At 62.6% G+C, this 57,671-nt stretch carries 39 protein-coding genes (1 of these 39 running past the window's edge); 29 read left to right on the top strand and 10 right to left on the bottom strand.

Annotation, left to right across the window (positions count from 1 at the left end; genetic code table 11):
• Nucleotides 1–6,368: the 3' portion of a non-ribosomal peptide synthetase gene (locus tag RE4_RS27625; protein ID WP_238076834.1), read on the top strand. It extends 5,080 nt beyond the left edge of the window; the window shows 6,368 of its 11,448 coding nt (coding positions 5,081–11,448); the start codon falls outside the window, past its left edge; it ends in the stop codon at nucleotides 6,366–6,368.
• Nucleotides 6,280–6,939 carry a thioesterase domain-containing protein gene (locus RE4_RS27620; protein WP_081098442.1) on the top strand — a complete coding sequence of 220 codons (660 nt, stop codon included), beginning with the start codon at nucleotides 6,280–6,282 and terminating at the stop codon, nucleotides 6,937–6,939. The genes RE4_RS27625 and RE4_RS27620 overlap by 89 nt, the downstream gene beginning before the upstream one ends.
• 349 nt (nucleotides 6,940–7,288) lie before the next feature.
• On the opposite strand, the gene RE4_RS27615 is transcribed toward RE4_RS27620, so the two are convergent.
• Both RE4_RS27615 and RE4_RS27610 read right to left on the bottom strand, forming a co-directional pair.
• Complete coding sequence (locus RE4_RS27615; protein WP_020908015.1) at nucleotides 7,289–7,858, bottom strand: DUF5655 domain-containing protein; 570 nt, start codon at nucleotides 7,856–7,858, stop codon at nucleotides 7,289–7,291.
• A 43-nt stretch (nucleotides 7,859–7,901) separates the two neighbouring features.
• Nucleotides 7,902–8,555, bottom strand: coding sequence for a GNAT family N-acetyltransferase (locus tag RE4_RS27610; protein WP_020908014.1), 654 nt, complete (start codon nucleotides 8,553–8,555; stop codon nucleotides 7,902–7,904).
• Nucleotides 8,556–8,678: 123 nt separating this feature from the next.
• Between RE4_RS27610 and RE4_RS27605 the strand changes: the two genes are divergently transcribed.
• The 5 genes from RE4_RS27605 to RE4_RS27585 all read left to right on the top strand — a co-directional run bounded on the left by RE4_RS27605 (nucleotide 8,679) and on the right by RE4_RS27585 (nucleotide 15,204).
• Nucleotides 8,679–10,076 carry an MFS transporter gene (locus RE4_RS27605; RefSeq protein WP_020969800.1) on the top strand — a complete coding sequence of 466 codons (1,398 nt, stop codon included), beginning with the start codon at nucleotides 8,679–8,681 and terminating at the stop codon, nucleotides 10,074–10,076.
• Nucleotides 10,073–11,647 carry a pyridoxal phosphate-dependent decarboxylase family protein gene (locus tag RE4_RS27600; RefSeq protein ID WP_020908012.1) on the top strand — a complete coding sequence of 525 codons (1,575 nt, stop codon included), beginning with the start codon at nucleotides 10,073–10,075 and terminating at the stop codon, nucleotides 11,645–11,647. Before RE4_RS27605 ends, RE4_RS27600 begins: the two co-directional genes overlap by 4 nt.
• Nucleotides 11,648–11,792: 145 nt before the next feature.
• Nucleotides 11,793–13,124, top strand: a complete 1,332-nt coding sequence (locus tag RE4_RS27595; protein ID WP_060939726.1) for a class I SAM-dependent methyltransferase — start codon at nucleotides 11,793–11,795, stop codon at nucleotides 13,122–13,124.
• A 20-nt stretch (nucleotides 13,125–13,144) separates the two neighbouring features.
• The gene (locus RE4_RS27590) at nucleotides 13,145–14,464 is read left to right on the top strand and encodes a lipase family protein (protein WP_060939725.1); all 1,320 of its coding nucleotides are present in this window, start codon (nucleotides 13,145–13,147) and stop codon (nucleotides 14,462–14,464) included.
• A gap of 68 nt (nucleotides 14,465–14,532) precedes the next feature.
• Nucleotides 14,533–15,204, top strand: a complete 672-nt coding sequence (locus RE4_RS27585; protein WP_020908009.1) for a DUF1345 domain-containing protein — start codon at nucleotides 14,533–14,535, stop codon at nucleotides 15,202–15,204.
• A gap of 21 nt (nucleotides 15,205–15,225) precedes the next feature.
• Here RE4_RS27585 and RE4_RS27580 read toward each other — a convergent pair whose 3' ends face one another.
• Nucleotides 15,226–15,855 (bottom strand): LysE family transporter, encoded by a 630-nt coding sequence (locus tag RE4_RS27580; RefSeq protein ID WP_060939724.1) that lies wholly within the window; start codon nucleotides 15,853–15,855, stop codon nucleotides 15,226–15,228.
• A 110-nt stretch (nucleotides 15,856–15,965) separates the two neighbouring features.
• Here RE4_RS27580 and RE4_RS27575 point away from each other — a divergent pair, with 110 nt between their 5' ends.
• Nucleotides 15,966–16,622 carry a nitroreductase family protein gene (locus RE4_RS27575; protein ID WP_003942413.1) on the top strand — a complete coding sequence of 219 codons (657 nt, stop codon included), beginning with the start codon at nucleotides 15,966–15,968 and terminating at the stop codon, nucleotides 16,620–16,622.
• The gene (locus tag RE4_RS27570; protein WP_021333666.1) at nucleotides 16,616–17,239 is read left to right on the top strand and encodes a dihydrofolate reductase family protein; all 624 of its coding nucleotides are present in this window, start codon (nucleotides 16,616–16,618) and stop codon (nucleotides 17,237–17,239) included. Before RE4_RS27575 ends, RE4_RS27570 begins: the two co-directional genes overlap by 7 nt.
• Here the strand turns inward: RE4_RS27570 and RE4_RS27565 are convergent.
• Nucleotides 17,236–18,039 carry a sulfite exporter TauE/SafE family protein gene (locus tag RE4_RS27565; RefSeq protein ID WP_019748782.1) on the bottom strand — a complete coding sequence of 268 codons (804 nt, stop codon included), beginning with the start codon at nucleotides 18,037–18,039 and terminating at the stop codon, nucleotides 17,236–17,238. The two genes, RE4_RS27570 and RE4_RS27565, sit on opposite strands and share 4 nt — an antisense overlap.
• A gap of 92 nt (nucleotides 18,040–18,131) precedes the next feature.
• Between RE4_RS27565 and RE4_RS27560 the strand changes: the two genes are divergently transcribed.
• Nucleotides 18,132–18,935: an AraC family transcriptional regulator gene (locus RE4_RS27560; protein WP_021333664.1), complete on the top strand. Its 804-nt coding sequence runs from the start codon at nucleotides 18,132–18,134 to the stop codon at nucleotides 18,933–18,935.
• On the opposite strand, the gene RE4_RS27555 is transcribed toward RE4_RS27560, so the two are convergent.
• The 3 genes from RE4_RS27555 to RE4_RS27545 form a co-directional block, all read right to left on the bottom strand.
• A complete protein-coding gene (locus tag RE4_RS27555; protein WP_021333663.1) occupies nucleotides 18,913–19,362 on the bottom strand; it encodes a DUF8021 domain-containing protein in 450 nt (149 codons plus the stop codon). The genes RE4_RS27560 and RE4_RS27555 overlap by 23 nt on opposite strands.
• Nucleotides 19,363–19,407: 45 nt before the next feature.
• Nucleotides 19,408–20,661 carry a glycoside hydrolase family 1 protein gene (locus RE4_RS27550; RefSeq protein ID WP_021333662.1) on the bottom strand — a complete coding sequence of 418 codons (1,254 nt, stop codon included), beginning with the start codon at nucleotides 20,659–20,661 and terminating at the stop codon, nucleotides 19,408–19,410.
• A 140-nt stretch (nucleotides 20,662–20,801) separates the two neighbouring features.
• Nucleotides 20,802–24,071, bottom strand: coding sequence for an arabinosyltransferase domain-containing protein (locus RE4_RS27545; RefSeq protein ID WP_370671304.1), 3,270 nt, complete (start codon nucleotides 24,069–24,071; stop codon nucleotides 20,802–20,804).
• 55 nt (nucleotides 24,072–24,126) lie between these two features.
• Between RE4_RS27545 and RE4_RS27540 the strand changes: the two genes are divergently transcribed.
• From RE4_RS27540 to hisF, 11 genes are all read left to right on the top strand, one after another.
• Complete coding sequence (locus RE4_RS27540; RefSeq protein ID WP_060939722.1) at nucleotides 24,127–24,672, top strand: hypothetical protein; 546 nt, start codon at nucleotides 24,127–24,129, stop codon at nucleotides 24,670–24,672.
• A 152-nt stretch (nucleotides 24,673–24,824) separates the two neighbouring features.
• Nucleotides 24,825–26,147 (top strand): histidinol dehydrogenase, encoded by a 1,323-nt coding sequence (gene hisD / locus RE4_RS27535; protein WP_060939721.1) that lies wholly within the window; start codon nucleotides 24,825–24,827, stop codon nucleotides 26,145–26,147.
• Nucleotides 26,144–27,286, top strand: coding sequence for a histidinol-phosphate transaminase (locus tag RE4_RS27530; RefSeq protein ID WP_019748776.1), 1,143 nt, complete (start codon nucleotides 26,144–26,146; stop codon nucleotides 27,284–27,286). The genes hisD and RE4_RS27530 overlap by 4 nt, the downstream gene beginning before the upstream one ends.
• Nucleotides 27,283–27,897, top strand: a complete 615-nt coding sequence (gene hisB / locus RE4_RS27525) for an imidazoleglycerol-phosphate dehydratase HisB (RefSeq protein WP_003942383.1) — start codon at nucleotides 27,283–27,285, stop codon at nucleotides 27,895–27,897. The genes RE4_RS27530 and hisB overlap by 4 nt, the downstream gene beginning before the upstream one ends.
• Nucleotides 27,894–28,043: a CG2302 family histidine operon protein gene (locus RE4_RS31365; RefSeq protein WP_007732248.1), complete on the top strand. Its 150-nt coding sequence runs from the start codon at nucleotides 27,894–27,896 to the stop codon at nucleotides 28,041–28,043. Before hisB ends, RE4_RS31365 begins: the two co-directional genes overlap by 4 nt.
• A gap of 68 nt (nucleotides 28,044–28,111) precedes the next feature.
• Nucleotides 28,112–29,233: an MFS transporter gene (locus RE4_RS27520; protein WP_024487482.1), complete on the top strand. Its 1,122-nt coding sequence runs from the start codon at nucleotides 28,112–28,114 to the stop codon at nucleotides 29,231–29,233.
• A 9-nt stretch (nucleotides 29,234–29,242) separates the two neighbouring features.
• Nucleotides 29,243–29,878 carry an imidazole glycerol phosphate synthase subunit HisH gene (hisH, locus tag RE4_RS27515; protein WP_003942389.1) on the top strand — a complete coding sequence of 212 codons (636 nt, stop codon included), beginning with the start codon at nucleotides 29,243–29,245 and terminating at the stop codon, nucleotides 29,876–29,878.
• Nucleotides 29,875–30,126 (top strand): hypothetical protein, encoded by a 252-nt coding sequence (locus RE4_RS27510; RefSeq protein ID WP_019748773.1) that lies wholly within the window; start codon nucleotides 29,875–29,877, stop codon nucleotides 30,124–30,126. Before hisH ends, RE4_RS27510 begins: the two co-directional genes overlap by 4 nt.
• A gap of 19 nt (nucleotides 30,127–30,145) precedes the next feature.
• Nucleotides 30,146–30,880 carry a bifunctional 1-(5-phosphoribosyl)-5-((5-phosphoribosylamino)methylideneamino)imidazole-4-carboxamide isomerase/phosphoribosylanthranilate isomerase PriA gene (priA, locus tag RE4_RS27505; RefSeq protein WP_060939720.1) on the top strand — a complete coding sequence of 245 codons (735 nt, stop codon included), beginning with the start codon at nucleotides 30,146–30,148 and terminating at the stop codon, nucleotides 30,878–30,880.
• A 9-nt stretch (nucleotides 30,881–30,889) separates the two neighbouring features.
• On the top strand, nucleotides 30,890–31,723 hold the full coding sequence (locus tag RE4_RS27500; protein ID WP_060939719.1) for an inositol monophosphatase family protein: 834 nt from the start codon (nucleotides 30,890–30,892) through the stop codon (nucleotides 31,721–31,723).
• The gene (gene hisF / locus RE4_RS27495; protein ID WP_003942380.1) at nucleotides 31,720–32,493 is read left to right on the top strand and encodes an imidazole glycerol phosphate synthase subunit HisF; all 774 of its coding nucleotides are present in this window, start codon (nucleotides 31,720–31,722) and stop codon (nucleotides 32,491–32,493) included. Before RE4_RS27500 ends, hisF begins: the two co-directional genes overlap by 4 nt.
• Here hisF and RE4_RS27490 read toward each other — a convergent pair.
• On the bottom strand, nucleotides 32,490–33,107 hold the full coding sequence (locus RE4_RS27490; protein ID WP_029255504.1) for a TetR/AcrR family transcriptional regulator: 618 nt from the start codon (nucleotides 33,105–33,107) through the stop codon (nucleotides 32,490–32,492). The genes hisF and RE4_RS27490 overlap by 4 nt on opposite strands.
• A gap of 118 nt (nucleotides 33,108–33,225) precedes the next feature.
• Between RE4_RS27490 and RE4_RS27485 the strand changes: the two genes are divergently transcribed.
• Complete coding sequence (locus tag RE4_RS27485) at nucleotides 33,226–34,707, top strand: flavin-containing monooxygenase (RefSeq protein ID WP_060939718.1); 1,482 nt, start codon at nucleotides 33,226–33,228, stop codon at nucleotides 34,705–34,707.
• A gap of 21 nt (nucleotides 34,708–34,728) precedes the next feature.
• On the opposite strand, the gene RE4_RS27480 is transcribed toward RE4_RS27485, so the two are convergent.
• Nucleotides 34,729–35,250 (bottom strand): universal stress protein, encoded by a 522-nt coding sequence (locus tag RE4_RS27480; protein WP_020969784.1) that lies wholly within the window; start codon nucleotides 35,248–35,250, stop codon nucleotides 34,729–34,731.
• Between the two features lie 101 nt (nucleotides 35,251–35,351).
• Here RE4_RS27480 and hisI point away from each other — a divergent pair, with 101 nt between their 5' ends.
• The 4 genes from hisI (at nucleotide 35,352) to RE4_RS27460 (ending at nucleotide 37,110) form a co-directional block, all read left to right on the top strand.
• Nucleotides 35,352–35,699 (top strand): phosphoribosyl-AMP cyclohydrolase, encoded by a 348-nt coding sequence (hisI, locus tag RE4_RS27475; protein ID WP_003942390.1) that lies wholly within the window; start codon nucleotides 35,352–35,354, stop codon nucleotides 35,697–35,699.
• A 6-nt stretch (nucleotides 35,700–35,705) separates the two neighbouring features.
• Nucleotides 35,706–35,999, top strand: coding sequence for a DUF1905 domain-containing protein (locus RE4_RS27470; protein ID WP_029255502.1), 294 nt, complete (start codon nucleotides 35,706–35,708; stop codon nucleotides 35,997–35,999).
• Nucleotides 36,000–36,023: 24 nt separating this feature from the next.
• Entirely contained in the window at nucleotides 36,024–36,650 is a 627-nt protein-coding gene (locus RE4_RS27465) for an SRPBCC family protein (protein WP_019748767.1), read from the top strand.
• A 73-nt stretch (nucleotides 36,651–36,723) separates the two neighbouring features.
• Nucleotides 36,724–37,110: a DUF2784 domain-containing protein gene (locus RE4_RS27460; protein WP_060939717.1), complete on the top strand. Its 387-nt coding sequence runs from the start codon at nucleotides 36,724–36,726 to the stop codon at nucleotides 37,108–37,110.
• Nucleotides 37,111–37,170: 60 nt separating this feature from the next.
• On the opposite strand, the gene RE4_RS27455 is transcribed toward RE4_RS27460, so the two are convergent.
• Complete coding sequence (locus RE4_RS27455; RefSeq protein ID WP_029255500.1) at nucleotides 37,171–37,596, bottom strand: nitroreductase/quinone reductase family protein; 426 nt, start codon at nucleotides 37,594–37,596, stop codon at nucleotides 37,171–37,173.
• A 109-nt stretch (nucleotides 37,597–37,705) separates the two neighbouring features.
• On the opposite strand from RE4_RS27455, the gene RE4_RS27450 reads away from it, so the two are divergent.
• The 3 genes from RE4_RS27450 to RE4_RS27440 form a co-directional block, all read left to right on the top strand.
• Nucleotides 37,706–38,128 (top strand): ArsR/SmtB family transcription factor, encoded by a 423-nt coding sequence (locus tag RE4_RS27450; RefSeq protein ID WP_020907992.1) that lies wholly within the window; start codon nucleotides 37,706–37,708, stop codon nucleotides 38,126–38,128.
• Complete coding sequence (locus tag RE4_RS27445; protein ID WP_029255498.1) at nucleotides 38,125–39,162, top strand: cation diffusion facilitator family transporter; 1,038 nt, start codon at nucleotides 38,125–38,127, stop codon at nucleotides 39,160–39,162. The genes RE4_RS27450 and RE4_RS27445 overlap by 4 nt, the downstream gene beginning before the upstream one ends.
• Before the next feature lie 209 nt (nucleotides 39,163–39,371).
• Nucleotides 39,372–57,671 (top strand): non-ribosomal peptide synthase/polyketide synthase (locus RE4_RS27440; protein WP_060939716.1); only part of this gene is annotated, 18,300 nt, incomplete at its 3' end.

Here is a 57,671-nt window from a genome sequence, read left to right as displayed (position 1 = left end):
CGGTCTGGGAGATGTGGGGTGCGTTGACCACTGGCGGATCCCTGGTGATGGTGGACGGTGACGTCGCGCGCTCTCCCGAAAGATTCGCGGATCTGATTGTGCGGGAGAAAGTCACCGTTCTGAATCAGACCCCGGCCGCCTTCTATGCGTTGGCGGAAGTTACGCCGGAAATGCTGCTTCCGCTCCGGACGATTGTTTTCGGCGGCGATCGCCTCGACGTCGGGCGCGTGCAGGGTTGGTTCGATCGGCACCCGGACGTGCGGGGTGTCAATATGTTCGGAATCACCGAAACCACGGTCCATGTAACCAATTTCGATCTCGTCTCCGGTAACGAGACTGTCTCGCCGATCGGGTCCCCACTACCAGGGTTTCGCAGCTACGTGCTCGACGCGTCGTTGAAGCCCGTCCCGCCGGGATCTGTCGGCGAACTGTACGTTGCCGGTCCGCAGGTGGCCGAAGGCTACTTGGGTCAACCAGGGATGACGTCTTCCCGATTTGTGTCTGAACCCGGATTCGAAGGATCGCGGATGTACCGCAGCGGCGATCTGGTCCGTTGGCGAGCCGGTCGACTCGAATATGTTCGCCGCGCCGACGGCCAGATGGCCCTGCGCGGTTACCGCGTCGAACCGGGCGAGGTCGAATCCGCGCTGTTGGCTCACACGTCGGTGGAGCAGGCCACGGTGGTGGTGAGAGAACTCGACAGTGGGCCGACTTTGGTCGGTTACATCACCCCTGAGAACGGACACGACCTCGACGGTGTGTTGCGGACTGCTCGTTCGTTGTTGCCCGCACATATGGTCCCGTCGGCTTTGATGCCGCTTGCGTCATTGCCGGTCACGATCAACGGCAAGATCGACCGAGCATCACTGCCGGACCCGACGTCGCAAGTGCAGCCGTCTCGGCAGTCGCGAGACTTCTTCGCTCAGACAGTTGCAGCCATTCTGAGCGATTTGATGGAAGTTCCGCATATAGATCCGGTCCGGAACCTCTTCGATCAAGGGGCCAATTCCTTGATCGCCACCCGTCTTTCGTCGCGCCTGAACTCCGCTTTGGGCTGCAACCTCGACGTCCGCGATGTGTTCGAGCACCCATTCGTCGATCAGCTCGCCGGCATCGCTGCCGCCCGAATCGGCACGGGGCAAGCGTCTCCGTTGTCTTTGGTACCTCGTCTGTCTTTGGTACCTCGCCCAGGCACTGCGGAGGTGCAACTGTCGGCTCCCCAACACCGAATGTGGATTCTGAATCAGTTGGATACAGAGTCCTCCGGCTACAACATCCCGATCGTGTTACGCCTGACGGGTGAATTGGACGTAGCTGCAGCCGAACTGGTAATTCGCGACCTGATCGATCGCCATCGCACTCTGCGGACCGTATACCCGGTTGTCGGCGAGCGTCCGGTTCAGACGGTGCTCGACGCCGAGGATGCGCTTCCGCTGTTTCAGCTCGAGGCACTCGACGGCGACGACGCCGAGAATCGTGTTGCAGAACTGGTGGGTTCGGGCTTCGATGTCACCGTGGATCCGCCCGTACGTGCGGCACTTCTCCAGCTTTCGCCTGACGAGTACATCCTGGCTGTTGTTATCCATCACATTGCCGCCGATGCTCGATCGCTCGAATTGTTGGTACGTGACTTCACGGCGGCGTACATCGCTCGCTCGGCGCAGCAAGCTCCGACGTGGTCGCCGCTCGCGCTCGAATACTCCGATTACAGCGCATGGCAAAGGGAATCGGGGATTCCCGAGACGGTATCCAGCTACTGGAAGCAGGCTCTCGAAGGCCTTCCCGAGCAGGTGACGCTACCCCTGGACCGTCCGCGTTCGACGTCCGCCCGCGCGTCGAGTTGCCGGGTAGAGATCTGGGGTTCGGTACGGACGGGCCTTCAAGCACTCGCACGATCGAACAACGGAACCATGTTCATGGTTGTCCACGCTGCACTCGCGGCGCTGCTGGCGAGGTACAACGGCAGCAATGACGTAGCTGTCGGCACTGTTGTGTCCGGACGCGTCACACCTGAACTCGACGAGCTGGTCGGCATGTTTGCCGGCACGATTGTTCTTCGGACCGAAGTCGATCCGTCGAAGTCGTTCGGCCGGTTGGTCGAGCAGGTTCGTCAGCGCGACGTAGCGGCGTTCGCGCACGCAGAGATGCCCTTCGAATCGCTGGTTGACCTGATCGACCCACCGCGATCGCGTTCGCGACATCCGTTGTTCCAGGTGGCGCTCTCGTTCCAGACAACTCATTCCGCCGCGTGGTCCATACCGGGGTTGTCCGTCACTCAGATCTCGCCCGATGTCAGGCAAGCAAATTTCGATCTGCAGCTCAACGTGACAGACGAGGGGATCGGGGGCGGTCTCGGTCTCGAATTCGTGTACAACGCTGATCTATTCGATGATCTGACGGTATCGAGCTTTGCGGGTCGGTTCGAGCACCTCCTGAATCAAGTGTCTGTCGACCCCAATGTCGAGGTAGGGCGAATCGACCTGTTGACGAGTGCGGAGCGAGCTCTTCTCGTCCCCGCACACGGCGCGGTCGACCGGCCCGATGCATCTCGGTGTTCCGGTACGACGCTTGCCTCGACGCTGCGATACGGCGTCGAATTCGCTCCGGATGCCGTGGCGGTCGAAGCTGAGGGCAACACACTCACTTACCGAGACCTCGATGCACAGTCGGACGTCGCAGCCGACGAGTTGCGTTCCGGGGGAGTCGGAGTGGACCACGTCGTTGCCTGGACTGCCGATCGGTCCATAGCGTCGATCGTACGATTGTGGGCGATCGCGAAGGTCGGTGCAGCTCCGGCATTGGTGGACCCGGAACAGCCGCAGGCGCGAGTACGCGATGTCCTCGAAGCACTGGGCGACGGCGCGGTCTGCGGCCTCGACGCCGGTGGTGAGCAGGACGCAGACTGGGCCCGACGTCATTCCGAGAACCTCGCGGCCTACGTAGTTTTCACGTCAGGAACGACTGGAACCCCGAAGGCCGTGGTGGTGACCAACGGCGGGCTCGGTGTGATCGCCCAGGACCTGCCCGGCCGATTCTCGGCTGGTCCAGGTTCGCGCGTATTCCATCGCGGAGCGCCAGGGTTCGATATGACGTTGCTCGAGGTGCTCATCGCGAGTGCGTCCGGGGCGACGCTCGTTCTGGCGAAGGACGACCAACTGTTCGGCTCGGGACTTGCATCAGCACTGAGGCGCGAGCGAATTACTCATCTGTGCGCCACACCTACTGTCGTCGCCTCGATCGGCGATCCGTCGCTGCCGGACCTTGCAACGGTGATGTTCGGGGGCGAGCGACTCGGCGGTGCGTTGGCGAAGCGCTGGCAAGCCGGACGCAGAGTGATCAACGGATACGGACCTGCCGAGTCCGCGATGTATTCGCTTGCTACCGAACCACTGTCGATCGAACACCTGTCAGCTGACACTCACGACGGATCCGTCGGGTATCCACTGGCCGGGGTCGACGCCGTCGTGCTCGATGATCGACTCGAACCGGTGCCGCCGGGAGTCGCCGGCGAACTGTATCTCTCCGGTCGAATGCTCGCGCGCGGTTACGCCGGCCAACCGGCCCGAACCGCGGAACGATTCGTGGCAACCAGTTCAGGAGCCCGGATGTACCGGACCGGCGATCTGGTGATATGGAAGCCGGAAAGCCCCAAATCTGAAGGCAATATGTACAGCCTGCATTATCTCGGGCGAACCGACGTGCAGGTGAAGGTCAACGGTGTCCGGATCGAACCGGGTGAGATCGAGGCAGTCATTCAGTCTGTCGCGAACGTCGATTTCTGCGTCGCCGGGGTTCGGTCGGCCCAGGGTGGAAGTCCTCTGTTGGTCGCCTACGTGCGAAGCTCGGATGCCGAAAGAGTTGACACGGGTCAACTTCGCGCCGCTGTCGCAGAAGTCCTTCCGACGTACATGGTTCCGCATGTCATCGTCGAAATCGAGGGTGAGCTTCCGATGCGGAACGGCAAGGTCGACTTCGCCCGTCTCCCCGCGCCGACACTGGATGTTTCCCGTGCACAGGGGCCGGCCACCGCCACAGAACGCCTTGTTGCCGAAGCTTTTACTTCGGTGCTCGGCGGGAATGAGGACGACTGCGACGCAGACTTCTTCTCCCTCGGCGGCAACTCGCTGTCGGCCGCGGAGGTTACCTCGCTCTTGAGTAGTTCCCTTGGGCTGGTTGTTCCGCTCCGGACCGTATTCGAGCATCCAACAGTTGCGGCGTTGGCGGCCCGGATCGATTCGCTCGAGCAGAGTGGCCCGGCGACCGATGTTGTCAGACTGGAACCGCGCCGCGACCCAACGCCCGCACCTCTGTCACGGAACCAGCGTGCGATGTGGGTACTGAACCAGCGGAACACGTCGAGCGGTGCGTACAACCTGCCGATCTGCATCGAGATCGACGGTGAACTCGACGTGCCCGCGCTGCGTCACGCAGCGACGGATCTTGTCGGCCGTCATGACGTCCTCAGAACCCGGTATCCGGGCACTCCACCGGTTCAGGTCGTGGATCCTCCGACCTCCCTGACAATGGAAACGCGACTGGTCGCCGACATCGAGGTCGAGGTGCTGCTGCGAGAGTTCGGCTCGCGCGGTTTCGATGTAGCGGCAGACCTACCGGTGCGCTGGATGCTGCTCCAGGTGTCACCGGTCAGGCACGTTCTGGCAGTGAGCTTTCATCACATCGCAGTCGACGGGGTGTCGATGCGAACGGTGGTCGGCGACCTGCTGACCGCTTACGGCAAGCGACGAGTTGGACTGGATCCGCAATGGTCTCCGCTGCCGATCCAGTACGGGGATTTTGCCGCGTGGGAGGCAGCACGTGACGTTTCCCCTGTCGTCGAGGAGTTCTGGCGCCGAACGCTCGACGGCGTGACATCTGTGTCGCCGCTGACGGTGGATCATTCTGATGGCGGGCCGGATTCCGTAGCGCAGCGAGTGAACTTCGTGATTCCAGCCGTCATCACCTCGGCACTGCAGGCGCGAGCCGATCGATCGAAGGTCTCGCTGTTTGCGGTGGTTCATGCGGCGTTGTCCGTGGTGCTTGCCAAGCTGAGTGGAAATTCCGATGTCGTGATCGCGACAGCTGTCGACGGACGGCGTACGCCTGAACTCGACGGCGTGGTCGGCATGTTCGTGGATACGGTGCCTCTTCGCCTTCGGATCGACGGGGACGTGCCGATCGACCTTCTGTTGGGTGCAGCTTTCGATGCTGATGTGGCAGCATTCGAAAACAGCTCTGTTCCTGCCGAATTGGTTGGTGAGCTGCTCGGCGGACGAACTCCCCAGATTGCGCTGGGTCTGCAGAACTTCGCGATCCCTGCCGTGGAGGTGGCCGGTCTCACGATTGAGGCTCGCGAAATCGACACCGCGACAACGAAGTTCCCCATGCACGTCTCGCTCGCACCCGCTGTCGACGGATCATTGACCGGAGCGCTCATCTATGCCGCGAGCGCGTTCGATCCTTCGAGCGCCGACGCGGTTACTAGACAACTGTCGAGAGTGCTCACCTCGATGGCCGAGGATGTGCCAGTACTCGTTTCGGATCTCGCGGTGGGCGCGGCGCCCAGTTGGACTGCTGTCGAGGTCGATTCGTCCCGGACGCTGACCCAGATCTTCGCCGCCACAGCGGCGCGATTCCCTGACAACATTGCTCTCGACGACGGGCAGCGCACGGTGACGTATGCCGAACTCGACTCTGCCTCGGATGCCCAAGCCTGGGAACTGGTGGCTCGGGGCGCAGGACCGGGTGCCGTGTACGAGATTCCGGCGGTACGGACGATCGCGTACCTGGTCCGAATGTTGGCGATCTCGAAAACGGGCGCGGCATTCGTGCCGATCGACCCCGACCTGCCGCCGGCACGGCTGAAGCAACTGCGCACAGTGCTCTCCGACCGCAGCCCCGTTCCCGGTCGGCAGTATCCGGATTCAGTCGCGTACGTCGTTCACACGTCCGGGTCGACTGGTGAACCGAAAGGCGTTGCAGTCACCCACCGAGGACTGGGCCTTCTTACCGACGACGCAATCCGGAAGTACGGCGTGACTTCGGACTCGGTTGTGCTGCACGGCTACAAACCGACGTTCGATGCGGCGATTCTCGAGATGATGTTGGCGATCGGCGCCGGGGCTACCTTGGCGGTCGCTCCTCGGGAGGCTTTCGGCGGAAGAGCACTCGAAGAATTCGTCGCAGAACGCGGTGTCACTCACATGTTGTCCACTCCGGCCGTACTCGACACCATGGCTCCGGAGCGGTTCGACTCGTTGGAGGTGGTGGCAGTCGGTGGCGATGTGCTCTCACCTTCCACCGCGCGTGCATGGAGCGGAGTTGGCATCGGGGTATGTCGATGCCGTACGGAATGTGCAGCCGTCGGGTGAATACCATCTACTGGGTTGGTCGGCCGGTGGAACGATCGCGCTCGAGATGGCGAGCCAACTCGAAGAGACGGGCGATCTGGTCGGTTCGGTTGTCATGCTCGACGCGCTGTTGCCGGAGATGATGCCATCGGTACAAGCGGCTCCGAAACCTTCCGAACTGTTTGCACAGATCGGACTAGCTGAGGTTGAAACTGAAACTGCAGCATTGACTTTCGTAGACGTTGCGGCAGAGATCCGAAGGCAGACCGGTATGGATTTCCTTTCCGATACGGTTCTCGAATCCGTGGTGGGGCGGGTTGAAAAACTGTCGCGAATCGTTCGGGACCACACGCCGCGGCGCTATTCCGGCTCAGTGGAATTGTTTGTGGCGCAGCATGATCTGCCTGAACATCGTCACCTGGTCGAAAAATGGTCCCAACTGGTGGGGCCGCTGCGGCCGTACTTGGTCGACTGCTCTCACGCGGAAATGTCGAGCATGGAGGCTTTGGCGAGTGTTGCGAAAGTCCTCGTCGACAATCCTCAAGGCGTCGAATCCGAGGCGGGGGAGAGCAATCATGCTGGGGTGCAGTAGATCTGCGGTGCCGGGACTTTGGTCCGGAGTTGTCACACCCGGGGTCCCCCATGCTTCCGTTCCACAAGTAGAACCCGTAGCATTTTCCTTGTGGCAGTAAGCCATTCAGAAACTATCTCCGGAGGATCGTATTGGGTTCCCTTTTTTCCATCAGCTCTGAAATCGGTGTCCCGTCCGTTGATGCGCTCTTCGAGGCTGCTCGGACCATCATCGGCGCGATCTTCGGCCTGAGCTGACACGTCGCAGCGACCTTCCCCCGCGGTGAAGAAAGTCCCTGTTCTCCGACAAGGAGAACAGGGACTTTCGTGCAGCGTGCCGGTGAGTGGTTGCGTGGCGGCGACTTAGTGTCCTACCGGCCGTTCTGTAGATACGCGATGGCTATCAGCGATCCGACTTCGTCGTTCACGTCCTCGGTGCTGGTGAGCCCGATCTTGTGAGTCGACTGCCCGGGAGCTTTGGCCGGCACCAGAAGTTCGGAACCGGGGGCCTCGACAAAACGTAGTCCGAGGTCGACTCGGGCTTTGGTGGCCGCTGCGATGGCAGCAAATTGGCGAGCGCGAACAAAGGGCGTGTATGTTCCGCGGCCTTCGACTCGAACATCGGTTCCGAGCTCTTCGATCAGACGTCGGGCTGCATCGAAGATGGGTCGCAGTGCTGCCTTCGGGCCGCGGTACTGCTGGTCGATGTATTGCTCGACGGTCGGCTCCACCCATCCGGACTGTTTGGCAGTCTCGAATGCAATTGCCCACTGCGAGTTCTGCGGTACACCGTGCTCTGCTTTCAGCCACTTGCGGACTTCGTTCTGATCGAGCGGGTCGACCCCCGACGTGCGTACAGCCTCAACCCATTCTTCGAGAGTGCGTCCGGTACGGTCGCGCGTGGACGAGGTGACTGCGGCCATCATGTCGGAGGGTTCCATGTGTCTGTTCTACCGGTTGCCGCTGTGTGCACGGGTAGCTCGCTCAGTCGATGCCCAGCATCGCCCTGAGCGCGTCTGCGCCGGTCACTTCGACGGGGTACGGCGGTGCGACAAAATCTTCGCGCCTGAGGGTGAAGAGTCGACGCACGGTCATTCGGCCGTCGGCAGCCAACTCCTCTACTGTGCCGTCGGCGCGGTACCCGACTTTGGTCGACACCGTGATCGAGGCGGGGTTGTCCGTGAACGCCGACGACACGACGCTGCGTGCGCCCAAAGAGTCGAATGCGAATGCGCAGATTGCCTGTCGGGCAAGAGTGCCGATGCCCCGGCCTTGGAACCCGCGCCCGATCCACGAGCCGGTTTCACCGGTACGACTTTTGGGAAAGTCCGTCGCGGCGAACGCCTGGCAGCCGACAATTTCTCCGTCGACGACAATGGCTGTTTCGAATTTCCAGTCGGCCGTGGTCATCGCTCCGCGGACCGACCAGTGGTATTGGATGAATCTTCGCGACACTTCGGTGGGAGTGCCCACCGTCCAGGGGACGAGAAACGGCATCTGTTCGGCAGGGTGAATGCCGGCTCGGACCAGCGCAGCGAGTTCGGGGAAATGGTCGTCGCGCACAGGGACCAAGGTGACGGGCCCACACGTGATCGTGACTCCGTACGGAGGCCAGATCTCTGTCAGTGGACCAACCATCGTCTTCAGGCTTTCGTTCGTGTACGAATCGGTTCACAGTCTGGCATGCCCGGCCCGTCCGAGTGAGCGACTTCTGGTCATCGAGATTCTTTTGCCCTCGCGGTACGGAGTCGTGACATTAGTGTGTGGACGGTGACTACAGACAAACCGGTACGTCTTCGTGAAGGTAGATCGCCTGACAGGCTTTCGCGTGGTGTGGTGGCCGGATACGCAGCGGGAAGTGTCGGCACGGGTGGATTCGGCGTGCTTCCAGGTCTGGTACTGGCGTACTACCTGACCGATACGCTCGGCGTGGCCGCGGCGCTCGCGTCGCTTGTAGTCATTGTCCCGAAAATCGCCGACGTCCTGATCGATCCGCTGATCGGGTCGATCAGCGATCGAAGCTCTCATCGAACTGGTACGCGAGTGCCACTCATGCTCGCAGGCGCTTTGGGACTGCCGTTGCTCTTCATTCTCACGTTCTCAGCCCCCGTGTCTGCGGGCCCCGGAGTCGGGGCGTTGTGGGTGCTCGTCTTCTTCCTGCTCGCGGCGAGTGCGTACAGCCTCTTTCAGGTTCCATATATCGCGTTGCCGACCGAGTTGACCGGCGATTACCACGAACGCACTCGTTTGGTATCGGTTCGAATTGCGGTGTTGGCCCTGACAATTCTGGTCATCGGCGCTGGTGGACCGGAACTTCGCGACGCTGCCGGGGGCGGAGCACGCGGTTATCTGGTCATGGCCATCGGGGTGTCGGCGCTGATGTGTGGGGCAATGATCTGGGCAGTTCGCGGAGCGGCGCGCCACACGGTGACTCACGCGGACGCGCCGGTCGGCTCGTTGCTCTCGCAGTACCGAGACGGGTTCGACGCGATACGACGTACCCGCGCGTTCCGATTGCTGGTCATCGTCTTCGTGCTCCAAGCACTTGCCACCGCTGTGATGTTGGCGGGTGCGCAATATCTGGCGACCTATGTGATGGGCAGCGAAGGCGCGCTCACCGGTCTGTTCGTTGCACTTGTCGGACCAGCTCTCGTCGTCATGCCGCTGTGGTACCGGTTCTCGCATCGGTACGGAAAGCTTCGCGGTTACGTCGTGTCCTCGGTTCTGTTTGTCGTCGCGACGGCGTTGTTGACGCTTGCGGCTGTCAACGCCGGTTCGTGGATCTACGGTGCCGTCGCCCTTGCCGGCGTCGGATATGCCGGCATGCAGGTGTTCCCGTTGGCGATGCTTCCTGACGTCATCGAGGATGACGCGCGAATCGGTGGACGCCAACGTGGTGGTTCGCTCAGTGGTATCTGGACAGCCTCGGAAACCGCAGGCCTTGCCCTGGGGCCCGCGGTGTTCTTGGGTGTACTCGCGGTGACCGGCTTCGTTTCGAAAACTGCGGGCGAGACTGTCGTGCAACCGGAATCAGCGCTGACCGGAATAGCCCTTGGCTTCTCGGTCGTCCCGGCGATCCTGGTTGCGATCAGCCTGGTCGTACTGCGGAATTACCGCACCGAACAAGAATCCACTCACGAGAACGTAGGTGAACGATGAGTTCCACTCAGGCCGAGGAACTTAAGGGCAAGATCGTCGAGAGCACGAACCTCGAGAAGAGGGCGGCCGACATCTTGACTCGGCTGCGTTCGCTTCGTGAGCAGGATGCCCCGACGCACGGAGGCCGGGTTCTGTCGTACGTGTACGACAGCGGCCTCGCCGCGCTCGACGAGTTGGCAGCGGACGCAGCTCGATTGGTTCAGCCGGTCAACGGTCTCGACCCGACGGTGTTCCCGTCCACGGCGGTGATGGAGCGTGAGTTGGTTGCGTTCGCTCGAGAGTTCCTCCATGGAGCTTCAGACCCAGCCGCAGATACAGATACAGGCACAGACACAGACGCCGGAGGCGTAGTCGTCGGAAATGTCACCAGCGGCGGAACGGAGAGTTGTGTGTTGGCCGTCAAGGCAGCTCGCGACTTCCGCGGGCTCCCGCCGGGTGAGGGTTCGCTGGTTCTTCCGACCACCGCGCACGCCGCTTTCCACAAGGCAGCGCACCTACTCGGACTGGAACTCATTCTGGTACCCGTAGATCCCACGTCGGGGCGCGTGGGCGCACACGATATTGCGACGGCAGTTCGGAAGGACACGGTTCTGATCGTCGTCTCGGCGCCCAATTACCCGTTCGCGGCGCTCGACCCGATCGCCGACGTCGCGGAAGTTGCTCGTGCACATTCGATTCCATTACATGTCGACGCCTGCATCGGTGGGCTTGCGTTGCCGTGGTGGGGTGATCTGCCGCCCTGGGATTTCCAGGTGCCCGGTGTCACCAGCATGTCGGTCGACTTCCACAAGTACGGATACTCACCCAAGGGCGTCTCGGTCTTGCTGCACCGCGGGCGTGACCTGCATCGCAAGCAGTATTTCGGACTCACGGACTGGCCGGGGTATCCGGTGGTCAATCCCACGCTTCTCGGTTCCAAATCCGTTGCTGCTCTGGCCGGAGCGTGGGCGATTTCGCAAGTTCTCGGGCAATCGGGGTACGCCGAACTGGTGTCCCGGGCGCAGCGGGCCACCCGTGCGCTGATCGAGACGGTCCAGAGCATCGACGGGCTTCGCGTCGTGGGCTCGCCGGTGGGGCCGCTGTTCGCGGTCGCCACCGATGGTTCGGTGCCCCTCGAACGTCGAGTCGATCCGCATCGCTGGGTAAGCGCTGTCGGTGCCCGCGGCTTCGTCCTTCAAGGGCAGCCGGCGTCGACGCAACCTGACGGAACTGTATTGCCTCGAACAACCCACCTCACCGTCACCCCGGTGACCGAGTCGGTGCTCGGCGAGTTGACCAATGCGCTCGTCCTCGGTGCCGACGACGTTCGCGGCTCGGCGGCAGCCGAGGCGCCGCCGGCACTGGCAGAGTTGGCCGGAGCATTCGAACGTGGCGATGTCACCGTCGCCGATGTTCTTGCGTTGCCAAGTGACGCTGTCGCGGCAGCTTTGAGGTCGGCGGGGCTGGATCCTCGGGGTTCTGCTGATTCTCCCTTGGACATGGCGGCCGTCCTCGCGGCAGTGGAATCGCTGCCACGTGAGGTGACTAAGAGACTGCTGGTGGAATTCCTCGCCGGGCTGGTGGAGCCCTGACACCGCTATGAATACCGAAACCTCGATGAATACCGAAACTGCGGTGAACACTGCCCAAAACTCGGACAAATGGCGCGAAAGATTCGCGAATCGGGCGTAAGTTTTCTGTCATCGGCTAACCATCTTTTGTCGGAGGGGTGGATCTGTGACTGGTGCCGCGACCAAGATTTTGACGGTTTTCGAGGAAGTGATCGGGGTTCCGCTTCCGGTTCGCGTGCGATGTTGGGACGGTTCGGAGGCAGGTCCGCCGGACGCCGCTGCGCGGGTACATTTCCGGAATCGGCGTGCCCTACGTCGAGTCCTTTACTCTCCCAACGAATTGGGGCTGGCGAGGGCATACGTGTCCGGCGATCTGGACGTAGACGGCGATATCTTTGCGCTCCTCGATGTCCCGGATCTGGTCACGCGGCTCGGTGAGAATCGTTTGTCGGCGTTGCCGTTGCGCTCGCTGGTCCGCGCCGCCGGTACTTTCGCCGGCTTGGGGGCGGTGGGTCCACCGCCATCGCCTCCGTCGATCGAGATGCGTCGTAAGCGAGGCAAGCGGCACAGTAAATCACGCGATTCGGCCACGGTCTCCCATCACTACGACGTCGGGAACCGCTTCTACGAAATGTTTCTCGGGCCGAGCATGGTCTATTCGTGCGGGTACTGGCCGGAAGGGGTCGAATCCCTCGAAGCTGCTCAGTACGCGAAGCTGGATCTGATTTGCCGCAAGCTCGATCTGAAGCCGGGAATGCGACTGCTCGACGTCGGTTGTGGCTGGGGATCGATGGCACTGCACGCTGCCCAGAACTACGGCGTCGACGTCGTCGGAGTGTCACTGAGCAACGAGCAGGTCGAGTACGCCAAGGGACGAGTTGCCGACGCGGGTTTGGCCGATCGTATCGAGATTCGGGTGCAGGACTATCGCGACGTCGACGACGGCCCGTACGACGCGATTTCGAGCATCGGCATGTCCGAGCATGTGGGCCTGGCCAATTTGCCGGTGTACACGGCAAAACTCTTCGACCTGCTCGTGCCACAGGGTCGTCTGCTCAATCACGCCATCGCGGCGGTGAAGTCTTTGTCGGACAACGTCGATGACGGACGCAGTTTCATCGACAGGTACATCTTCCCGGACGGTGAGATCCTTCCGCTGAGCAAAACCATTGATGCGCTCGAACTTTCAGGTTTCGAGACGCGTGACAGCGAGTCGTTGCGCGAGCATTACGCCTTGACACTGCGCGCGTGGGTACAGAATCTTCGCGAGAACTGGGACGCATCGGTCCTTCAGGTCGGTGCTCCCCGCGTGCGTACCTGGTTGCTGTATCTCGCTGCCAGTGCCCTGGGTTTCGAGGAGCCGCACAGGCTTACGATTCATCAGGTCTTGGCCGTGAAACCAGGGGATCGGGGGGCCAGTGGCATGGCCCGCTCGCGTAGCAGTTGGTATCGATCGATTGAAGTCCCGCAGATCGAAACCGGTCCGTGCGTCGACTGAGGCCTATACGTTGGATTTCCATGAGCACCCGGAAGGTTGTCCTCGCGGCACTGAAGGTTTCGGCCGTTGCGGTATCGGCGCTGTTGTCGACCTCGCTACTGTTCACACCGGTATCGAACGCCGAACCTGTGAACGATTTCTACGACGCGATTCCGGGCGACGTCGGTGATCCGGGTTCGGTGATTCGGACGGAACCGCTGCCGCTGGCCGGTGCCCTCGGCGGAGTGCCTGGTGTGGGGACCCGGATCCTGTATTCGAGTACCGACACCCACGGATCCAATGTTGCTGTGTCGGGCTCGTACCTGGAGCCGGCTGCCCCGTGGTCAGGCGCGGGCCCGCGCCCGACGGTGGTGATCGGTCCGGGCACGCAGGGCCAAGGTGATCAGTGCGCGCCGTCGAGGATGTTCCCCACTGCCGGTCAACTCCGCCTGGCGGAACCCGGGAATCCGTCGAACTACGGTGCCGGTGTGGACAGTGTCGGTGTCAACTACGAGTCCGCATTTGCTTTCGCATTCCTAGCCCAGGGCGTTCGCGTGTTTGTCACCGACTACATCGGACTCGGAACACCCGGCATCCATACCTACGTCAATCGCGCCGAGGAAGCCCATGCGATGTTGGACGGTGCACGCGCTGCCCGAGCCTTGGCGAAGGCAGGCGAGGACGATCCGATAGCGCTGTGGGGCCATTCGCAGGGCGGCGGCGCCACTGCCGCTGCAACCGAACTGGCACCCGAATACGCGCCTGAGTTGAATCTGGTCGGGAGTTACGCGAGCGCGCCCCCGGCAGACCTGGCAAGCGTTCTGCGTCATATCGACGGTACCGGCCTGATGGCCGCGATCGGCTACACGATCAACGGCGTCCTCGACCGATTTCCCGCCGCCCGAGAGCCGATCGAATCTCGACTCAACGACTACGGCCGGTCCGTGCTCGCCGACGTCGCCGGGCAATGCCTCATCGATTCCCGAACCAAGTACGGGAAGCAGTCGACGGCGTCGTGGACCACGGACGGCCGGCCACTTGCCGACGTGGTGGAATCGGTACCGGAGATCCAGCAGGTGATCGAGGAACAACGCATCGGGCGGCGAACCCCGGCCTCGCCGATTCTGGTCAACGGAGCGCTCAACGACGATTTCATCCCGTACGAGCAAACCCGGCGCCTGGTTCAGGACTGGTGCGCGCGCGGGGCCGAGGCGACGTTGTTCACCGACACCCTGCCTGCAGTGAATCCGGGGAGCGGTAACAATCACCTCGCGCCGGCCGTAGCGGACTTCGGTGTCGGATTGCGGTACGTGCTGGACAGATTCAACGGCAAGCCATTGGTCGGTGCGTGCAACGCCTGAGACACCTGCTTCTCGATTACCTTGCGGCGTAACCACCGTCTCATTGCGAACGGTGGTTGACTGAGCCCGTGAACGATCGATCGCACGACCTTCCGATCAACCCGGTTCCGCGGAGTGAGCTGGGTGCCGGGCCAGCGCTGAGAGTGTCGACAGGTCTGGTGCTCGGTGTCGCTGCAGGCGTCGTCACGGCGTTGGTCGGCTACCCCCGGTTCGCCTTCCTGATCGGCTGGGATGTCGCGGCGATGGTGTTCACGGTGTGGACGTGGATTCTGGTCTGGCCCTTCGACGCGACGCTCACCGCGAGCCACGCAACGCGGGAAGAACCGGCTCGCAACGTCGCACACCTGCTGATTCTCGGCGCTGCCGTCGCGAGCCTGGTCGGTATCGCGTTCCTGCTCTTGGCGGCACCCGACGGACATCACTACCAAGTCGTGGCGGCATCGGTTGCAGTCGGCAGCGTCGTGATCTCGTGGCTGGCGGTCCACACGCTCTTCGCCCTCGGCTATGCGCGGCTGTACTACTCGGGCCCCGACGGCGGAATCGATTTCAATCAGGAAGAACCGCCGCGGTACAGCGATTTCGCCTACGTGGCCTACACAGTCGGGATGAGCTTCGCGATTTCCGACACCAACTTGAAGTCGTCGGACATGCGCGCGATGGCGCTCGGCCACGCATTGCTGTCGTATCTGTTCGGTTCGGTGATCGTCGCGTCCGTCGTCAACTTGATTGCAGGCCTGTGACCGATCAAGCCGTGTGACCGATCAAGCTGCTGCACGCCCGATGCTCGAGAGGAAGCCGGCGGCTCCGAAGAACAGGCCGGCGAACACTCGATTGGTGGTTCGCTGCTGTTTGGGGGATCGCATCAAGGTGAGCACCCGTGCAGCCAGCCCGGTGTATCCGGTCATCACGATCACGTCGACTGCGCACATCGTGGCGGCGATGATCAGATACTGCGGAAGCAGCGGTGCCGACGGGTCCAGGAACTGTGGGAGCACAGCGAGCATGAAAACGACGGCCTTCGGGTTGCTCGCGTTCACGAGAAAACCGCGAAGCATCATCATCGGGCCCGAACTGCTCGCGGTTGCCTCGTCGGTCTCCACCTCGGTGGGAGCCGATCGCCACTGCCTGATTCCCAGGTAGACGAGGTATGCCACACCGAACCACTTGATCAAGGAAAAGGCCACGGTCGAACTGGCGAGAATTGCACCGACCCCGGCCGCGACAATTCCGAGCTGCAGCAGCAATCCCAACTGCAGCCCGAAGATGTTCCAGTATCCGCGCCGCAAGCCGTAGGCAAGCCCTGACGACATCGACGCAATGGCGCCGGCCCCCGGTGACAGGCTGATCACCCAACTTGCTCCGAAGAACGCCAACCAGACGTGCCAACTCATGTCGAAAGTCCTTTGATCGGGGAATACTCCCGACAACCAGCACGCACGGGATCAGAAAAGTGTAGACGGACTGTCCTGCTCACTGCTCGCGACAGTGCAATGATCGGGAGATGACGTCGTATCCCGTACTCGACCTGACACCCGACGAATTACTGACCACAACGCGGACGGTTCGAAAGCGTCTGGATCTGACCCGTCCCGTGCCGTTGGACCTGGTGAAGGAATGCCTCCAGATCGCCCTGCAGGCGCCCTCCGGTTCGAATCGCCAGGGGTGGCAGTGGATGGTGGTGACCGATCCGGCACTGCGTGCAGCAGTCGGGCAGATCTACAAGGAAGTCACCGACGAGTACCTTGCTTCTCACGGTTCGGCGGCAAAACTCTTCGCCGATGATCCCGATCGCGCGCCGATCCAACAGCGAGTAGGCACCAGCGTCGCGTGGCTCGGTGAGCACATGGGCGAGGTGCCGGTTCTTCTCATTCCGTGCATCAAGGCGGGTAAGACGTTGCCGGAGGGGAACCAGGCCGGTCTGTGGGGTTCTCTACTCCCGGCCGCGTGGAGTTACGCTCTGGCCGCACGGGCACGTGGACTCGGTACGGCGTGGACGACATTGCACCTGCAGCGTGAAGCGGAAGTTGCCGAGCTGCTGGGTATTCCGGCCGGATTCCATCAGGCGGCGCTTATCCCGACGGCGTACTTCACCGGCGAGACGTTCAAACCCGCCGCCCGTGAACCGGTCGACAACGTGCTGCACGTGGACCGATGGTGAGCCTGATCTACTCGGCGATCTGCTCGATCGACGGGTATGTGGCTGATGAGCAGGGGAACTTCGACTGGGCGGTTCCCGACGCGCAGGTCCATTCGTTCGTCAACGAGCTCGAGAGGGGAGTCGGCACGTACCTGCTCGGGCGCCGGATGTACGAGACGATGATTCCCTGGGAGACAATGATTCCCTGGGAGACAATGGCACACGAGGACCTTCAAGGTACTTCCGTGTCGGTAGGTTCTTCGGTGCCGGACGAGTTTGCCGGAATCGAGTCGGCGACAGTCGAGTTCGCTCAGATCTGGGGTGGCATCGATAAAATCGTGTACTCCACGACGCTGAACGAGGTGTCGACGGCGCGCACAACGATTGCCCGGGACTTCGACGCCGACGCCGTTCGTGCGCTCGAGAGCGAAGCGGTACAAGATATCTCGATCGGCGGGCCGACGATCGCTGCAAGTGCATTCGCGGCGGGGCTGGTCGACGAATGCCGACTGTTCGTCTGCCCGGTCAGCGTAGGAGGCGGATTGCCTGCCCTTCCGCGCGGGCGACTGGACCTGCGGCTGCTCGAAGAGAAAACCTTCGACGGCGGCGTCATCTATCTGCGGTACGCCGTCCGCTAAGCCGCGATCATCACCGCCGTGACTACTGCGAGTAGAGCGATGTAGGCGGCGGCATGGATCCGGTCCGGGATGGCGCCGACAATTCGCCGGCTCAGTGCAATCGCAGGTAGAGAGCCGGCCAGTAACGCGCAAACGGCGAGAAGGTCGATTGCGCCGACCCTGCCCGCTGACAGATCCGAGGCGGTGCTGTGCCCTGAGGAGGCCGCGTACACCGCAGTCGCGACGACGGCGACAGGCAAGCTCAACGGGTTGGCGCTCGCGGCGGCGTCGGCCATCGGAACTCCGCCGCGACGCATCATCGGAACCGTCATGACGCTCCCGCCGACTCCGAGGAAACTTGCGACGGCGCCGATGCCTATCCCGACAGCGCGGACGCCGTGACGGTCAAGATGTTCTCGAGGTTCAGGTGGTGTCAGAAACCCCTGTCGCAGAAGGCTGTCGAGGATTGTGACCACGAGGTAGAGGACGAACAGAATTCGAACGGCGCCGTCGTCGACGTGACCTGCCGCAACCGCTCCGAGGCCTGCTCCGGCTGCGACGGGGCCGATCAGTGGTCTGATGTACTCCGCCCGAAGCCGTCCTGACTTCCTGAATGCGATTGTGGCACTGAGTGAATTGACCACCATCACTGCCGCCGAGGATGCGACGGCGACATGCATCGGATCGATGACGTCCGCCCGAAGTGTGGATGCAGCGTAAACGACTGGGACGGTGACAAACCCGCCACCGAATCCGAACAGAACGGTGGTGACTCCGGTCAAGGCGCCGAAAGCGAGAAGGATGAGGGCGTAGTGAAGCACTTGATGAACGGTAGCGATTTCTACGCTGGCGCACATTCGAAGGTTCGCCACGTTCCATTGTCAATCAGACACGGACTCGGTAGGTTCCTCCGGTGCGCAACATCTCGATCAACGACGTCGATCACTCACCTCGCGGTGTTCTCGCAATCGGAACCGACTACCCACCCGGTCACGTGCTGGCCGCCCACGAACATCGACGAGCCCAGTTTCTCTTCGCTGTGAACGGTGCGATGAACGTCGAAACCGATGACGGTGAGTGGACGGTTCTGCCGTCCAATGCGGTCATGATTCCCGCCGGTGTCGCTCATGCGGTGACGATGGACGGTGTCAGCACGCGAAGCCTCTACATCGAACCGTCCGCAGCGCCGTGGTTCCCGGTCAGGTGCCGAGTCGTCGCGGTGTCGTCGCTCCTGCGTGAGCTGCTCGTCGCTGCAGTCGACATGGATGTCGAGTTGAACGTGGAGGACGACTTCCCGGCACACGGACGCGGCGCCGCGGTATTTCAGCTGATCCTGCACGAACTTCGCGATCTTGCGCCCCTGCCTGTGGAACTTCCGCTGCCTCGGCACCCGGGATTGCGGGCGTTGTGCACGCGGTATCTCGCCGGCCCGTCGATCCACGACTCGCCCACGCGGTGGGCCGAGCAACTCCACATCAGTGAACGAACACTGCACCGCTTGCTGATCTCGGAAACGGGGATGAGCGCGTCGTCGTGGATGCAGCGTGCCTGCATTCTTCACTCGCTCCCGAAACTCTCTGCCGGTGCCAGTGTGACAGCCGTTGCGGCTGAACTCGGATACTCGACGCCGGCTGCCTTCGCAGCGATGTGCACCCGAGTCTCGGGTGCACCGCCCAGTAGCTATCGGGCGCGCGTCACGACACAGACACCGGGATGATGTCGGCGACGACGTCGTGGATGAGACCGTCACGGACTTCGAAGGTTTCACGAATCTCCACGGTCATGAGGCGAGTGCCACCGATTCCCGCGTCGAGCAGATAGGTGGTCGAGACGATGTCCCCGGCTTCCGACATCTCTAGGTCTCGTACGCCTTGGATAACGCGGTATTGGATACCGTTTTCGAGGTCGGCGGACATCTGTGGTCCGGAGAACCCCGTCTTGAGTCCGGCTTCGACGCGCGTCGCATCCGGGGCGAAATGAACATCGGAAACGTCATGGGAGACCAGGGCGTCGATGTAGGCGCGTGCTTGCGCCTCGCGGAGTGAATCGGCCGGGTTGGGGGCTGCTGTCGCAGCGCCTCCGGCAACCAGGATCAGGGCAGCCGTGGCAGCGGCAGTTCCGGCGATATTTCGCAGTGTTCGCATGGGACATCCTAACGACGAGGTGTGGAGGAATTCGGAAAACGGCCGTCATCGAGTAGCCGTACAACTGCGGGGAGGATCGACGAGCGAGCAGAAAGCCGGGGCCATGACGGGCACGTAGTCGGCTCCGACGCCGTTCTCGTGAATGATCCGGCGGTAGGTGTCGACGCCGTCGGTCGGGATTCGCGCTGCAGTGGGATCGCCGAGAACATCGACCGTGTAGAGGCCGAATCGAGGTCGGTACGAACCCCATTCGTAGTTGTCGGTGATGGACCAGTAGTTGTAGCCGATCACGTCGGCACCGTCTTCTCGGGCGCGTTCCATCCAATAGATGTGATCGCGTAGGTGATTCGAGCGTGTGTAACCGTCGGCGCGCGGCGCTCCGTTGTCGGTGGGCATGCCGTTCTCGACGATGTAGAGGGGGAGTTCTGGATACTTGCCCGAGTACCGCATCAATGCGTCGTAGAGGCCTTCGGGTTGTGGTGTGACGTTGTAGAACTCGTCGAGTGCGGCGTACGCGGCAGTCGGATTGTTCAGGGCCACACCGTAGTAGTAGTCGATCCCGAGAAAGTCGAGCTTGTCGCGCACCCGATCCGTGAATACCGAATCGATCGCCTCGGACACGCCGGGAATGAAGGAGAAATTACTGCTCACGCGGGCACCGGGATCGAGAACATGGATGCGGTCGTAGATCGCCCGGTGGACTCGGACCAATGAATCGAACATCGACGGTGCCTGGGTGAGTGCGATTCCGCCGTAGGTCAATTCACGCTGAACATACACAGTCGGCTCGTTGATCGTGATCCACAGCGCCCCGATTCCGGAGTACCGCTCGACTACCTTCTCTGCGTTGACCAGCCAATCGGCTTCCGTCTTCGGATTTGTCCAGCCGCCTTGATCGACAACCCATCCCGGATACACCCAGTGGTCGAGCGTGATCATCGGAGTCATGCCCCGCGCGCGGATGTGAGCCACCACGTCGTCGTAGTACGCGAATTCGGTCTCGTTCCAGCTCCCGGCGGCGGGCTGAACTCGCGCCCACTCGACGCCGAATCGGAAAACCTTCGATCCCAGATCGGCCGCCCGGTCGATGTCCTCGGCGTAGCGATGCCGGAAGTCGACCGAATCACCGATTTTGTCGTGCGTTCGTCCAGAATCGGAGTATCGAGACCAGTTGCTGTCCGGCGACGAACCTTCCGATTGGAATCCGGAGGTGGCAACGCCCCAGAGGAAGTCATCCGGTACCTCCGCTGAGGCGCGAGCGGGAAAGGCGAGCGCCCCGAGCAGGCACGTCAGTGCCATGAGTGCAGGCGTAACAGACCGTGACAGGGCTCCCATGCCTGGGAGACTAAGTCATACAAGTGTCCAGTCGCAGGCGTTTCGTCCGATCCGCCCGCGACTGGACCGTGTCACTCAGTGACCCAGCCTCTCAGAAATTCCGCTCAGAAAACCATGGTCATCGATCCCGGATTCCACGTCCCGGAGCGCTGAACGGTCGCTTCGTCGACCTGGGCAGGCACTGCACTCGGATCGATCGGTGTGTACTTCTCGATCGAACCCCAGTCGCGAGCCCAGTCGTTGTCGAGATACGACGGAATGGTCTGAGCGGTCAGGAGCAGATCGATCCACCCCAACGGTCCACCGCCGTAGTGGTCCTGCCAGGCACTGGTCACGAGCGCGCCGGAATGGTCGGGAAGGATCCGATACTCGGGGACCTCGGCGATACCGACCCGATGATCGAAGGGGCGTTGGCACGGGAATGCCAGTCCGACAGCCCAATCCAGCATGACGGGCGCCTGCGAACCGACGACGTCGTTGAGCTTCTGGGTATTCGGAACCCGCGGCGGGGTAACGGCCACCCATTGGTCGGGCTTGCTGTCGTAGTCGCTGACGACAAGTCGAATGCTGTTGGCTTCGACGGGAATCTGGTCCAGCGGCACACGCAGGTTCCGCCATGACGGTGCCGGACCGATGTCGAGGGGCGCGATCTTTCCGAGTGTTTCCACAGCGTCTGTTTCGGCATCGTCGACGCCACGCGCTGTTCCGTATTCGACCTCGACGTTCTGGCCGTAGGTGACGATTCCGTCCTTGTCGACCGACCGAACACGACCAGCGGTTGCAATCGAGATGATGTCTCCGCGTGTGGCGTTCTCGCCCACGTCGGGGAGTTGGTACCAGTCGCTGGTCAGCGTGCCGGGGGAGGGCTGACCGTAACTACCCATGACGGGTGTTGTCGCCGGGTCGAGACCGAACGGCAACGCGACCGAACTGCCGTTGACCCCGGTCTGTCCGGCGCCTCCGCCGGTTCCGGCCGAGTTACCGGCGGTGTCCTCGGAGGTGTCGACGGTGTTCGCGCCGCCGGTAGCCGTGGCTTCCTTGTCTGCTCGAAGGTCGGAGGCGACGCCATTCGGATCGAATCCTGTAGCCCCACCGGCGGAGAGTGCTGTGGCGACGCTGCCCGAGAGGGGCGTCAGCATCGAGGCGTTCGGATCGGTCTCGAGCAGAACGTCGTTGGCGAGTCCGCAGTGTTGGCCGAGAACGGCGTCGACGTTTGCACGGCCCACCGAATAGGCCGGGTATTGGGTGATCGCGCCCTTGGCCATGGACAGCACCTCGAAGAGGACCATGGCACCTGCGGCAATCGTCAGTGGCGAGATGGCAAGCAGTCGAGCGTGCTTCGCGGACGGTTCCTTCCCGGCGGTGTACGGCTCACGGAAGAAGTACCACGCGGCGACGCCGAGCATCAGCACCGTCACCCCAAGGAGGACGGTGCTCGCGCCGAGTCCGCTGATGGACACCGGCTTGTCCCACCACGGAACGCTGTAGCTGGACACGTAGTAATAGCTGTTGCTGCCGGTGAATGCGACGGCCAGGAGAAACAGTACGGCTGCCGCGAAGAGGGCCCGATTGCGCGGCGAGCGCAGGAGTTTTGTACCCACGGCGACCGCCGTCATCATCGCCAGAACGGCGGTGAGTCCGGCAAAGATTCCGAAGTGGTGCGTCCACTTGGTCGGCGAGAACATCAGCAGTGGCAGTGCGCCGATCGTCAGCCCCACGACGCGGCGTGACGGACCGGCGGCCAAACCGGGAATCCGGCCGCCCTTGCGTAGCATCATCGCGGTGCAGACGCCAAGGCACAGAACCATGACGAACACACCGAATCTGCGAGTCAGAGAACCGTCGACGGAGATGTTGAAGAGGTATTGGTAGCGGAGGTACTCGTCGAACCAGGGCTGGTTCGGTGAGATCGAGTGGACGCGTTGCATCTCGATGACGGCGGCGAGGCTCTGATCGCCGAACGCGGGGATGAGGATCGACAGTCCGGCAGCTAGCAGTGGCCCGACGGCCGCGATGTAACCGGTGGTGCGGGCACGTTCGATGATGATGCGCATGATCGGGCGGATTCCGGCGATCAGTGCGGCGAAGCAGATGAGGCCGGAAGGCCCGGCGGTCAAGGTGAATCCGGCGATCAGAATCGCGACTGCGACCGGCAGAAGTCGTCTCGTCGCGACTGCGCGTTCGATCGAGCACCACGTCAGCAGGACGCCGAGAGCAACGATCGGTTCGGGGCGCAGTCCGTTGTTGAACGGAAGCCAGAACGCGAGGAAGACAAGCGCGCCGGTCCACAGGGCGAGCCGGTTTCCGCGAATTGCGGCTCCCAGTCGAGGCGCGACCTCGCGGCTGATGACGAGCCAGGTGATGATGCCTGCTAACAGAGCAGGCAGACGAACCCAGGGGCTTGCAGTGCTGACGTGCGCCAGGAGTCCGAGGATGTTGTAGTACGGCGTTCCGAACGGGGTCTCGGGGACCGCGAACCACCGGAAATAGTTGGACATGTAGCCCGATTGCTCGGAGGCCCTGGCCATCGTGAACTGGTAGCCGTCATCGGTGGTGGTAGCGCCGATGAAGTGCCAGAGCACCAGAGTTCCGACGACGACGCCGTCGAGGACGGTGAACTTCCACCATCGGGCGGGCAGAAATTTGCGTGTGCCCCGGCCGTCGCGGTTGTCGAGGCGGTGCAGCGCGAAGAGGGACACGACAGCCGTGAGTGCCCCGAGAATCATGGCGAGAGTCTTGATCACCGACGGGCTCGACGTGAAGCGAGAGTCCGCCTCGATCGAGACGTTCAAACCGGCTGATGCCGAATCGAGGTCGCTGAAGACGCCGACTACCTGTGGTCGGCTGTCGCCCTCGATGACGCGCGGTTCGGAACCGGTGGCGCTGAAGGTGGTTCGGGTCGGCTCGGCGGCGAGCGTGAGTGCGCATCCAGTTTGTAGATCAGCAACGGGTGTCGAGAGCAGCACTTGATCGCGCAGGACAACGTCGACCCGAGCGGGAGCGTCGGCGGATTCGGGGGAGACAGTGGCAACAAAGCCGTAGCGGCGCGCATCGGCGGCACCCGGGGGAGCCGTCGAGACGAGTGTTCCGCCGGTGGCGGCCAACTCGCTGATCGACGCGCACGGGATCGATGCCTCCATGCGCAGCGGTGTGTACGAGACCAATGGCGCCTCGACGCTTTTCGTCGACCCGGCCTGCGGCCAGTTGACGACGGCTGTGTCCTGCTCGATCGGCAGGAACGGCACTGATCCGCACAAAACTATGCCGAGGATCGATGCGACAATCGCAACGATCCGTGCTCGGTTCGGTCCGCTGGATCGCTGAGGGGTCGGCAAGGCCGGAGGTGCGGTCGTGGCCACGTCACTGTCTGTCACGACTTTGGACCCTAGCTGTGCGTGACGTGTTTGTTATAAAAGCGCGAGTAATGGGATGGTCGTGTTCCCGGTGCCGTTCCGCGGTGCGGGGGTTGTCGGCGATCGAGGCGGGGGTGCTGTGCACGAAGTTCACGAGTCCATTTCGTTGAGCCCACTTCTGCGGCGTTCGACGGCCGCATTGTGCGTCGTCCTCGGAATTGTCCTGGTGATTGTCTGCGGGTTCGCGGCGATCGTGGAACACGACCCGGCGGGCTACGTCGGCGCCGTGTTGTCCGCGGTCCTGTCCTTCGTGGTGGCCGCGTACATGTGGAAGGTGCGCGTGATCATCACCACAGACGTCGAACGAGTGTCGATCGCGCTGTCTCCGGGGCTGCGTCAGGTATTTCGGTGGGACGAAGTTGTGTCTGCAACTGCAGTACATATCGGGATGGGCTCCGGAATCGGTTATCGAATGACCGGCCCAGGTATGCGGGTAATTCTCGCGTCACCCGGCGCCGGGGTCCGCTTTCGTCTGCACGACGGACGCGAAATCTCGGTGGCGACCGACCGAAGGGACGAGCTGATCGAACTCGCCCGGCGGCGGGCGCCGGACCTGCAGTGAGCGTCGCAGGTGGACCGGTGAAAAATGGGGTGCGCCTATCCTGGATAATTGACATCAGTTCTGTGTTTCAGGCGCGTTGTTCAGGCCTGTAATGCCGGACCGGTTTGCTGCCGCTTGCACAGGCACCCCGTTTGCGTACGAGAGGAACTCTCATGCTTGCCCGCACCGACCTGCGTGGTCGTACCCCATCCACGGCCGAACTTCGCGCCGCGCTTCCCCGAGGTGGAGTGGATGTGGACGCGGTGCTGCATCAGGTTCGCCCGATGGTCGAAGCTGTTCGTGATCGCGGGGCAGAAGCCGCCCTCGAGTTCGGCGAGAAGTTCGACGGCGTTCGTCCGGCTTCGGTTCGTGTACCCGCAGCCGAGCTCGAGCGCGCATTTCGTGAACTCGACCCCGCAGTCAAGGAAGCCCTCGAGGTTGCGATCGAGCGCACCCGCAAGGTGCACGCCGATCAGCGTCGCAAGGACACCGTCACCGAGGTCGTTCCGGGTGGCACGGTCACCGAGCGTTGGGTGCCGGTCGAGCGCGTCGGGCTGTACGTACCCGGCGGCAATGCCGTGTACCCGTCGAGCGTTGTCATGAACGTCGTGCCGGCTCAGACGGCCGGCGTCGGGTCGCTTGTTGTCGCCTCGCCGCCCCAAGCCGACTTCGGCGGATTGCCGCACCCGACCATTCTTGCCGCCGCAGCCATGCTCGGCGTCGACGAGGTGTGGGCCGTCGGCGGCGGGCAGGGCGTCGCCCTCCTTACCTACGGCGGAACCGACACCGATGGAACCGAGCTTGTCCCGGTCGACCTCATCACCGGTCCCGGCAACATCTACGTCACTGCGGCCAAGCGTCTGTGCCGCGGACTGGTCGGCATCGACGCAGAAGCCGGTCCCACCGAGATCGCGATCCTCGCCGACCACACCGCTGACCCGGTCCACGTTGCCGCCGACCTCATCAGTCAGGCCGAGCACGACGTGATGGCCGCCAGCGTTCTTGTCACGACCAGCGTCGAATTGGCCGACGCCGTCGACAAGGCTCTGGCTGCGCAGCTCGAGATCACCAAGCACCGCGAACGCGTCACCACGGCACTGACCGGCAGCCAGTCGGGCACGGTGTTGGTTTCTGATGTTTCCGCTGGTCTGCGCGTCGTCAACGCTTATGCGGCCGAGCACCTCGAGATTCAGACCGAGGACGCAACCGGTGTCGCAGCTCAGGTCACCAGCGCTGGTGCCGTGTTCGTCGGCCCATGGGCGCCGGTCAGCCTCGGCGACTACTGCGCCGGCTCCAACCACGTTCTGCCGACGGCCGGGTGTGCACGTCACTCTTCCGGTCTGAGCGTGCAGACCTTCTTGCGTGGGATCCACGTGATCGACTACTCCGAGTCGGCTCTGAAAGACGTTGCCGGACACGTCATCACGCTCGCCAACGCGGAGGACCTGCCCGCTCACGGCGAGGCTGTGCGTCTACGATTCGAGGCTCTGCGATGAGTAGTGCTCCTGGAGAATCGATTACGGTCGACGCCCTTCCGATTCGCGAGAACCTGCGTGGAAAGTCGGCATACGGCGCACCGCAGTTGACGGTGCCGGTTCAGCTCAACACGAACGAGAACCCGCATCCGCCGACGCAGGCGCTCATCGACGATGTCGCCGAATCCGTGCGCGAAGCCGCGAAGGAACTGCACCGCTACCCCGACCGTGACGCTGTCGCGTTGCGGACTGATCTGGCGGCGTACCTGTCGAAGCAGACGGGTGTACCGGTCACCGTCGACAATCTGTGGGCGGCAAACGGATCGAACGAGATTCTGCAGCAGCTGTTGCAGGCCTTCGCAGGTCCGGGACGTAGCGCGATGGGTTTTGTGCCCTCGTACTCGATGCACCCGATCATCGCCGACGGTACCGATACCGAGTGGGTCGAGGTCTTCCGTCGGGACGACTTCGCACTCGACGTGGATGCTGCCGTCACAGTGATCGAGGAACGCCGACCGGACGTCGTGTTCGTGACCAGTCCCAACAACCCGACCGGACACAGCGTCGGTATTGCGGAACTACGACGCATCCTCGACGTGGCGCCGGGCATCGTGATCGTCGACGAGGCCTACGCGGAGTTCTCCGCTGCCCCCAGCGCGATGACGCTGATCGACGAGTTCCCGGCCAAGCTGGTTGTGACCCGCACCATGAGCAAGGCTTTCGCGTTTGCCGGTGGCCGACTCGGCTACCTCGCCGCCGCTCCCGCGTTCATCGACGCACTGTTGTTGGTGCGCTTGCCCTATCACCTCTCGGTGGTCACGCAAGCGGCGGCACGTGCCGCCCTGCGTCACGCCGACGAGACCCTCGGCAGTGTCCACGCCTTGTCCGCCGAGCGTGATCGGGTGTCGAAGGCACTGGCGGACACCGGTTTCCGAGTGATTCCCAGTGACGCGAACTTCATCTTGTTCGGTCAGTTCACCGACAGCGCACAGGCGTGGAAGGAATACCTCGACCGCGGAGTTCTCATCCGCGACATCGGCATCCCCGGATATCTGCGGGCCACCGTGGGACTCGAAGCCGAGAACGACGCGTTCATCAAGGCCAGTGACGAAATCGCAGGCACCCAGCTGGTCGACACGAATTCAGGAGAGACGGCATGAGCGATCGCATCGCGCGGATCGAACGAACAACTCGGGAATCAAGCATCGTCGTCGAACTGAATCTGGACGGGACCGGCATCGTCGACGTCTCCACCGGCGTTCCGTTCTTCGACCACATGCTCAATGCCTTGGGTACGCACGCCAGCTTCGATCTGGACGTCAAGGCGAAGGGTGACGTCGAGATCGACGCTCACCACACCGTCGAGGACACCGCGATCGTTTTCGGCCAGGCGCTCGGCCAGGCTCTCGGTGACAAGAAGGGCATCCGTCGTTTCGGCGACGCTTTCATCCCGATGGACGAAACGCTGGCGCACGCGTCGGTCGACGTCTCCGGTCGCCCTTACTGCGTGCACACCGGTGAGCCCGACTACATGGTGCATTCCGTCATCGGCGGGTACCCGGGCGTTCCGTATCACGCGGTGATCAACCGCCACGTGTTCGAGTCGATCGCATTGAATGCACGTATCGCACTGCACGTTCGGGTTCTGTACGGCCGCGATCAGCATCACATCACCGAAGCCGAGTACAAGGCCGTTGCGCGCGCTCTGCGTGAGGCGGTCGAGCCGGATCCGCGCGTGAGTGGCGTGCCGTCGACGAAGGGCACACTGTGAGCGTCCTCTTCACCTACCTGCTGTTCATCGGCGCGGGTATTGCCGTGGGCGGCGCCTACTCGATGTTCAAGGTCAACAAGCTTGCGTCGGGAATCCTTCTGGCGTTGGCGGTTCTGGCGGCGGTAGCGGGCGCACTGCGTCTGTGACGCGAAAAGTGACTGCGTCTGTGACGCGAGATCCTGCTCCATCGCCGGGGTTGCTTCGCACTCCGGGCATGATCGGTGTCCTGATCATGGCGGCGGCAGCTTTCGGTGGCTGGTCGTTGCTCTTGCCGGTGGTGCCGTTGCTGGTTGCGCATTCCGGCGGATCGGATGCGCTCGCCGGATCGGTGACCGGTGTCTTCATGGCGGCCACGGTCGTGACGCAACTGCTCGTGCCTCGGTTGTTGCGGACGCAGGGCTACCGGCGCGTGCTGGCGGTCGGATGTCTGCTCCTCGGTCCACCGTCGTTGGTGCTGTTGATCTCGGCCGACGCCGGCCCCGTCCTGGCGGTTTCCGCGGTGCGAGGAATCGGTTTCGGCATGCTGACTGTTGCCGGCAGTGCGCTCGTGGCGGAGTTGGCGCCCAAACGAATTCTGGGCCGTGCCACCGGCGCTCAGGGAATCGCGATCGCAGCGTCACAAATGGCGGGGCTTCCGCTGGGGCTTGCGATCATGGAACGGTGGTCGGCGACACCGGTGTTCGTTCTCGGTGCGCTGATCCCGGCACTCGCGCTGGTGGCCATTGCCGGGTTGCCGAAGATCTTCGCCCAGCCCACCGGCGAATCCGCCCGGTTGAGTGTGTTCGTCGTCTTGGTCCCGGTGCTCGCTCTGGCGTGTGTGTCCGCGTCGTTCGGCGGGCTGTCGTCTCTACTGCCGATCGCAATCTCGGAGCGCGCGGCCGTTGCAGGTGTGGTGTTGGCGACCGCCAGTGGATCGATGTTGATCGGCCGGTACTCGGCGGGCCTGATCGCCGATCGTCTCGGCAGTGGTCGGACACTCGCGCCGGCATTGGCGTCGTCGACCATCGGATTGGTGCTGTTCGCGATCAACGTCGACGGCGGGTCGACGCCGGTCTTGTTCTGCGCGGCGGTCCTTTTCGGGCTCGGGTTCGGGGCGGTGCAGAACGAATCCTTGGTCATGGCGTTTCAGGCTGCCGGGCCGAGGCAACTCGGATCCGCCAGCGCGATCTGGAACATCGGCTACGACGCCGGCACCGGAATCGGTGCACTGGCGTTGGGATTCGTGGCCACGACTGCCGGCTATGCGTGGGTCTTCGCGGTCTCCGCGGTCGTTGTCGCTCTGCTCCCGGCACTGGCCGCGGGCGGCAAAGTGATCGGCAGCAGGGTTGCCCGATAGAGTTGGGGCATGAGCGCTTCCACGATTGCTGTACTCGATTACGGCTCCGGCAACCTGCATTCGGCTACTCGCGCACTGGCGCGCACCGGGGCGCAGGTGGAGGTGACCAACGATATGAAGGTTGCATTGGCGGCCGACGGTCTGGTGGTGCCCGGCGTCGGTGCGTTCGCGGCCTGCATGGAAGGTCTGCGCGCAGTGCAGGGTGACCGAATCATCGGTAGACGCTTGGCCGGTGGCCGACCGGTGCTGGGTATCTGCGTCGGCATGCAGATTCTGTTCGACAGGGGAGTCGAATTCGGTGTCGAGGCGGAGGGCTGCGGCGAATGGCCTGGCACCGTCGAGAGGCTGCAAGCAGAGGTTTTGCCGCACATGGGCTGGAACACCGTGGAGGCTCCGGAGTCGAGCACGCTGTTCAAGGGTATCGACGCCGACACCCGCTTCTACTTCGTTCACTCGTACGGTGTGCAGAGTTGGGAACTCGCGCCGTCCGAGCACATCGCACCTCCGAAGCTGACGTGGGCAGATCACGGCGGAAAGTTCCTCGCTGCCGTCGAGAACGGTGCGTTGTCGGCAACGCAGTTCCACCCCGAGAAATCCGGCGACGCAGGCGCCGAGTTGCTGAGCAACTGGGTGCAGAGTTTGTGACCGGGAGTTCCGGCCCGAACCGTGGCGACGACTTTTCCCTCGCTCGTCTGGCGTTGTTCTCGCTCGGCGCCGCTGTGGCTGCGTTGGCGGTCGCCACCGTCGTCATCGTCGTGCTCAAACCCTCGCCGGGTGTCGGTCTCGCGATCGGTCTCGTGGGGGTCGTTGCTGCGATCGCGGCAATGGGCGTCGTATCCAAGCGGATGACCCGAAAAGCGTTCGGTGACCCGGAAGACGGTTCGAGGTCCTGACCTACTAGGGTTACCGCACGTGAGCCTGGTCCTTTTGCCTGCTGTAGATGTTGTCAACGGTGAAGCTGTTCGCCTCGTGCAAGGAGAGGCGGGAAGTGAGACCGGTTACGGGTCGCCCCGCGACGCTGCTCTTGCGTGGCAGAACGACGGTGCCGAATGGGTGCATCTTGTCGACCTCGACGCCGCTTTCGGGCGTGGGTCCAACAGCGAACTGCTGGCAGGCGTCGTCGGCGACCTGACGGTCAAGGTGGAACTCTCCGGAGGAATCCGCGACGACGCTTCCCTGGAAGCTGCACTGGCCACCGGCTGTGCCCGCGTCAATCTCGGAACCGCCGCTATCGAAGATCCCGAGTGGTGTGCCCGTGCATTGGCCAAGTACGGCGACAAGATCGCCGTCGGACTCGACGTTCGTCTGGTCGACGGCCAGTACCGCACCCGTGGGCGCGGCTGGGTCACCGACGGCGGCGATCTGTGGGAGACCCTGGCCCGTCTCGATCGCGACGGCTGCACCCGTTACGTCGTCACAGACGTCTCCAAAGACGGCACACTCACCGGTCCCAACCTCGAACTTCTCAGTCAGGTCTGCGCTGTCACCGACGCTCACGTCGTCGCCTCCGGTGGTGTGTCGACCATCGAGGATCTGCTCGCCATTTCCAGCCTGGTTGATCAGGGTGTCGAGGGCGCGATCGTGGGCAAGGCGCTGTATGCCGGTCGCTTCACTCTCCCCGAAGCGCTGGCAGCAGTTTCCGGATAGATTTTCCAGATGACTCCGACGCGTGACCTCGACGAACTTCTCGCGATTGCGGGTCGGCTTCTCGATGGCGTCCACGATCAGTTCGTCGCCGGTGTCGGCGCCCCGAGTGCGGTCCGCAAGGGCTGGGGTGATTTTGCCACCGAGGTCGATCTTGCGCTCGAGAAGCGGTTGACCGCGGAGTTGTTCGAGCAGACCGGCATCGAGGTGCACGGCGAGGAATTCGGCGGCCCAGACGTCGGTTCGGGGCTCGTCTGGGTTCTCGACCCCGTCGACGGTACTTTCAACTACTCGGCCGGATTGCCCACTGCCGGAACACTGTTGGCGCTTCTCGACGATGGTGTCCCGGTACTCGGATTGACCTGGCTTCCGTTGATCGGTCACACGTACGCCACTCGTGCCGGCGGTCCGTTGTTGGTCAACGGAATCGCCGTACCGCCGCTGGAGCCAACCGATCTGGCGTCGTCGATCGTCGGATTGGGTGCCCTCAACGTCAACAGTCGCGGCCGGATCCCCGGCAGTTTCCGTCTCGACCTCCTCGCCGAGATCAGCAAAGTGTCCTCGCGGATCCGGATACACGGCTCCACCGGAGTCGATCTCGCTTTCACGGCGGCCGGCATCCTGGGCGGAGCGATCGTCTACGGCCGCAACGCGTGGGACAACGCGGCCGGGGTCGCTCTCGTTCGCGGTGCGGGCGGGGTGGTCACCGATCTGGCCGGCAACTCGTGGACCGTAGAATCGGAGTCGGTGCTCGCTGCCGCCCCGGGCATCCACGGTGAGATTCTCGATATCCTCAACGCGCTCGGTGATCCGCGCGCTTCGTCCTCAGGAGGACCACAGTCATGACCCTCGCAGTTCGTGTGATTCCGTGCCTCGACGTCGACGCCGGACGAGTGGTCAAGGGTGTCAACTTCGAGAATCTTCGCGACGCCGGAGATCCCGTGGAACTCGCGGCAGCGTACGACGCTCAGGGCGCCGACGAACTGACCTTCCTGGACGTCACCGCCTCCACGTCGGATCGTGGCACGATGCTCGACGTCGTAAGTCGTACTGCCGAGCAGGTTTTCATTCCTCTGACCGTCGGCGGTGGAGTGCGCACGGTCGCGGACGTCGATCGTCTGCTGCGTGCCGGTGCAGACAAGGTCAGCGTCAACACCGCGGCGATTGCGCGCCCGGAACTGCTCAAGGAACTGAGTGAGCGTTTCGGCTCGCAGTGCATCGTCCTCTCGGTCGACGCCCGCACCGTTCCGCAGGGGCAGCCGGACACACCGTCGGGGTGGGAGGTCACCACGCACGGGGGCAAGCGCGGCACGGGCATCGACGCTGTCGAGTGGGCCGAGCGTGGTGCCGAGTTGGGAGTGGGGGAGATCCTGCTCAACTCGATGGACGCCGACGGCACCAAAGCGGGCTTCGACCTTCTGATGATCCGCGCTGTCCGGGCAGCAGTCCACGTACCGGTGATCGCCAGTGGCGGTGCCGGCCTGGTCGAGCACTTTGCCCCGGCAGTCGAAGCGGGCGCAGACGCAGTTCTCGCAGCAAGTGTCTTCCACTTCGGCGATCTGAGCATCCCGGAGGTCAAGGATGCGATGCGTGCCGAGGGAATCGTCGTTCGCTAGGCGTTCTCGGCGCGGATTCCGTCGAACATGAGGCGGCTGATGGCTTGGTTCAGCGTGGTGCAGTCGACGGACGAATCGGCTCGCAATCCTTGAATCGCACTTGCCAGCATCATGCCGTTGACGGCCTGCGCAGTGTTGTCGACATCGAGGTCGGCGCGTAGATAGCCGCATTCGACTCCGTGATGCAGGTACGCCGCGGTCAACGATGCCGACTGGTCGAGTAGATCGAGCATCCGGCCAGTGAGATCGGCGTCGACGCCTGTCGTCTCGAAGAGCAGAACCCGCGGAATGCGCGGGTCGTCGAAGAAGATGCGGGGGAGCGCTTCGGCGATGCGACCGACCTGGGCGCGGTACTCGTCCAACGTATTTGCTGCGTCAGGGGCATTTTCGACGGCGAGTGCGCTGATGATCTTTGCGATCAGATCGTCGATGACGTGGTCGATGATGTCGCGCTTGTTCTCGAAGTATCGGTAGAACGTGCCGTGACCGATTCCGAGAGTTGTTGCGATATCGGCAATTCCGGTCGCGTGGTAGCCGCGTTCCGCGAAGCACTCGAATGATGCGTCGATGATCTCGCGGCGCAATTCCGCTTTTTTTCGTTCCGCTCGGGTCATGGCCTTCGTCACGTCTGGAATGATACCGTTCTCAATAACGGAATGACGTGTCAGTTTCTGATGTGCAGTTCACGGGTGCGTGGTTCATGGGTGTGCAGTTCATGAGAGGGATTCTCCGATGGCAGTGCAGTACGACGCAGTAGTGGTGGGGGCGGGCTTCGGCGGAATGGGTGCGGCCATTCAACTCAAGCGGATGGGCCTGGACAACCTGGCGATCCTCGAGCGTGAGGACGATCTGGGTGGAACCTGGCACGTCAACCGCTATCCCGGTTTGGCTGTCGACATCGCGTCGGTCACCTACTCGTATTCGTTCGAGCCCAATCCGAACTGGTCCAGGCTCTTCGCACCGGGTGCCGAACTCAAGAAGTACGCCGATCATGTCGCGGACAAGTACGACCTGCGGAAGCACATGACGTTCGGTGCCGTGGTCAACGGAGCCCTCTGGGACGAAGATTCCTCGCACTGGGTGGTCTCCGTTAAGGGGGCACCGGACATCACTGCCAAGTACCTCCTGACTGCGACGGGTTTCCTCTCGCAGCCCCATCGACCGGACATCTCCGGTATCGACGAATTTGCGGGCAAGATCATCCACACCACCGCCTGGGACGATTCCTACGACTTGTCGGGCACCAAGACTGCAATCATCGGAACCGGCGCCACCGCCGTGCAGTTGATCCCCGAGGTGGCGCGGCAGGCCGCAGAGTTGACCGTCTACCAACGCACCCCGATCTGGGTCGTTCCCAAGATCGACGTCCCCATTCCGAGCGCAGTGCAGAAGCTGTTCTCGCGCATTCCGCTCACCCAGCGAATCGCCCGCGCTGTCAGTTCGTCGATACTCGAAATGATCATGGTCAGCGCGGTCCTGCATTACAAGCAGGTCAAACTGTTGAACAAGGGCGCTGCAGCCGCATCGCGAGCGTTTCTGCGGTCGCAGGTCCGTGACGCGCATCTCCGCAAGCAACTCACACCGGACTACGACTTCGGGTGCAAGCGACCCACGTTCTCGAACAGCTATTTCCGTACCTTCACCAAAGACAACGTGCACCTCGAAACCACGTCGATCGACCACATTGCTGCCGACGGAATCGTCACGGCCGACGGCCGCAAGACCGAGATCGACACGCTGGTGCTGGCAACGGGATTCAACCTCTGGGATGTGAACTTTCCGGCCATCGAGGTTATCGGCCGTGAGGGCCGAAACCTCGGTAAGTGGTGGCGCGACAACCGTTTCCAGGCCTATGAGGGGGTCACGGTTCCCTACTTCCCCAATTTCCTCACGCTCGCCAGTCCGTACTCGTACAGCGGGTTGTCCTACTTCACGACTATCGAATCCCAGATGCAGCACATGGATCGACTGTTCGGTGAGGTGAAACGGCGTGGCGCGGAGACGTTCGAGGTCACCGAAACCGCCAACGCCGAGTTCCTGGACCGGATGACGGCGAACCTCGCGGACTCCGTCTTTTACGGCGGCAGTTGCCAGACTGCGCGGAGCTACTACTTCAATCAGCACGGGGAGGCGGCGATCCTGCGGCCCACGTCTACACACAATGCGTTTGTCGAAGCGAAACGCTTTCCGCTCGAGGATTATTCGATCAGCTAGGCGGGCATGCCCCGTGTTCGGCTATCTTGCCGATCTGACTCCGCTCGGAACCGATATCACGGGATAACGGTTCTGCCGGTTCAGTCGGGAAGAGACCGAGCTGTGTATCAGTTGGCTCACCGCGGAGGCAGCGCCTTTTCGCGGGGATCCGATCACGATGGTGAAGGCGTCGTACTTGTCCGCGGTCGCGAGGATGACACCGGCCGGGTCGCCGTAGGTACAGTCGTATGTCCAGGTGTCCGTGTGCGAGGCAAGTGTCGAGGTTGTCTGTTCGCGTTGCGACACCATCTCGTCGTGCAGACGCGTTTCGAACTGTGGTGAGTCGGTTTCGACAGGCAAGTCCTCGGACGTGATGCAGTGAACGACGTGGAGTGCTGAATCCTCCTTGGCGGCAAGCGTCAATCCGTAGCTGACGACATTCTTGCTGCTCAGGCCTGCGCCGATCCCGACAACGATGTGGCGGGTCGGGACGCGATCGGTGCTCGCGTTCACGAGGTGGCAGGTGTACTCCGGGTGTGGGCCGTCATGACGTTGATGGTTCATGTCGGATCCTCTTCCAGAGCGAGAAGCGAAGAAACCTCCATTCTACGGCGACCAAGCAGGGGAATTCCACGGAAGTCACAGGTGGAAGGTATAAACGTCATATGAGTCTTGATCCCGCAATCGCGGCGAAGCTGAAGCGAAACGACGCCGGACTGTTCAGCGCGGTTGCGCAGGAGAAGTCGACCGGTGATGTGCTGATGGTCGCGTGGATGGACGACGAAGCGCTCGCACGAACACTGGAAACCCGTAAGGGGACGTACTATTCGCGCTCGCGCCAGCAGTACTGGGTCAAGGGTGAGACGTCGGGGCACACCCAGTACGTCCACGAAGTGCGACTCGACTGTGACGGCGATTCGGTCTTGCTGATCGTCGATCAGGAGGGAGCCGCGTGCCACACCGGCACTCACACGTGTTTCGACACCGACGTCCTACTCGCTGCGGAACAGTGACGCGACATGGCCGCTGACAAGACTCCACAACCGCTCGATTACTCGTTCACCTCACCCATCGAGAAAGACGGGGCGTTTGCGACATTTCTGACGGTGCCTGGTTCGGCGGAACTTCTGGGAACGAGGCGCGCTGTGAAGGTGGTCGGGACTCTCGATGGTGAACATCCCTTCGAGGCGACGCTGATGCCGTCCGGTGACGGTCCACACTGGCTTCCGCTGCGCGTGGCGCTCTGCAAGGCGATCGGCAAGAGTGCCGCTGGAGAAGAAGTATCGGTACATCTACAGCAGCGACTGAGCTGAAGTTTTCCTGAACCAAGGAGCGTCGTGGTCGACAGAGCGGTTGATTCGTTGCAGGTGGTAGCGCGAGAGCTGAGCCCGTTCGGCGGTGACGAGTCGAAAACACGCACGTTGCGCATGTCGCGGACCCTCGCGGCGCCCATCGGCACGGTCTGGGCGGCGATCACCGAGTTCGACCGCATTCCCCAATGGTTCATGCCGGTCGGGGGAGAAGCCAGGATCGGCGGCCACTATCAGCTCGAGGGCAACGCCGGCGGCGAAATTTTGGCGTGCGATGCTCCTCGAACACTTCGCATCACCTGGGAATACGGCGGCGATGTGAGCTATGTGACTGTGAATCTCGCCGAAAAAGGCAGTGGTGCAACGCTGTTCGACTTCGAACACGCCGCGGACGTGGCGCCGGATCGGTGGGCCGAGTACGGTCCAGGTGCCGTCGGTGTCGGGTGGGACATGGGACTGCTCGGGCTGGCTCGACACGTGGAACTGGGGATCGCGACGCCACTCGAGACACCCGAGTGGTCGGCGAGCGACGAGGCCAAGGCATTCATCGCGGGAAGCAGTGAACTGTGGGCCGAAGCTGCGATCGCATCGGGCGACGACCCGGATGCGGCTGCAGCCGCCGCTGCTCGCACGACCGCTGCATACACCGGGTAGATCACCTCTACGAGGACTAACATCGGATTAGTCTGGTTGTTGCGGGACTTCCGCGCCACGAGCGGAGACGACGATGGTGTATCGGCTCATCGAAGTAGTGACGGTGTTCGTCCACTTCGCGTTTGTCCTCTATGTGGTGCTGGGTGGGTTCGTGGCGTGGAAGTGGCGTCGTACCATCGGTTTTCACCTTCTTGCAGTCGTCTGGGGAGCCGGTTCGATAGCGGTCGGATATGACTGCCCGCTGACCAATCTCGAGAACTGGGCCCGCCGAATGGCCGGTATCGCGGAGTTGCCGTCCACCGGATTCATCTCGCACTACATCACCGGCGTGTTCTATCCGGCGAGTATCGAAGGCCTGGTACAGGCGCTCGCGGCGACAGTGGTTGTCGGATCCTGGATTGGATACGTGCTGCTCGGACGGCATTCGAAGGCTGAGGTCAAAGCCTCTTCAGCGACCTAATTCCGTACTAACGATCCCTGCCGTTTCCGAATGGAAACGGCGGGGAGGCGCTACCTGGATTTACGCGCGAGTCAGTGCCACCACCGGGATTGTGCGGATCCCAGCTGTCTTCTCCGCATATTCGGCAAATCCCGGGTATCGACTGGCCTGCTCGTCGTAGATGCGGTCACGCTTCTCGCCGGTTACTTCGCTGACGGAGACCGGGTATGTTTCGGTGCCGATCTCGACCTCTGCCTGGTCGGTGGCAACGAGGTTGTAGTACCAGTCGGGATTGGTCGGGGCACCGGCCTTGGATGCAAAAACGTAGATGGTCTTCGGATCCTGCTCGTCTGCCAGATACATCATGGGACTCACGAAATCGCGTCCGGATTTGCGTCCTGTGTGGTGGACCAACACCATGGGCGCACCTTCGAAGGGGCCACCTACCTTGCCCTCGTTCTCCCGAAACTCCGCAATGATTCCTGCGTTCCAATCGTCGGTACTCATCGTTGTCTCCCGGTCTGCGAGTGGCGAAGGGCTCTGCCGCCAAGCTTTGCACAACTGGTGAATCGACGAGAGGTCATCTTCGGCGTCCAGCATGATCTACTATCTACGTATGAACGCAGATAGTGGTGTTTGTCGCCGCAAGCTTCCCGATGATCAAGTCGACCTCGTAGTCGAGGTGTTCCGCATGCTGGCCGACGCAACCCGTGTGCAGGTTTTGTGGGCATTGGTAGACCGCGAGTGCTCGGTGAACGAACTGGCGGAACGCGTCGGCAAGCCGGCGCCCTCGGTGTCGCAGCACCTGGCGAAATTGCGCATGGCAAGGTTGGTACGAACGCGCCGCGATGGTACGACGGTGTTCTATCGTCTGGAGAACGACCATGTGCGCCAACTGGTTACGGATGCGGTCTTCAATGCCGAGCATGCCGGACCAGGATTGCCGGGGCATCACCGTAGTGAAGGTGAGCTTCGGGAGATACACCCGGAGCGCTCGGCGAAGGTCGATCGTAGCGATCAAGAAGAAGGTGCGTCATGACGCACGAACCAAAGACGTCCCACGGTCACGGCCACGGCCACGGACACGGCCACGGGCCGAAGGGATTTCGATCGGCAGTCCGCGAAGTGTTCTCCCCGCACAGTCACGACGCTGCCGACAGTGTTGACGACGCATTGGAATCGAGCGCAATCGGCATCCGGGCGGTCAAGATCAGTCTTGTCGCGCTCGGAGTCACCGCAGTTGCTCAGGTTGCGATCGTGGCGATCTCGGGTTCGGTGGCGCTGCTGGCGGACACCATTCACAACTTCTCCGACGCGCTCACGGCAGTCCCACTCTGGATTGCCTTTGCGCTCGGTCGGCGCGCTGCAACCAGGCGCTATACCTATGGTTTCGGGCGTGCGGAGGATTTGGCCGGACTGTTCGTGCTCGCCATGATCGCACTGTCGGCAGTGATCGCCGGTGTCGAGGCGGTGAGGCGATTGATCAACCCGGTCGAGATCGAGCACCTCGGTTGGGTAGCGGCGGCAGGTTTGATCGGTTTCATCGGAAACGAATTGGTGGCGTTGTATCGGATCAGGGTCGGCAGGCAAATCGGTTCAGCGGCCCTGGTGGCCGATGGATTGCATGCTCGGACAGACGGATTCACCTCGCTCGCAGTCCTTCTGGGGGCCGGGGGAGTTGCGCTGGGTTTCCCGTTGGCAGATCCGATCATCGGCCTTGTCATCACCGTGGCCATCGTGGCGGTGCTCAGGACTGCAGCGCGAGACGTCTTCCGGCGGTTGATGGACGGCGTCGAACCGGAGTTGGTGGACGGCGCCGAGCATGCATTGATGCACGAACCCGGAGTCCTCGGTGTTCGTGATCTGAAGATGCGGTGGATCGGACACCGACTGCATGCCGATGCAGAACTCGACATCGATCCCCGGGCAACGCTTGCCGAAGCTCACGCGATTGCACACAGCGCCGAGCATTCGCTCACTCACGCGGTACCCAAACTCGCTACCGCCTTGGTGCATGCGTACCCGGCGCATGACGCACCGAATATTGAGACCGCACTCGAATCCCAGGTCTGATCTGCAGAAACAGACCTGGCGGAATCCTTTATGTGATCGCATGGGAACTTGTTTTGCCATTTGACGAGATGGGAAGGTTATGCAACCCTATCTTTGATCAATCGGCGGACTGTGTCGAGTGGTAGTCGGCACGGTCGTCTCGCGCCGCAGGTCCACGGCAATCGATGCAGGCCGTCGGTACTTTTTTCGGCAGATGAGAGAACGACGCTGTGCATGCTGATCGACGTTTCGAGCCCTTTCCGCTGACCAGCGCGCAACGCGGAATCTGGTTTGCCCAGCTACTGCGCACTGATGTGCCGATCACGATCGCGCAGTATGTCGTAGTCGACGGGACTCTCGACGCGGCGGTGCTCGAAAGTGCCTGCGTCACAGCAGCGCATGAGTTCGGCTCCGGGATGCTGAAACTGCTCGAGATCGACGGCGAACCGTTTCAGCAGATCGATTCCGAGCTCAGTCAGAGCGTCGAAGTCGTCGATCTGAGCGGTGAGCGCGAGCCGGAGGCAGCCGCACTCGAGTGGATGCGGCAGGAGTACACCCGACCTTTTGATCTGCTCGCCGATCGATTGGTGAAGTCAGCCGTCCTGAGCGTCGGCGCGAACCGCCAGTTCTGGTACTGCCGGATCCATCATCTAGTCCTCGACGGCTACGGCGCCATGAACTTCATGACACGCATCGCCGAGCTCTACTCAGCGGAGGTCGCCGGCCTTTCAGTCCCCGAATCGTCGGCAACCGATCTTCTGGCCGTGCACGACGCCGAGGCCGAGTATCGGCACTCGCCGCGATTCCGCCGAGATCAGGACTACTGGGCAGCCAAGACAGCAGAGCTTCCGGCCGTGGCAAGTCTGGCCGGGAAGCGGATGGACGCCACACCGGGTGCGGTCGTGGTCGGCCGAACACTCGACAGTGCGAACGCGACGGCGAAGGCGGACGAGTTCTCTTCGGCGGCGGCGGTGGCTGCCTTCGCGCTCTACTTCGCCCGGGTGACCGGCACCGAAGACGTAGTGCTGAGTTTGCCGGTGACCGCGCGAACGAACAGGGTTCTGCGCGGTTCGGGTGGCATGATCTCCAACGTCGTTCCGCTGCGCCTCGCGGTGACCGCTTCGACCACGGTTGCCGAATTGAGCGCGGCTGCCTCGCTCGAACTGACCGGCGCGCTCAGACATCAGCGGTACCGCACCGAGGACATGAGGCGCGATCGAGGCGTCGGTGCCAAGCGTGGGTTCTTCGGTCCCGCGATCAACATCATGAACTTTCACCCCGAAGTGGTCCTGGGGTCGGTGACTGGTCGATTCCACATCTTGTCGACAGGGCCGGTGGAAGACCTGTCGGTCAACATCTATCCGAGTGCCTCGGGAGAGGCGCCGCGAATCGATTTCGAAGCCAATCCCCATCTGTACACCGCAGATGTCCTGAGCGACCATGTCCGCCGATACGTCGAACTGCTGTCCCGGTACACGCAAGCGCTGCCGGACACTCGTGTTCACGATCTCGAGATCCTGAGCGAAGCCGAGCGGAAGTCGCTCGTTCCGGCACGCGGCCCTGACGCACTGGCACCGATGACCTTGCCCACGATTCTCGCCCACGGCGTCGCGGCGTCGTCTGAGGGGATCGCACTGAGCTGCGGTACCCAGCAGCTCAGCTACCGCGAACTCGATCGTCGCTCCAACGTACTCGCTCGAACGCTGATCCGGCGCGGAGTGGGTCCTGGCACCATTGTCGTGATCGCGCTGCCGAGATCCATCGACGCCGTCATCGCGTGGTGGTCGGTTGCCAAAACCGGCGCTGCATCAGTTCCGGTCGATCCGACGTACCCGGTCGAACGAATCGGTCACATGGTCGGGGACAGTAATGCTGTTGTGGGAATTACTGATTCGACTGTCCATCAGATGCTGCCCGTCGATCTGGACTACATCTCGATCGACGCCTTCAGCTTTGTCGGCGACGAGTCCGTCGTCGACGACTCTGACCGCACGGCGCCGTTGCGAAGCGATCACATCGCCTATCTGATCTACACGTCCGGTTCCACCGGTACACCGAAAGGTGTTGCCGTCACGCACAATGCGTTGGTCGATTTCACCGCGTGGGGTCGCCCCGAACTCGGCGTCGGTGCGAATTCGCGAGTTCTGCGATTCTCGTCCGCGAGTTTCGACGCCTCCGTCTTCGAAATGGTTCAGGCGTTCAGTGCCGGGGCGACGATGGTCATCGCTCCGGCAGATGTCTACGGCGGCGGCGAGCTCACAGAACTGCTGCGCAGCGAGCGCGTCACCCACATCATCAGTGCGCCGGCAATTCTGGGCACGGTGGACGCCACCGATCTTCCGGATCTCGAAGCTGTGGTTGTCGGAGGTGACGTGTGCCCGCCGGACCTGGTTCGACGCTTCGGCCCGATCTGCCGGTTCTACAACAGTTACGGCCCCACCGAGTCGACCATCGTCATCACCACGACACCCCCGCTGGCGTCGGACGAGGCCATCACGATCGGTTCTGCGATTCAGGGCGCGCATCTGATGGTTCTCGACCGCTGGTTGCGACCTGTGCCGACCGGGGTGGCCGGTGAACTGTATCTCGGTGGCCCCGGATTGGCGCAGGGCTACCACTCACGTTCAGCTCTCACCGCTGCGAGTTTTGTCGCCGATCCTCTCGGCGGCGGAACTCGGTTGTACCGCACCGGAGACGTGGTCCGCTGGACTCGGACTCTCGAACTCGAGTACGTCGGCCGCTCCGATTTCCAGGTGCAGGTCAATGGACTTCGCATCGAACTCGGTGAGATCGACGCTGTGCTCGCACGCCATGAATCCGTCGATTTCGTGGTGACGCTTGCCGGCGGCACCGTGCACTCGTATGTGAAGATCAAGCCGGGACACGATCTCGACGAAGAAGCGTTGATCGCACACGCATCTCGATTCCTGCCCGCTCACATGGTGCCGTCCCAGCTGATACCGCTGGCCGAAGTGCCACTGACCCCGGCAGGCAAGCTCGATCGCCAGGCGCTACCCGAACCGGAATTTCGTTCGGCGGCTCAGAACTACCGGGCGCCGAGCGGTCCGGTCGAGCGCATCATCGCCGACGCCGCTGCGTCGGTACTCGGCGTCGAGCGAGTCGGCGTCGACGATTCCTTCTTCGCGCTGGGTGGAGACAGCATCGTCGCGATCTCGCTCGTCTCTCGAGCAAAAGCCGCCGGAGTTGTCTTCACTCCTCGCGACGTGTTCGAACGCAAGACGGTGGCGCGATTGGCCGAAATCGCACTCCCGGCAGATGAATCGGTCGTACTCGAAGAACTGCCGGGTAAGGGAGTGGGGTTTGTCCCGCTGACCCCGATCGCAGCCAAGATACTGGGCACGGCCGGCAGCATCGAGAACTTCTATCAAGCCGTGTCGGTCAGTGTTCCTGTCGGACTTGATCTCTCGCGCCTCGCGGCAACTCTTCAAGTAGTTGTCGATCAACACGACGCTCTTCGCGCGCGTTTGCTGCCCGACCACTCCGGATTCGACATTGCCCCTGGCTGTGCTGTCGATACATGGGTTCGTCGGACCGTCACCGAAGCGCTACCCGGAACCCCCGAGTTCGAGGAAGCTCTCACCCAGGCGACCGCGGACGCCGCGTCGAGGCTCGATCCGTACCGCGGCGATACTGCTCAGATCGTCTGGCTCGACTCGACGCACGATTCGGGCCGATTGGTGGTCGTCATCCACCATCTGGTTGTCGACGGCGTCTCGTGGCGGATTCTCCTTCCGGACTTCGTTGTAGCCTGGCAACAGATCGTTCACGGTGGCACGCCGGTACTGATGCCCGTCGGAACGTCACTGCGGCGTTGGTCGCACGGACTCACCGAGCTGTCACCGTCGGCGGAACTCGAGTACTGGCGTGAGGTCGTCGACTCCGATGGTGCGCCGATCGGTTCGCGTCCTCTCGATGCGGAACGGGACCGAGGGTCGTCACTGCGTCGGGTCCGGGTCGACATCGACCGTGACACAACAGATCACCTGTTGCGCGCGGTACCGTCGCACTATCGGACCGGTGTCAACGACGGCTTGCTCAGTGCCCTTGCCCTGGCATTGCGCACCTGGAGCGAATCACAGCGGATGCTGGTCTCGCTCGAAAGTCACGGACGAGACGAAGACGTGCTGCCCGGCGCTGACCTGTCCAGGACCGTCGGCTGGTTCACGGCGGTGTACCCGGTTCGGATCGATCTCACCGGACTCGGAGTGGACACGCCGGCGGTCGTGAAATCCGTCAAGGAACAGCTGAGAACCACGCCGGGGTCCGGTATCGGTTACGGGCTGCTCCGACGTGCAGGGATGCTGACCGGCCCGGAACCGCAGATCGGTTTCAACTACTTGGGCAAGATGTCCACCGCGGAGTTCGGTGACGAATTGCGGGCCGCGGGCTGGATTCCCGACGCCGGAATCGATCTCAACAACGGCAGCGGAAGCGATCTCGCGGTCAGTTACGCGATCGACATCAATGCCGCCGTCATGGACGGTCCGGAAGGCGAGTTCCTTTCGGCGTCATTTGCTTTCCCCGAAGGTATCTTCGAACCCGCTGCAGTCGCGGAGCTCGCGACGGCGTGGCGCGTCGAACTGGAGAAGATTGCCGCCTCCGTCGGTGATCATGCCGGCCTTACACCGTCAGACGTTCCCCTGGTCTCGGCTTCGCAGGACGAAATAGAACTGTGGGAGAAGCAGTTCGGCCACCTGGAGGACATCTGGTCGCTCTCGCCGCTGCAAGCCGGATTCCAGTTTCACGCCGGCCTCACCGCCGATGCCGTCGACGTCTACACCGGCCAGATCGTTCTGTCCCTCGCCGGGATCGTCGACAGCGATCGACTACAGCGGTCGCTTTCGAGACTGTTCGAGCGCCACACCGCACTTCGGACTGCTTTCGTGTACGACTCGAACGGCGTTGCAGCACAGCTCGTTCTCGATTCCGTGACAACTCCATGGCGGGAGGTGCTCGGGGATGATCCGCACGTCGTCGCGGAACTCGAGCGCACGGCACCGTTCAATCTGAGCGCGCCCCCACTGCTTCGTGCAGTCCTGGTACGCCAGGGTGCGGATTCGGCGCACCTGATCGTGACCAATCACCACATTCTCTTCGACGGTTGGTCCATGCCGTTGTTGGTGCGCGATCTTCTGTCGCTCTACGCCGCAGACGCGTCGCTGCCGGTTCCCGCTCGGTCGTATCGCACCTATCTGCACTGGCTCGCCGAACAAGACAACGGCGCGGCATTGGACAGGTGGATCGGCGCACTGTCTGGAGTAGACGAACCGACGCTGATCGCACCACACCGTACGGAGTCCTCCGTGCACGCAGTTCCCGTGGATGTCGAAGTCCCGCTGGAAGCCTCGTCGACCGAGGCGATCTTCGAGTTGGCCAGGCGCAGCGGCGTCACGGTCAACACTGTCGTCCAGACTGCGTGGGGTCTACTGCTCAGTGGAATGCTCGGACGCGACGACGTCGTGTTCGGAGCCACCGTCTCGGGTCGACCCGCGTCGCTGACCGGGGTCGAAGACATTCTCGGGTTGTTCATCAACACAGTTCCTGTTCGCGTTCGTGTCAACCCGGACAATTCGGTGTCCGAACTCCTCGAACACGTTCAGTCCGAGCAGGTTCGGCTGCTCGACAGTCACCACGTCGGCCTGGCCGAGGTGCAGTCGGCCGTGGGCGCCGGCGCGATGTTCGACACGTTGACGGTGTTCGAGTCATATCCCGTCGACCGTTCGGCGCTCGAATCCGCGACGGATATCGCCGGGATGCGAGTTACGGGAATCGAGGTCGCCGACGCGACTCACTACCCGCTCGCCCTGATCACGGTCCTCGAACCGAGCCTTCACCTCACCATCGAGTACGCACCCGATGCGATGGACCACGACGCAACAGAGCGTGTAGGCCGACGCCTTGCATCGATACTGGGCGCGATGACTGGCGAGAAAATCCGTATCCGGGACATCGACTATCTCGACGCGGCCGAACGACGGCTCGTACTCGACGAGTGGAACGACACTTCCCACGTCATCGCTGACAAGACGCTGCTCGACCTACTCGGCGCCGACTCGGAAATCGCCGACTCGGAAATCGTCGACTCGGGTATCGCCGACTTGGCCGATGCTGCACTGACCTTCGCGGGCACGACGATCAGTCGCGGAGAATTTCGGTCCCAGGTCAACTCTCTCGCTCGTCACCTCGTAGAACGCGGCGTCGGGCCGGAGTCACTGGTCGCGATCGCTCTGCACCGGAGCGCGCAGTACGTGGTGGCAGTGCACGCCGTCATCGCAGCCGGCGGTGCGTATCTTCCGATCGATCCGCAGCATCCGGACGAGCGGATCCGGTACCTGCTCGACATCGGAGCACCGTCGGTCGTCCTGTCGGTCGCGGCCGACGCCACATCGCTGCCCGATGGGGTCAACCCCGTACTTCTCGACGAGATCGATCTGTCGGGGTACTCCACCGAGCGGCTCGCAGACGTCGAGCGTCTCGGTCGTGTATCACCGGATCACGTTGCTTATGTGATCTTCACATCCGGGTCCACCGGAAAGCCCAAGGGCGTTGCAGTGTCGCATCGAGCGATAGTCAATCGCCTGCTGTGGATGCAACATGAATATCCGCTCGGCCGTCACGACGTCGTGCTGCACAAGACACCCGCCACCTTCGACGTCTCGGTGTGGGAGTTGTTCTGGCCATTCGTCGCCGGCTCGCGACTGGTAGTTGCAGAACCCGATGGACATCGCGATTCTCGGTACCTCTCCGAGCTGATCGCTCGCGAAGGTGTCACCACCTTGCACTTCGTCCCGTCGATGCTCGACGTCTTCCTCGTCGACGGAGATCTCGCACAACTTCGATCCGTTCGTCAGGTGTTCGCCAGCGGCGAGGCACTTCCGCGTGCGACGGTCGTTCGCTTCCACGAACGATTCGGTGCACGTCTGCACAATCTTTACGGTCCCACCGAAGCTGCCGTCGATGTCACTTTCCACCAGACGGATGCCGCCGCAACAGGTCCGGTGCCGATCGGCGCTCCGGTCTGGAACACTCAGACCTATGTGCTGGACCACCGCCTCGCGCCGAGCCCGATCGGAGTGGCGGGAGAACTCTATCTCGCGGGAGTCCAACTCGCCCGCGGCTACGTGCAACGCTCTGACTTGACAGCAGATCGTTTCGTAGCCAACCCCTTCGGTCCCGGCCGGATGTATCGGACCGGCGACCTCGTCATGTGGAACTCCACCGGTGAGATCGAGTATCTGGGTCGTACCGACTTCCAGGTGAAGCTTCGCGGGCAGCGCTTGGAACTCGGAGAAATCGACGGGGTCCTGTTGGAACTGTCGGGAGTTCTCTCGGCCGCCACCGTCGTCCGTCAGGATCGTCTGATCGCCTACGTGACAGCTGATTCGGCAATCGACAGTGCCCTTCTCAGCGCGCACGCGCAGGCGAAGCTGCCTACCTACATGGTTCCCTCCGCATTCGTGTTCTTGACGTCGATGCCGCTGGGCCCCAACGGAAAACTCGACCGGCGTGCGCTGCCGGAACCGGATTCGGCGGCAGCTGAGTACGTCGCTCCCGTCACCGAACCCGAAAAGACCATTGCCGCGATCTTTGTCGAACTCCTCGGTGTGAGCGAAATCGGCCTCACCGCCGACTACTTCGCGCTCGGTGGCAACTCTCTGACGGCTGCGCGGGTGGTGGCACGGATCAACTCGGCACTGGGATCGACTCTGGGTGTCCGAGACCTGTTCGACGCTCCGACAGTTGGTGCGCTGGCCGGACTCGTCGCCGGCAGCGCGCCGTCCAGGTTCACCGAGCTCGGACTGCGCCCTCGACCGGACCGGATTCCGCTCTCACCGGCCCAGCAACGTATGTGGTTCCTCAACCGATTCGATCCGGAATCCGGGGCGTACAACATCGCGGCAGCACTCTCGTTGTCCGGCGACCTGAACGTTCAGGTTTTGCGCCAGGCGATCAGCGATGTCATCGACCGGCACGAGGTGCTGCGCACTCTCTATCCGGATTCGGATCAAGGTCCTTACCAGCGCATTCTCGACGACGCGCCAGTTGCTCTCGAACCCGCGGATGTCAGTGACCCCGTCGCGGCTATCGGCGAATTGGTCGGTGCCGGGTTCGACGTCACCACCGAGGTTCCGGTGCGGGCTTCGCTTCTCCGGAGGTCTGGTCGGGAGCATATTCTTGTACTCGTCGTCCACCACATCAGTGGCGACGGTTGGTCGATGCAACCACTGGCCGCGGATGTGATGACGGCCTACGCGTCACGGCTCGCGGGAACCGCGCCACAGTGGTCGCCGTTGAGCGTTCACTACGCGGACTACACGCTCTGGAAGATCGATTCTCTCGGCAACGAGGACGATCCGGAATCGGAGGCAGCGCGCCAGATCGAATACTGGCGTGCTGCATTGGCGCACGTCCCGACCCGCCTCGATTTCCCGACGGATCGGCCGCATCCCACAGTCGCGTCCTATCGAGGTGCGACGGTGTCGTCGACCCTCTCGGCGCAGACGCACCGCGCCGTCGAATCCCTGGCTCGCAGCACTCGGTCCACACCGTTCATGGTGCTGCACACGGCGTTGTCGGTACTGCTGTCTCGGATGGCGGGGGAGTCCGACATCGCGATCGGCACCCCGGTCAGCGGACGCGGCGATCAGGCCCTCGACAACCTCGTCGGCATGTTCGTCGGAACCGTGGTTCTCCGGACTCAGGTGGATCCGACGGCTTCGTTCCGCGGATTGCTCGAATCGACCCGTAACGCCGACCTCTCGGCATTTGCCCACTCAGATATTCCGTTCGAGCGTCTCGTCGAGGTGCTCGACCCGCCTCGCTCGACGGCGCACCACCCCTTCTTCCAGGTGGTACTCGCGACCGGCGATATCCCGACTCCATCCGTGCAGCTTCCCGGCCTTGCCGTCTCTCAGGTCCCGTTGGATGCTCCGATCTCGAAATTCGATCTCCAACTGGACATCTCGACGCCGGGCCGGGACGGGGCGGTGACCACGACGTGGACCTATGCCCTCGACGTCTTCGACGAATCGACTGTGCGCGAGCTCGCGGATCGGTTCGTCGCCATTCTCGACGCTGTTGTCGCCGAACCGGAATCAGTGGTCGGTGACCTCGATCTGCGGACGCTGCCAGAAATCGAACGTCAGGAAACTGCTCATTCGGTCGTCTTGACGGAGCTGACGCTGCCGGAGATCCTCACGGCCGGGGTCAGCAAATCCAACGGTGGTCCGGCCATACTCTGCGGCGACCTCGAACTCTCATACGACGATGTAGACCGGCGTACCAATCGGTGGGCGCGGGCACTCGTAGCGCGAGGGATCGGCCCTGAATCGGTAGTGGCGATCGCCATTCCACGATCGGCCTCTTCTGTACTCGCCACTTGGGCCGTTGCCAAGACCGGAGCCGCGTTCGTACCCGTCGACCCGAGCTACCCGGCCGAGCGAATCGAGCACATGCTCACTGATTCGGGCGCGATCCTGACGCTGACGGAAGAAGTCGTGGCGTCGCTTGATCGCGACGACGTCAGTGACACGCGAATCCTCGATTCCGAGCGCACGTCACCGATTCGCACGGACCACACCGCGTACGTCATCTACACGTCGGGATCCACCGGCACTCCGAAGGGCGTCGCCGTCTCCCATGCGGGTCTCGCGGCGCTGGTCGACGAGCAGGTTTGCCGATACGAACTCGACAACCTCAGTCGCACGATGCATTTCGCTTCCCCCAGCTTCGACGCATCTGTGCTCGAACTGGCCATGGCTGTCGGTGCCGGTGCCGCGATGCTTGTTGTTCCCACCGGCATCTACGGCGGAAGCGAACTCGCAGCCCTCATGCGGGCGTCGAAGATCAGTCACGCATTTGTGACCCCGGCTGCCCTGGCTACGATCGAACCGGCAGAGGTTCCGGATCTCGGTGCGGTGATCGTCGGCGGTGAAGCGTGCGACGCCGCGTTGGTCGCGCAGTGGGCATCGGCGCGAAAGATGTTCAACGCATACGGTCCCACCGAGGCCACCGTCATGGCTACCCTCGCGGGGCCCATGTCGGCGACTGATCGGATCACCATCGGTAGTCCTGTTCGCGGCACCGTCGCACATGTTCTCGACTCTCGCCTCCGTCCAGTTCCGGACGGAGTGACAGGTGAGCTGTATCTGACCGGGCGTGGACTTGCCCGCGGTTACCACCATCGCGGCGACCTGACAGCGTCTCGATTTGTTGCCGACCCCTCACGTTCGGGGCTGCGGATGTACCGCACCGGAGACCTCGTGCGACGTCGTGGAACGGAACTCGAGTATCTCGGCCGCAGTGACTCGCAGGTCAAGATTCGCGGCTTCCGCATCGAACTCGGTGAGATCGACGCGGTGCTCGGTGCGCACTCCGGTGTACGAACTGCGGTGACGACAGCAGACGACACCGTCGGGCTGCACTCGTACGTGGTCGGTGGTCATCTGGATCCGGAAGAAGTGCGCACCTTCGTCTCCAGTCGACTGCCGGCACACATGGTTCCTTCCTCTGTGATCGTTCTCGAGGAAATTCCGTTGACGCCGGCCGGAAAGGTCGATTTCCGCGCGCTGCCTGCCCCGACGATGCGCCGGAATGCGTATGTCGCACCCGTCACGAAGACGGAGGAGTTGATCGGCCGGATCTTCGGTGACGTCCTGGCAGTCGACCAGGTCAGCATGACGGACGACTTCTTCGACATCGGTGGAAACTCTCTGAGTGCTACCCGAGTGATGGGACGGGTCGGCACCGAACTCTCAGTCACCCTCCCGGTTCGGGTTCTCTTCGATGCCAGGACAGTCGCGGCCCTCGCTGTGGCAGTCGATGCAGCGCAGAGCGGAACGCGGCCCGCTCTGGCCGCCGGGCCTCGGCCCGAGCGAATCCCGCTCTCGCCGGCGCAATCGCGAATGTGGATTCTCAATCGATACGATCCTGCCTCGCCCGCGTACAACATCCCGCTCGTCCTTCGCCTGCGCGGCCGGCTGGATTCAGTGGCTCTCCGAGAATCTCTGTCGGACATCGTTCTTCGCCACGAATCCTTGCGGACGATATTCCCTGACGATGCCGAAGGGCCTTTCCAGCGGATTCTCGACGACGTCGACGTTCCTTTTCGTCACACGGTGGTTTCTCCGGAACAGGTTGCCGATCAGATTGTCGGCGCTGTGGACGAGGGGTTCGACGTCACCAGAGCAATCCCGTTGCGGGTAAACCTGTTCGAGCTCTCGGCTGACGAACACATCCTGGTCGCCGTGATTCACCACATAGCCGCGGACGGTGCGTCAGTGGCGCCGCTCGCACGGGATCTCGTTCTGGCTTACTCGGCGCGCCGTTCGGGTACGGAGCCGTCACCGGCCCCGTTGGTTGTTCAGTATCCGGATTACAGCGTGTGGCAACACCAGGTCCTCGGTTCGGAAAGTGATCAGACCAGTCTTGCTTCGGCGCAGGCCGAGTATTGGCGTGGCCAGTTGGCCGGCGCGCCGGAGCTTCTCGAACTTCCGGCCGATTTCCCGCGGCCGGCGATTGCGTCGCTGCGCGGAGCGAACACCGAACTGGTGTTGGCGCCCGCGATGGTCACTGCACTCGGGCAGTTGGGCCGCACACAGGGCGCCACGACCTTCATGGTGCTCCAGGCGGCCCTCGCGGTGCTCCTGTCCAACCTCGGTGCGACCGACGACGTGGTGATCGGGACACCGATTTCCGGACGCGGCCAACAAGCGCTGGACGACGTGGTCGGAATGTTCGTCGGCACGGTGGCACTACGCAGCCGTCTCACCCCGGCGATGTCGTTCCTCGATCTGTTGGCGCAGGTGCGAGCCACTGACCTCACTGCGTTCGAGAATGCCGACCTACCATTCGAGCGGCTGATCGACATACTGCAACCCGCTCGCTCCCAGGCCCACGCGCCGATCTTCCAGGTGGCTCTGTCTCAGGAGCAAGAGGGAACCGCTGCGTTCACGCTGCCTGGTCTCGAGATCGAAGCCGTGGACAACGCAGTCGCGGCGGCAAAGTTCGACCTCCAGATCACGATGGTCCAGCACGCAGATTCGTTGAATCTCACCTGGACATACGCCACAGCCCTCTTCACCGGCACGTCCGTGGACGGATTTGCGCAGCGGTTCCACCGGATTCTCGCGCAGATTGTCGAGACTCCGGAAGTGGCAATCGCGGATATCGCCGTTCTGGACGAGAACGAATACACCAGACTTACTTCGGCATTCGGTCCGTCAGCGCCAACGGTTCGCACCCTGGCAGATCTGTTGACCCTGCACTCGGAATCCGCGAATGTGGCAATCGTTTCCGAGTCGTACGGTGAGATGACGTACAGCGAGCTGGATGTGCGATCCTCACAGCTGGCTCGGCTCCTCATCGAACGTGGGATAGGCCCCGAAACAGCTGTTGCGGTGTCTCTTCCACGTTCGACGCAGTCCATCCTCGCACTGTGGGCTGTTGCCAAGTCCGGAGCAACGTACGTTCCGGTGGATCCGACGTATCCCGACGAGCGCATCGCACACATGCTGGCAGACTCTGCAGCGCTGGTCGTGATCACCGACTCCGAGACGGCGCCAACACTTCCGAACGGAATCGATACGATCGAGATCGACTATCTCGACCTCGATCGCTACCTCGCAGCGCAGGTCGACGATGCCGATCGGATCCGCCCATTGCACGCGGATCATGTTGCCTACCTGATCTACACGTCAGGCTCGACCGGTCTCCCCAAGGGCGTCGCTGTCACTCACCGGGGACTGTCCGTGTTCTCCGCTCGGACCCGCACTGATCTGGCGGTATCGCGCGGTTCTCGGGTACTGCGACTGTCCTCGGCCAGCTTCGACGCGTCCATGTTCGAGATGATCCTCGCGTTCACCGCCGGTGCCACGATGGTGATCACACCGCCGTCCGTCATTGCCGGCGAGGAACTCACCGACGTGATCCGGCGTCATCGCGTCACCCATGTGGTGACGGCTCCTGCTGCGATGACCACCGTCGACGCAGGCATTTTGTCGGATCTCGAAGTCGTCGTGCTCGGCGGCGACGTCTTTCCGCCGCAGCTACTCGACCGTTTTCCCAGCCAGACAAGACTCTTCAACAGTTACGGGCCGACCGAGAGCACCATCGTCATCACCAAGACCGGGGCTCTCCACGACACTGCAGCTCTGGTCGGTGACGGCGAGCAACACCGTCACACGTCACTCTCGCCCGTCACGATCGGTATTCCGCTCGAAGGCGCACACGTTCTGGTCCTCGATTCCGCCCTCAATCCCGTCCCCGTCGGTGTCAGGGGCGAGCTGTATCTGTCGGGACCCGGCCTGGCACGTGGGTACAACCGGCGCGCGGCATTGACCGCAGAACGCTTCGTGGCGAACCCGTTCGGTGCATCGGGCGCGCGGATGTACCGGACCGGCGACGTCGTCGCCTGGACCGAGCAGGGCGAACTGGCGTACATCGGACGATCCGACGCCCAAGTTCAGCTTCGCGGGCTCCGCATCGAACTGGGGGAGATCGAATCAGCGCTCGCCTCCGTTCGCGGAGTGAGCGCTGCTGCCGCCACTGTTCACCGACATGACTCTCTCGGCGATCAACTCGTCGGTTACGTCACCACCACAGATGCGGTGTCGGCGGAGTCCGTCCTCGAAGCCGTATCCGCGGTGCTGCCACGTGCCTCGGTGCCCAGTGCAGTGATCCTGCTGGATCTGCTACCCCTGACTCCGGCCGGAAAGCTTGATCGCGCAGCACTTCCCGTTCCGGAGTTCATCGCCTCGGCGACGTTCCGGGTGCCGACCACACTCGCAGAGATTCGTGTCGCGAGCGCTTTTGTCGACGTTCTCGGTACCGATACCGTCGGCGCAGAAGACAGTTTCTTCGAGCTGGGTGGAAACTCGCTCAGCGCGACTCGGGCGATTGCCCGAGTCAACGCCACGTTCGGGATCAAACTCGGGGTTCGGGCGCTGTTCGAGGCGCCGACCGTCGCAGAACTCGCACTGGTGGCAGACTCGGCAGAACGTGATGATCAGCCCCGATTGGAAGCACGACCGCGACCTGAACGTATTCCGCTCTCACCGGCGCAGAATCGGATGTGGTTCCTCAATCGATTCGACACCGCGGCTGCCACGGACAACCTGCCCCTGGCGCTTCGTCTGAGCGGAACCCTGGACACGCCGGCGTTGGCTCTCGCGCTTCGTGACGTGGTCCAACGCCACGAGTCGTTGCGTACCTACTATCCGGATTCCCCGTACGGTCCGCGCCAGGAAATCCTGCCCGAGTCTTCGGTGGATCTCGATCTGGTTCCGCATGACGTCACCGAAGCCGAAGCGTCGCAGCGGCTCTTTGCTCTTGCCGGCACCGGATTCGACGTGACAACTGACGTACCACTGCGGACCGCTCTGTATCGAATCTCCGAGACCGAACATGTGCTCGCCGTCGTCATGCATCACATCGCATCGGACGGATCATCGCTCGGACCCCTGGCCGCCGACGTCATGGGTGCCTACGTTTCGCGGTCTCGCGGCGAAGCTCCACAGTGGACACCGTTGCCCGTGCAGTATGCGGATTACGCGCTCTGGCAACATGATCTGCTCGGCACGGACGCGAATCCCTCCGCCGATGCTCAGAGACAAATTCAGTTCTGGACCTCTGCGCTCGCCGGAATTCCGGACCTGTTGAAATTGCCGACGGACAGGCAACGTCCGCCCCGTCAGAGCTACCGCGGCAAGGAGATTCACTTCACGATCGGCTCGGACACCGCCGATCGACTGCGTGATCTTGCTGTCGGATCAGGCGCGAGCCTGTTCATGGTGGTCCACGCGGCATTCGCCGCACTGCTTGCCCGGTTGGGCAACAGTGCTGACATCACCATCGGCTCGCCTATCGCGGGACGAGGGCACGAGTCGCTCGATGCACTCGTGGGGATGTTCGTGAACACCTTGGCATTGCGAACCCAGGTGAACACGGCAGCACCGTTCACGGACCTGCTGAACCACACCCGCGATCAGGATCTCGCAGCCTTCGCGCACGCGGACCTACCGTTCGAGCGGCTCGTCGAGATCATCGATCCGGTCAGATCGACGGCCCGCCATCCGTTGTTCCAGGTGGCACTGTCCTTTCAGAACCTCACGCCGACAATGTTCGAGCTACCCGGACTGCAGATCGCGGCGGTTGGTGCCCCAGTCGAGACGGCGAAGTTCGACCTGCACCTGACCGTCACCCCTGGGGACTCGGGTTCGATGTCGGCGTCGTTCACCTATGCAACGGATCTGTTCGACCAATCCACAGTGGCGACATTCGCCAACCGTCTGCTGCGCGTTCTCGATTCGATCGGTCGAAACCCGGACGTCCCGGTAGGCGACGTCGCTCTGCTCGGCGACGAAGAGATCGCCGCCACCGTCAACACGTGGAACCGCACCGACACCGTCGTTCCAGAGACGACCCTCGCGGATCTGTTCGACGCCCAGGTACGCAGAACACCGCGCGCCGAAGCGCTGGTTCTCGGTGACCGTCGCCTGACCTACGCCGAGTTCGACGCCGAAAGCAACCGGCTGGCACGGTATCTGATCGGAATCGGTGTCGGCCCGGAAGTGACTGTCGCGCTCAATCTGCGGCGCTCCGTCGAACTGGTCGTTGCCATGTACGCAGTGGTGAAGGCAGGCGGGGCCTACGTTCCACTAGACCCGGATCAGCCGGCAGAACGCACGACTCACATCCTCGAATCCGCAGCGCCCGCAGTTGTTCTGAGCACTTCCCGCGATTCGCTCGACGGGCAGTTCCACGTCGTGGACATCGAAACTCTCGATCTGGACGGAAACGACGCAGCACCGATTCGGGACAGCGAACGCCTCGCCTGCCTGCGACCGGACAACATCGCGTACGCGATCTACACCTCGGGATCCACCGGAAAGCCCAAGGGCGTGGCGATTTCCCATCGAGCGATCACGAACCAACTCTTGTGGAAGCAGGATCAATTCCCGCTCGGCGCGCACGACCGCGTACTCGTCAAAACTGCAGCTACCTTCGACCTATCCGTTTGGGAATACTGGTGGGCGTTGCAAACCGGCGCCTGCATGATTCTCGCCGAGTCCGGGGCACAGCAGGACGGCGAGTACCTCACGCTGCTGATCGAGCGTGAGCACGTCACGACACTGCATGCCGTCCCCTCGATGTTGTCGCTGCTCAGTGTGTCCGAGCGCCGACTGCCGAATTCGCTCACCAGGATTCTGTGCATCGGCGAGACCCTCCCGATACAGACAGCCAAGCAGATGCGAGAGCAGAGTTCGGCGCAGGTCTACAACCTGTACGGACCCACGGAAGCAGCGGTCAGCGTCACAGCGCACCGAACGAGCGATGCAGACGTTGCCGTAGTTCCGATCGGAACCCCCGCCTGGAACACGCGCCTGCATGTACTCGACGAGCGGCTTCACCCGGTTCCGGCCGGTGTCGCAGGTGAGCTCTATCTCGCTGGAGTTCAGCTGGCGCGCGGGTACATCGGGGATGCGGGGCAGAACTCGAGCCGTTTCGTCGCCGACCCGAATGGAACGGGAGAGCGTCTCTATCGAACCGGCGATCTGGTTCGGTGGAATGCCGCGGGCAGCCTCGAATACCTCGAGCGTGCAGATTTCCAGGTCAAGGTCCGAGGTTTCCGCATCGAACTCGGCGAGATCGAAACAGCGTTGCGCGCCGAACGACCGATCCGCGATGCGGTGGTCACGGTCACGACGTCGGCCACCGGTGAGCAAAACCTGGTCGGCTACGTCACCGCGGCAGCTGGCTCGGACATCGAGAGCTCAGCGATTCTGGCACGACTGCGCGCCACCCTGCCCGGCTACATGGTTCCGACAACGCTGATGACGCTCGACTCCCTGCCGCTGGGGAGTACAGGCAAGGTAGATCGACATGCGCTACCGGAGCCAGTCTTCGAGGCACGTGGTTTCCGTGCACCGACGACACCGGCCGAACTGTCGGTGGCGACCGCTTTTGCCGAGGTTCTCGGCAGCGGAAGCACGGGGGAGGTGGGCATCGACGACGACTTCTTCGAACGCGGCGGCAATTCGCTCAGTGCAACTCGGGTGCTCGGGCGGATCAACGCCGCGGCGGGCACGGACTTGCCGGTGCGTGTGGTCTTCGAGTCGCCCACTGTCGCAGAGTTGGCTGCAGTGGTGGAAACTGCCGAGCTTTCGCGGCGGCCCGCGCTGGGTTCGCAGCCGAGGCCGGCGAGGATTCCGCTCTCCGCTGCGCAGACTCGTATGTGGTTCCTCAATCGCTTCGATCCCGATTCGTCGGCATACAACATCCCGGTGGTTCTGCGATTCACAGGTCCATTGGATGTCGAGGCGTTGCGCGCCAGTGTCGCCGACGTGATCGCTCGCCACGAGGTCCTGAGAACCGTGTACCCGGAGTACGACGGAACGGGTTACCAGGAGGTCGTCGAGGAACCTCGTGCTCTCGACATTCTCGACATTGTCACGGTGCAGGGGGATTCGCTCCACAGCGTGCTGGCCGATGTTCTCGGCGTATCGTTCGACGTCACGTCCGAGATCCCCGTTCGAGCCTCGCTGTTGCAGGTTGACGAGTTCGAGTACGTCCTGGCGATGACGGTGCATCACATTGCGGGTGACGGTTTCTCGATGGGTCCGTTGACGCGTGACGTGATGGTGGCGTACGAGGCGCGGTCCCGAGCTATGGAGCCGTTGTGGGCGCCGCTCGAGGTGCAGTACGCGGATTACGCGCTGTGGCAGCTCGAGACGTTGGGTTCGGAAGAATCGTCGACCTCACTCGTCACACGACAGTTGGACTTCTGGCGGAACGCTCTCGAGGGAGCGCCCGCCGTCCTCGAACTCCCGTTGGATCGGCCCCGCCCGGCTGAGGCCTCCGGACGAGGATCGCTTCTGAGCGTGCATCTCGAACCTGCTCTGCAACAGGCAATTTCCGAACTGGCACGACGGCATCGCGCTACGCCGTTCATGGTGTTGCATGCTGCTCTGGCCGTCGTACTGTCACGGTTCAGCGGCAGTTACGACTTTGCCGTCGGGACGCCGACCGCCGGGCGCGGCGAACGCGTGCTCGACGATCTCGTCGGTATGTTCGTGGGGACCGTCGTGTTGCGCACCAGAGTCGATCCAGGTGAGGAGTTCACCGACCTGCTGTCCCGAGTCCGCGACGTCGATCTTCAGGCTTTTGCGCACGGCGACGTTCCGTTCGAGCGTCTGGTCGAGGTACTCGATCCCGTTCGTTCGCAGTCCTATTCACCGCTCTTCCAGGTCAGCCTCGCACTACAGAACCATCTCGATTCACGGTTGACTCTCAACGGGTTGCACATCGAGAGCATCGAACCTGCGGTGGTGAGCACTCAGTTCGACCTCGATTTTGTTGCGGCCGAACAGTTCGACAACGACGGCCTACCGGCAGGGCTTGTCGTTCAGTTGACCTACGCCACTGATCTGTTCGAGGAATCCACCGCCTCACGCCTGATGTACGCCTTCGAATCGGTCTTGACTACTGCTGTCGCAGAACCGGATCGGCGA

The organism is Rhodococcus erythropolis NBRC 15567 (genome assembly GCF_001552595.1).
In the GTDB taxonomy this organism is placed as follows: domain Bacteria; phylum Actinomycetota; class Actinomycetes; order Mycobacteriales; family Mycobacteriaceae; genus Rhodococcus_F; species Rhodococcus_F erythropolis.
This window is presented reverse-complemented; position numbering and strand designations above follow the sequence as displayed.

Excerpts from the sequence above, each read along its gene's own strand:
- RE4_RS27550 (WP_021333662.1), bottom strand. The coding sequence starts at position 20,661 with ATGGCACTGACGTGCCTGCTCGGGGCGCTCGCCTTTCCCGCTCGCGCC.
- RE4_RS27490 (WP_029255504.1), bottom strand. The coding sequence starts at position 33,107 with ATGACCCGAGCGGAACGAAAAAAAGCGGAATTGCGCCGCGAGATCATC.
- RE4_RS27615 (WP_020908015.1), bottom strand. The coding sequence starts at position 7,858 with ATGGAACCCTCCGACATGATGGCCGCAGTCACCTCGTCCACGCGCGAC.
- RE4_RS27455 (WP_029255500.1), bottom strand. The coding sequence starts at position 37,596 with ATGAGTACCGACGATTGGAACGCAGGAATCATTGCGGAGTTTCGGGAG.
- hisD (WP_060939721.1), top strand. The coding sequence starts at position 24,825 with ATGCTTGCCCGCACCGACCTGCGTGGTCGTACCCCATCCACGGCCGAA.
- RE4_RS27485 (WP_060939718.1), top strand. The coding sequence starts at position 33,226 with ATGGCAGTGCAGTACGACGCAGTAGTGGTGGGGGCGGGCTTCGGCGGA.
- hisH (WP_003942389.1), top strand. The coding sequence starts at position 29,243 with ATGAGCGCTTCCACGATTGCTGTACTCGATTACGGCTCCGGCAACCTG.
- RE4_RS27620 (WP_081098442.1), top strand. The coding sequence starts at position 6,280 with ATGTGCTCTCACCTTCCACCGCGCGTGCATGGAGCGGAGTTGGCATCG.
- hisF (WP_003942380.1), top strand. The coding sequence starts at position 31,720 with ATGACCCTCGCAGTTCGTGTGATTCCGTGCCTCGACGTCGACGCCGGA.
- RE4_RS27540 (WP_060939722.1), top strand. The coding sequence starts at position 24,127 with ATGGTCGTGTTCCCGGTGCCGTTCCGCGGTGCGGGGGTTGTCGGCGAT.
- RE4_RS27555 (WP_021333663.1), bottom strand. The coding sequence starts at position 19,362 with ATGCGAACACTGCGAAATATCGCCGGAACTGCCGCTGCCACGGCTGCC.
- RE4_RS27470 (WP_029255502.1), top strand. The coding sequence starts at position 35,706 with ATGGCCGCTGACAAGACTCCACAACCGCTCGATTACTCGTTCACCTCA.
- RE4_RS27530 (WP_019748776.1), top strand. The coding sequence starts at position 26,144 with ATGAGTAGTGCTCCTGGAGAATCGATTACGGTCGACGCCCTTCCGATT.
- RE4_RS27450 (WP_020907992.1), top strand. The coding sequence starts at position 37,706 with ATGAACGCAGATAGTGGTGTTTGTCGCCGCAAGCTTCCCGATGATCAA.
- hisI (WP_003942390.1), top strand. The coding sequence starts at position 35,352 with ATGAGTCTTGATCCCGCAATCGCGGCGAAGCTGAAGCGAAACGACGCC.
- RE4_RS27520 (WP_024487482.1), top strand. The coding sequence starts at position 28,112 with ATGATCGGTGTCCTGATCATGGCGGCGGCAGCTTTCGGTGGCTGGTCG.
- RE4_RS27580 (WP_060939724.1), bottom strand. The coding sequence starts at position 15,855 with ATGAGTTGGCACGTCTGGTTGGCGTTCTTCGGAGCAAGTTGGGTGATC.
- RE4_RS27600 (WP_020908012.1), top strand. The coding sequence starts at position 10,073 with ATGAGTTCCACTCAGGCCGAGGAACTTAAGGGCAAGATCGTCGAGAGC.
- RE4_RS27590 (WP_060939725.1), top strand. The coding sequence starts at position 13,145 with ATGAGCACCCGGAAGGTTGTCCTCGCGGCACTGAAGGTTTCGGCCGTT.
- RE4_RS27575 (WP_003942413.1), top strand. The coding sequence starts at position 15,966 with ATGACGTCGTATCCCGTACTCGACCTGACACCCGACGAATTACTGACC.
- RE4_RS27570 (WP_021333666.1), top strand. The coding sequence starts at position 16,616 with ATGGTGAGCCTGATCTACTCGGCGATCTGCTCGATCGACGGGTATGTG.
- hisB (WP_003942383.1), top strand. The coding sequence starts at position 27,283 with ATGAGCGATCGCATCGCGCGGATCGAACGAACAACTCGGGAATCAAGC.
- RE4_RS27480 (WP_020969784.1), bottom strand. The coding sequence starts at position 35,250 with ATGAACCATCAACGTCATGACGGCCCACACCCGGAGTACACCTGCCAC.
- RE4_RS27500 (WP_060939719.1), top strand. The coding sequence starts at position 30,890 with ATGACTCCGACGCGTGACCTCGACGAACTTCTCGCGATTGCGGGTCGG.
- RE4_RS27610 (WP_020908014.1), bottom strand. The coding sequence starts at position 8,555 with ATGGTTGGTCCACTGACAGAGATCTGGCCTCCGTACGGAGTCACGATC.
- RE4_RS27460 (WP_060939717.1), top strand. The coding sequence starts at position 36,724 with ATGGTGTATCGGCTCATCGAAGTAGTGACGGTGTTCGTCCACTTCGCG.
- RE4_RS27445 (WP_029255498.1), top strand. The coding sequence starts at position 38,125 with ATGACGCACGAACCAAAGACGTCCCACGGTCACGGCCACGGCCACGGA.